The organism is Hamadaea sp. NPDC050747, from assembly GCF_040654195.1.
Taxonomy (GTDB): domain Bacteria; phylum Actinomycetota; class Actinomycetes; order Mycobacteriales; family Micromonosporaceae; genus Hamadaea.
On sequence record NZ_JBFAHM010000010.1, the window covers coordinates 161,501 to 216,697 of the forward strand.

Annotated in this window: 57 protein-coding genes, 1 tRNA gene and 2 pseudogenes (1 of these 60 running past the window's edge); 29 read left to right on the top strand and 31 right to left on the bottom strand. The window is 71.0% G+C overall.

Annotated features, from left to right (window positions below; translation table 11 throughout):
- Positions 1-108: 108 nt before the first annotated feature.
- The 4 genes from AB0H43_RS24445 to AB0H43_RS24460 form a co-directional block, all read right to left on the bottom strand.
- A tRNA-Val gene (locus AB0H43_RS24445) sits at positions 109-180 on the bottom strand.
- Between the two features lie 261 nt (positions 181-441).
- Complete coding sequence (locus tag AB0H43_RS24450) at positions 442-903, bottom strand: peroxiredoxin (protein WP_360002679.1); 462 nt, start codon at positions 901-903, stop codon at positions 442-444.
- 42 nt (positions 904-945) lie between these two features.
- Positions 946-1,383: a DUF3052 domain-containing protein gene (locus tag AB0H43_RS24455; protein WP_360002681.1), complete on the bottom strand. Its 438-nt coding sequence runs from the start codon at positions 1,381-1,383 to the stop codon at positions 946-948.
- 130 nt (positions 1,384-1,513) lie between these two features.
- On the bottom strand, positions 1,514-3,817 hold the full coding sequence (locus tag AB0H43_RS24460) for a thiamine pyrophosphate-dependent enzyme (protein ID WP_360003146.1): 2,304 nt from the start codon (positions 3,815-3,817) through the stop codon (positions 1,514-1,516).
- Between the two features lie 56 nt (positions 3,818-3,873).
- On the opposite strand from AB0H43_RS24460, the gene AB0H43_RS24465 reads away from it, so the two are divergent.
- The 3 genes from AB0H43_RS24465 (at position 3,874) to AB0H43_RS24475 (ending at position 7,820) form a co-directional block, all read left to right on the top strand.
- Positions 3,874-5,283 carry an MDR family MFS transporter gene (locus tag AB0H43_RS24465; protein WP_360002683.1) on the top strand — a complete coding sequence of 470 codons (1,410 nt, stop codon included), beginning with the start codon at positions 3,874-3,876 and terminating at the stop codon, positions 5,281-5,283.
- 74 nt (positions 5,284-5,357) lie between these two features.
- Positions 5,358-6,215: a hypothetical protein gene (locus AB0H43_RS24470; protein WP_360002685.1), complete on the top strand. Its 858-nt coding sequence runs from the start codon at positions 5,358-5,360 to the stop codon at positions 6,213-6,215.
- A 30-nt stretch (positions 6,216-6,245) separates the two neighbouring features.
- Positions 6,246-7,820: a DUF4139 domain-containing protein gene (locus tag AB0H43_RS24475; RefSeq protein WP_360002687.1), complete on the top strand. Its 1,575-nt coding sequence runs from the start codon at positions 6,246-6,248 to the stop codon at positions 7,818-7,820.
- A 7-nt stretch (positions 7,821-7,827) separates the two neighbouring features.
- Here the strand turns inward: AB0H43_RS24475 and AB0H43_RS24480 are convergent, their stop codons facing one another.
- Positions 7,828-8,076, bottom strand: a complete 249-nt coding sequence (locus tag AB0H43_RS24480) for a hypothetical protein (RefSeq protein WP_360002689.1) — start codon at positions 8,074-8,076, stop codon at positions 7,828-7,830.
- Between the two features lie 104 nt (positions 8,077-8,180).
- On the opposite strand from AB0H43_RS24480, the gene AB0H43_RS24485 reads away from it, so the two are divergent.
- On the top strand, positions 8,181-8,486 hold the full coding sequence (locus AB0H43_RS24485) for a hypothetical protein (protein ID WP_360002691.1): 306 nt from the start codon (positions 8,181-8,183) through the stop codon (positions 8,484-8,486).
- A 1-nt stretch (position 8,487) separates the two neighbouring features.
- On the opposite strand, the gene AB0H43_RS24490 is transcribed toward AB0H43_RS24485, so the two are convergent.
- Genes AB0H43_RS24490 through AB0H43_RS24510 form a run of 5 tightly spaced genes read right to left on the bottom strand, consistent with a single transcriptional unit; the run spans position 8,488 to position 11,256 of the window.
- Positions 8,488-8,754, bottom strand: a complete 267-nt coding sequence (locus tag AB0H43_RS24490; protein WP_360002692.1) for a DUF4235 domain-containing protein — start codon at positions 8,752-8,754, stop codon at positions 8,488-8,490.
- A 60-nt stretch (positions 8,755-8,814) separates the two neighbouring features.
- Positions 8,815-9,306: a GNAT family N-acetyltransferase gene (locus tag AB0H43_RS24495; protein ID WP_360002694.1), complete on the bottom strand. Its 492-nt coding sequence runs from the start codon at positions 9,304-9,306 to the stop codon at positions 8,815-8,817.
- On the bottom strand, positions 9,303-10,112 hold the full coding sequence (locus AB0H43_RS24500; RefSeq protein WP_360002696.1) for a PhzF family phenazine biosynthesis protein: 810 nt from the start codon (positions 10,110-10,112) through the stop codon (positions 9,303-9,305). The genes AB0H43_RS24495 and AB0H43_RS24500 overlap by 4 nt, the downstream gene beginning before the upstream one ends.
- Before the next feature lie 9 nt (positions 10,113-10,121).
- The gene (locus AB0H43_RS24505; protein WP_360002698.1) at positions 10,122-10,763 is read right to left on the bottom strand and encodes a class F sortase; all 642 of its coding nucleotides are present in this window, start codon (positions 10,761-10,763) and stop codon (positions 10,122-10,124) included.
- Entirely contained in the window at positions 10,744-11,256 is a 513-nt protein-coding gene (locus tag AB0H43_RS24510) for a hypothetical protein (RefSeq protein WP_360002700.1), read from the bottom strand. Before AB0H43_RS24510 ends, AB0H43_RS24505 begins: the two co-directional genes overlap by 20 nt.
- Positions 11,257-11,282: 26 nt before the next feature.
- Between AB0H43_RS24510 and AB0H43_RS24515 the strand changes: the two genes are divergently transcribed.
- Positions 11,283-11,945, top strand: a complete 663-nt coding sequence (locus tag AB0H43_RS24515; RefSeq protein ID WP_360002703.1) for an MOSC domain-containing protein — start codon at positions 11,283-11,285, stop codon at positions 11,943-11,945.
- A gap of 10 nt (positions 11,946-11,955) precedes the next feature.
- Entirely contained in the window at positions 11,956-12,603 is a 648-nt protein-coding gene (locus AB0H43_RS24520; protein ID WP_360002705.1) for an HAD family hydrolase, read from the top strand.
- 184 nt (positions 12,604-12,787) lie between these two features.
- Here the strand turns inward: AB0H43_RS24520 and AB0H43_RS24525 are convergent, their stop codons facing one another.
- Genes AB0H43_RS24525 through AB0H43_RS24535 form a run of 3 tightly spaced genes read right to left on the bottom strand, consistent with a single transcriptional unit; the run spans position 12,788 to position 14,703 of the window.
- On the bottom strand, positions 12,788-13,522 hold the full coding sequence (locus AB0H43_RS24525) for an IclR family transcriptional regulator (RefSeq protein WP_360002707.1): 735 nt from the start codon (positions 13,520-13,522) through the stop codon (positions 12,788-12,790).
- An 18-nt stretch (positions 13,523-13,540) separates the two neighbouring features.
- A complete protein-coding gene (locus AB0H43_RS24530; protein WP_360002709.1) occupies positions 13,541-14,272 on the bottom strand; it encodes an SDR family oxidoreductase in 732 nt (243 codons plus the stop codon).
- Positions 14,269-14,703 (bottom strand): hypothetical protein, encoded by a 435-nt coding sequence (locus AB0H43_RS24535; protein WP_360002711.1) that lies wholly within the window; start codon positions 14,701-14,703, stop codon positions 14,269-14,271. Before AB0H43_RS24535 ends, AB0H43_RS24530 begins: the two co-directional genes overlap by 4 nt.
- A 197-nt stretch (positions 14,704-14,900) precedes the next feature.
- Between AB0H43_RS24535 and AB0H43_RS24540 the strand changes: the two genes are divergently transcribed.
- The 8 genes and pseudogenes from AB0H43_RS24540 (at position 14,901) to AB0H43_RS24575 (ending at position 24,226) form a co-directional block, all read left to right on the top strand.
- Positions 14,901-15,824, top strand: a complete 924-nt coding sequence (locus AB0H43_RS24540) for a hypothetical protein (protein WP_360002713.1) — start codon at positions 14,901-14,903, stop codon at positions 15,822-15,824.
- A 314-nt stretch (positions 15,825-16,138) separates the two neighbouring features.
- On the top strand, positions 16,139-18,871 hold the full coding sequence (aceE, locus tag AB0H43_RS24545) for a pyruvate dehydrogenase (acetyl-transferring), homodimeric type (RefSeq protein ID WP_360002715.1): 2,733 nt from the start codon (positions 16,139-16,141) through the stop codon (positions 18,869-18,871).
- Positions 18,872-19,260: 389 nt separating this feature from the next.
- Positions 19,261-20,364 (top strand): annotated as a pseudogene (gene rho, locus AB0H43_RS24550) (transcription termination factor Rho); the annotation flags it as partial.
- 93 nt (positions 20,365-20,457) lie between these two features.
- Positions 20,458-20,976: a hypothetical protein gene (locus AB0H43_RS24555; protein ID WP_360002717.1), complete on the top strand. Its 519-nt coding sequence runs from the start codon at positions 20,458-20,460 to the stop codon at positions 20,974-20,976.
- Positions 20,977-20,988: 12 nt separating this feature from the next.
- Entirely contained in the window at positions 20,989-21,666 is a 678-nt protein-coding gene (locus tag AB0H43_RS24560) for a response regulator transcription factor (RefSeq protein WP_360002719.1), read from the top strand.
- A gap of 5 nt (positions 21,667-21,671) precedes the next feature.
- On the top strand, positions 21,672-22,937 hold the full coding sequence (locus tag AB0H43_RS24565) for a HAMP domain-containing sensor histidine kinase (protein WP_360002721.1): 1,266 nt from the start codon (positions 21,672-21,674) through the stop codon (positions 22,935-22,937).
- Positions 22,934-23,812 (top strand): Gmad2 immunoglobulin-like domain-containing protein, encoded by an 879-nt coding sequence (locus AB0H43_RS24570; RefSeq protein WP_360002723.1) that lies wholly within the window; start codon positions 22,934-22,936, stop codon positions 23,810-23,812. Before AB0H43_RS24565 ends, AB0H43_RS24570 begins: the two co-directional genes overlap by 4 nt.
- A gap of 9 nt (positions 23,813-23,821) precedes the next feature.
- Positions 23,822-24,226 (top strand): YjbQ family protein, encoded by a 405-nt coding sequence (locus tag AB0H43_RS24575; RefSeq protein WP_360002725.1) that lies wholly within the window; start codon positions 23,822-23,824, stop codon positions 24,224-24,226.
- Between the two features lie 142 nt (positions 24,227-24,368).
- On the opposite strand, the gene AB0H43_RS24580 is transcribed toward AB0H43_RS24575, so the two are convergent.
- From AB0H43_RS24580 to AB0H43_RS24625, 10 genes are all read right to left on the bottom strand, one after another.
- Positions 24,369-25,712, bottom strand: coding sequence for an ABC transporter substrate-binding protein (locus tag AB0H43_RS24580; protein WP_360002727.1), 1,344 nt, complete (start codon positions 25,710-25,712; stop codon positions 24,369-24,371).
- A 24-nt stretch (positions 25,713-25,736) separates the two neighbouring features.
- Complete coding sequence (locus AB0H43_RS24585) at positions 25,737-26,558, bottom strand: carbohydrate ABC transporter permease (RefSeq protein WP_360002729.1); 822 nt, start codon at positions 26,556-26,558, stop codon at positions 25,737-25,739.
- A complete protein-coding gene (locus tag AB0H43_RS24590; RefSeq protein ID WP_360002730.1) occupies positions 26,555-27,493 on the bottom strand; it encodes a sugar ABC transporter permease in 939 nt (312 codons plus the stop codon). Before AB0H43_RS24590 ends, AB0H43_RS24585 begins: the two co-directional genes overlap by 4 nt.
- Positions 27,490-28,176 carry a glycerophosphodiester phosphodiesterase family protein gene (locus tag AB0H43_RS24595; RefSeq protein WP_360002731.1) on the bottom strand — a complete coding sequence of 229 codons (687 nt, stop codon included), beginning with the start codon at positions 28,174-28,176 and terminating at the stop codon, positions 27,490-27,492. The genes AB0H43_RS24590 and AB0H43_RS24595 overlap by 4 nt, the downstream gene beginning before the upstream one ends.
- Positions 28,177-28,325: 149 nt before the next feature.
- Positions 28,326-29,105 (bottom strand): inositol monophosphatase family protein, encoded by a 780-nt coding sequence (locus AB0H43_RS24600; RefSeq protein ID WP_360002733.1) that lies wholly within the window; start codon positions 29,103-29,105, stop codon positions 28,326-28,328.
- Entirely contained in the window at positions 29,102-30,106 is a 1,005-nt protein-coding gene (locus AB0H43_RS24605) for a 2-hydroxyacid dehydrogenase (RefSeq protein WP_360002735.1), read from the bottom strand. Before AB0H43_RS24605 ends, AB0H43_RS24600 begins: the two co-directional genes overlap by 4 nt.
- 17 nt (positions 30,107-30,123) lie before the next feature.
- Positions 30,124-31,488 carry an FGGY-family carbohydrate kinase gene (locus AB0H43_RS24610; protein ID WP_360002737.1) on the bottom strand — a complete coding sequence of 455 codons (1,365 nt, stop codon included), beginning with the start codon at positions 31,486-31,488 and terminating at the stop codon, positions 30,124-30,126.
- Positions 31,466-32,251 (bottom strand): DeoR/GlpR family DNA-binding transcription regulator, encoded by a 786-nt coding sequence (locus tag AB0H43_RS24615; protein WP_360002739.1) that lies wholly within the window; start codon positions 32,249-32,251, stop codon positions 31,466-31,468. Before AB0H43_RS24615 ends, AB0H43_RS24610 begins: the two co-directional genes overlap by 23 nt.
- Positions 32,248-32,862, bottom strand: a complete 615-nt coding sequence (locus AB0H43_RS24620) for a histidine phosphatase family protein (protein ID WP_360002741.1) — start codon at positions 32,860-32,862, stop codon at positions 32,248-32,250. The genes AB0H43_RS24615 and AB0H43_RS24620 overlap by 4 nt, the downstream gene beginning before the upstream one ends.
- Positions 32,859-34,310, bottom strand: a complete 1,452-nt coding sequence (locus AB0H43_RS24625) for an FGGY family carbohydrate kinase (RefSeq protein ID WP_360003147.1) — start codon at positions 34,308-34,310, stop codon at positions 32,859-32,861. Before AB0H43_RS24625 ends, AB0H43_RS24620 begins: the two co-directional genes overlap by 4 nt.
- 82 nt (positions 34,311-34,392) lie before the next feature.
- Here AB0H43_RS24625 and AB0H43_RS24630 point away from each other — a divergent pair, with 82 nt between their 5' ends.
- The 3 genes from AB0H43_RS24630 to AB0H43_RS24640 are packed head-to-tail and all read left to right on the top strand — an operon-like array spanning position 34,393 to position 37,054.
- Positions 34,393-35,364 (top strand): inorganic phosphate transporter, encoded by a 972-nt coding sequence (locus AB0H43_RS24630; protein ID WP_360002743.1) that lies wholly within the window; start codon positions 34,393-34,395, stop codon positions 35,362-35,364.
- Positions 35,364-35,999 carry a DUF47 family protein gene (locus AB0H43_RS24635; RefSeq protein ID WP_360002745.1) on the top strand — a complete coding sequence of 212 codons (636 nt, stop codon included), beginning with the start codon at positions 35,364-35,366 and terminating at the stop codon, positions 35,997-35,999. Before AB0H43_RS24630 ends, AB0H43_RS24635 begins: the two co-directional genes overlap by 1 nt.
- Before the next feature lie 26 nt (positions 36,000-36,025).
- Complete coding sequence (locus AB0H43_RS24640; RefSeq protein ID WP_360002746.1) at positions 36,026-37,054, top strand: hypothetical protein; 1,029 nt, start codon at positions 36,026-36,028, stop codon at positions 37,052-37,054.
- Here the strand turns inward: AB0H43_RS24640 and AB0H43_RS24645 are convergent, their stop codons facing one another.
- The 6 genes from AB0H43_RS24645 to AB0H43_RS24670 form a co-directional block, all read right to left on the bottom strand.
- Positions 37,055-37,543: an ATP-binding protein gene (locus AB0H43_RS24645; protein ID WP_360002748.1), complete on the bottom strand. Its 489-nt coding sequence runs from the start codon at positions 37,541-37,543 to the stop codon at positions 37,055-37,057.
- A 78-nt stretch (positions 37,544-37,621) separates the two neighbouring features.
- The gene (locus tag AB0H43_RS24650; RefSeq protein WP_360002749.1) at positions 37,622-38,332 is read right to left on the bottom strand and encodes an SDR family NAD(P)-dependent oxidoreductase; all 711 of its coding nucleotides are present in this window, start codon (positions 38,330-38,332) and stop codon (positions 37,622-37,624) included.
- Entirely contained in the window at positions 38,329-39,636 is a 1,308-nt protein-coding gene (locus AB0H43_RS24655) for an enolase C-terminal domain-like protein (protein WP_360003148.1), read from the bottom strand. The genes AB0H43_RS24650 and AB0H43_RS24655 overlap by 4 nt, the downstream gene beginning before the upstream one ends.
- Positions 39,637-39,647: 11 nt before the next feature.
- Positions 39,648-40,505 carry a fumarylacetoacetate hydrolase family protein gene (locus AB0H43_RS24660; protein WP_360002751.1) on the bottom strand — a complete coding sequence of 286 codons (858 nt, stop codon included), beginning with the start codon at positions 40,503-40,505 and terminating at the stop codon, positions 39,648-39,650.
- Positions 40,506-40,508: 3 nt separating this feature from the next.
- Positions 40,509-41,333 carry an amidohydrolase family protein gene (locus AB0H43_RS24665; RefSeq protein WP_360002753.1) on the bottom strand — a complete coding sequence of 275 codons (825 nt, stop codon included), beginning with the start codon at positions 41,331-41,333 and terminating at the stop codon, positions 40,509-40,511.
- The gene (locus AB0H43_RS24670; RefSeq protein ID WP_360002755.1) at positions 41,330-42,259 is read right to left on the bottom strand and encodes an aldo/keto reductase; all 930 of its coding nucleotides are present in this window, start codon (positions 42,257-42,259) and stop codon (positions 41,330-41,332) included. Before AB0H43_RS24670 ends, AB0H43_RS24665 begins: the two co-directional genes overlap by 4 nt.
- Before the next feature lie 79 nt (positions 42,260-42,338).
- Here AB0H43_RS24670 and AB0H43_RS24675 point away from each other — a divergent pair, with 79 nt between their 5' ends.
- The 9 genes and pseudogenes from AB0H43_RS24675 to fabF all read left to right on the top strand — a co-directional run bounded on the left by AB0H43_RS24675 (position 42,339) and on the right by fabF (position 50,747).
- Positions 42,339-42,956: a GntR family transcriptional regulator gene (locus AB0H43_RS24675; protein ID WP_360002757.1), complete on the top strand. Its 618-nt coding sequence runs from the start codon at positions 42,339-42,341 to the stop codon at positions 42,954-42,956.
- Positions 42,957-42,977: 21 nt separating this feature from the next.
- Complete coding sequence (gene gltX, locus AB0H43_RS24680; RefSeq protein ID WP_360002759.1) at positions 42,978-44,414, top strand: glutamate--tRNA ligase; 1,437 nt, start codon at positions 42,978-42,980, stop codon at positions 44,412-44,414.
- Positions 44,415-44,575: 161 nt separating this feature from the next.
- On the top strand, positions 44,576-45,211 hold the full coding sequence (locus tag AB0H43_RS24685; RefSeq protein WP_360002761.1) for a hypothetical protein: 636 nt from the start codon (positions 44,576-44,578) through the stop codon (positions 45,209-45,211).
- 37 nt (positions 45,212-45,248) lie between these two features.
- Positions 45,249-45,959 carry a hypothetical protein gene (locus AB0H43_RS24690; protein WP_360002763.1) on the top strand — a complete coding sequence of 237 codons (711 nt, stop codon included), beginning with the start codon at positions 45,249-45,251 and terminating at the stop codon, positions 45,957-45,959.
- A gap of 3 nt (positions 45,960-45,962) precedes the next feature.
- On the top strand, positions 45,963-47,138 hold the full coding sequence (locus tag AB0H43_RS24695; protein WP_360002765.1) for a helix-turn-helix domain-containing protein: 1,176 nt from the start codon (positions 45,963-45,965) through the stop codon (positions 47,136-47,138).
- A 138-nt stretch (positions 47,139-47,276) separates the two neighbouring features.
- A pseudogene (locus AB0H43_RS24700) lies at positions 47,277-48,191 on the top strand (ACP S-malonyltransferase); the annotation flags it as partial.
- A gap of 79 nt (positions 48,192-48,270) precedes the next feature.
- A complete protein-coding gene (locus tag AB0H43_RS24705) occupies positions 48,271-49,209 on the top strand; it encodes a beta-ketoacyl-ACP synthase III (protein ID WP_360003149.1) in 939 nt (312 codons plus the stop codon).
- A gap of 66 nt (positions 49,210-49,275) precedes the next feature.
- Positions 49,276-49,512 (top strand): acyl carrier protein, encoded by a 237-nt coding sequence (locus AB0H43_RS24710; protein ID WP_253761351.1) that lies wholly within the window; start codon positions 49,276-49,278, stop codon positions 49,510-49,512.
- Between the two features lie 8 nt (positions 49,513-49,520).
- Positions 49,521-50,747 (top strand): beta-ketoacyl-ACP synthase II, encoded by a 1,227-nt coding sequence (fabF, locus tag AB0H43_RS24715; protein ID WP_360002767.1) that lies wholly within the window; start codon positions 49,521-49,523, stop codon positions 50,745-50,747.
- Positions 50,748-50,754: 7 nt separating this feature from the next.
- On the opposite strand, the gene AB0H43_RS24720 is transcribed toward fabF, so the two are convergent.
- Both AB0H43_RS24720 and AB0H43_RS24725 read right to left on the bottom strand, forming a co-directional pair.
- Entirely contained in the window at positions 50,755-52,419 is a 1,665-nt protein-coding gene (locus tag AB0H43_RS24720; RefSeq protein WP_360002769.1) for a glycoside hydrolase family 3 N-terminal domain-containing protein, read from the bottom strand.
- Between the two features lie 59 nt (positions 52,420-52,478).
- The gene (locus AB0H43_RS24725) at positions 52,479-52,973 is read right to left on the bottom strand and encodes a DUF3145 domain-containing protein (protein WP_360002771.1); all 495 of its coding nucleotides are present in this window, start codon (positions 52,971-52,973) and stop codon (positions 52,479-52,481) included.
- 289 nt (positions 52,974-53,262) lie between these two features.
- Between AB0H43_RS24725 and AB0H43_RS24730 the strand changes: the two genes are divergently transcribed.
- From AB0H43_RS24730 to AB0H43_RS24740, 3 genes are all read left to right on the top strand, one after another.
- Positions 53,263-53,592, top strand: coding sequence for a hypothetical protein (locus tag AB0H43_RS24730; protein ID WP_360002773.1), 330 nt, complete (start codon positions 53,263-53,265; stop codon positions 53,590-53,592).
- A gap of 101 nt (positions 53,593-53,693) precedes the next feature.
- On the top strand, positions 53,694-54,344 hold the full coding sequence (locus AB0H43_RS24735) for a DedA family protein (RefSeq protein ID WP_360002775.1): 651 nt from the start codon (positions 53,694-53,696) through the stop codon (positions 54,342-54,344).
- 144 nt (positions 54,345-54,488) lie between these two features.
- A protein-coding gene (locus AB0H43_RS24740) for an AAA family ATPase (RefSeq protein WP_360002777.1) crosses the window boundary here: on the top strand, positions 54,489-55,197 show its beginning. 1,391 nt of this gene lie beyond the right edge of the window; only the first 709 of its 2,100 coding nucleotides appear in the window; the start codon lies at positions 54,489-54,491; its stop codon lies off the right edge, out of view.

Consider the following 55,197-nt stretch of genomic DNA (forward strand, 5'->3'; position numbering starts at 1 on the left):
CGCGGGGGGCTGCCGCCCGCCCCCGCCGCCCCCCCCGCCGCTCGTGGCGCGCGGCGGGGCCCCCCGCCCCCCCCGCCCGCCACTCGCACTTCGGCGAGGTGAGAGATGTGGGCACGGCTGGGTTCGAACCAGCGACCCTCCGCTTGTAAGGCGGATGCTCTTCCGCTGAGCTACGCGCCCGTCCGCAGGCGCGCTGGCCCGGGGAACCTGGGAAGTCTACCCGATCGGCGTGATCTTGCGCGAACGCCATTCGCGCCGCCGGACGGGTTGCGTTGATCCACATCCCGATGCGTGTCGCTGGAGAGCCCGAATACGACACGAACCGGGATGTGGATCAACGCTCGTCCGGACAGGATCAGGGTTCTCGGTCGAATCTTGTCCCAAGATTCGACCGAGAACCCTGATCCTGCGGGGGAAGCTGAGCGGGGAAACGGGCATGGGCTAGAGGGCGGCGAGCGCCTTGAGCCACTCCTCCGGGTCCCGGGCGTCGCCGGGTTCGTTCACGGCGGCGTATCGGATGATGCCGTCGACGTCGACGACGAAGGTGCCGCGGTTGGCGTACCCCTTGTCGGCGTTGAACACCCCGTACGCCTGGGCCACCGCACCGTGTGGCCAGAAGTCGGCCAGCAGGGGGAATTCGTAGCCTTGGTCGATGGCCCAGGTTTTGTGGGCGTACGCGGAGTCGACGCTGACGGTGAGGACTTCGGCGAGGTCGGTGAAGTCGGCGAGGTTGTCCCGGAGGACGCCGAGTTCGCCTTGGCAGGTGCCGCTGAAGGCGAGCGGGTAGAAGACCAGCAGGACGTTGCGGCGACCCCGGAACGCGGAAAGCCGAACTTCCTGGTTGTTCTGGTCTTTCAGGATGAAATCGGGCGCGACTGAGCCCACGTCCAGCGAACCCGCCATGGCAACTCCTCACAAGGCAGGGAAACCCACAGGAAGAAAGACCTAACGCTTCGAGCGCGCCGCCTTCGGCGCGACCAGACGGGCGGCGGCCCAGTCCTTGCCCGCGCTCAGCGTCGTGGTCTGCGCGAGTCCGGCGGTCGGCGCGGACTCACTGATGTCGCTGGGCTCGACGTGACCCTCCCGGCCGGCCTTGGGCGTCAGCAACCAGACCACCCCGTTGTCGGCCAGCGGAGTCAGGGCGTCGACCAGCAGGTCGACCAGATCCCCGTCGCCGTCGCGGTACCACAGCAGCACCGCGTCGACCACCTCGTCGGTGTCCTCGTCGACCAGCTCCCCGCAGCGGTCAATCAGCGCGTCACGGAGATCGTGGTCGACGTCTTCGTCGTATCCCATCTCCATGACCACCATGTCCGGCTCCACACCGAACCGGTCCGCCAGGCTGCGTACGCCATCGGCGGCCTGACCAGCGGTCGCGCTCACGTTAGAGTGCCTCCCTTTCGACTTCGCCGCGTCAGCTAGACGGGGCCGACCGGCACACACCGGTCAACGGGTAGTTCACACAGTTCTAGCCCCTTGCGCAAGTGGCGCACCGATCGGGGCGGGGACAAACTCACACGGCGAGCAGGCTACGCGCGGCGGACATGATCATGTCTTCGTTCACCAGGACCGTCTTGGCGGCCGGTCCGAGCGGGATGTACGTGTCGGCGGCGGCCACCCGGCGGACGGCGCCGACGTAGCCCGCGTCGACCAGCGCCGCGAGGACGCCTTCGGCCACTCCTCCCGATCGGCGGGTCTCGTCGACGATCAGGACTCGGCCGGTCGCCGCCGCTTCGCGTACCACATCTGCTTCGGGCAGCGGGGACAGCCAGCGCAGGTCGACCACGCGCGTGCCCACCCCCTGGGCGGCGAGCTGGGCCGCGACCCGCAGCGACATGCGCAGGCCGTTGCCGAAGGTGATGATCGTGAGCGCGTCGGCGTCGCCGACGCCGTAGGTGCGGGCGCGCCCGATCGGGACATGCGTGGCGCCCCAGCGGTTGGGCGGCGGGTATTCGGCGAGCCACTGGCCGTCGCCGGATTCGTAGAGGTCACGCGTGTGGTACAGCGCGATGGGCTCGATGAAGGCGCTGACCGTGCCGTCCGCCTGCGCCGCAGCGAGGCAGGTACGCAGCATCGCGGCGGCGTCGTCGGCGCGGGCCGGGCAGGCGATCACCAGGCCCGGGATGTCCCGCAGCACGGCCAGCGAGTTGTCGTTGTGGAAGTGGCCGCCGAAGCCCTCCTGATACGCCAGTCCCGCGATCCGGACGACCATCGGGTTCCGATAGCGGCCGCTGGAGAAGAACGCCATGCTGCCCGCCTCGCCGCGCAGCTGATCCTCGGCGTTGTGCAGGTACGCCAGGTACTGGATCTCCGGCACCGGCAGCAGGCCGCCGAGCCCCGCGCCGTTGGCGAGCCCGAGGATGGTCGTCTCGTCGAGCATCGTGTCGAAAACCCGACTCGGCCCGAACTTCTCGCGGAGGCCCTTGGTGACCCCGTAGACGCCGCCCTTGGCCGCCACGTCCTCCCCGAACAGGACGACCGCCGGGTTCGTGACCAGGGCGTCGGCCAGCGTCGCGTTGATCGCCTGCGCCAGTGTCACCGGGCCGGTGGGTCCGGCGCCGCGTTTGACCGACAGCGGCCCCGCCGCGCGCTCGCCGGCCTCGGACACCACCCGCGCCACGCGCAGCGGCCGTCTCGGCGCCAACGGCGCGATCACCTCGGCCACGGTGGCCAGCTTCGGCTCGACCATGACCTCCTCGGCCGTCTTGCGTACCTGCCAGCCGATCTCGTCGTAGCGGGCCAGCAGCTCCTCCGGGGTGGCCAGGCCCGAGGCCACCAGCCGGGCCGCGGTCAGCAGCAGCGGATCACGCTCCGCGTCGGCCTCGATCTCGCGGGCGGTCCGGTAGCCCAGCTCGGCGTCCGCCCCCGCGTGGCCCATGAGGCGTACCGTGCGCAGGTGCAGGACCGCCGGTCGCCGGTGGCGGCGTACCCAGTCGGCCGCCTCCCGGGCCGCGCCGTAGGCCTCGGCCAGGTCGGTGCCGTCGGCCTGGGAGTACCGCAGGCCCGGCTTCGACCGCAGGCTCGCCTCGATCCAGCCCGCCGGCGACTTCACGCTGATGCCGATCCCGTTGTCCTCGCACACGAACAGCACCGGCAGCTTCAGCCCACTGTGGTCACACCACCCGGCCGCGTTGAACGCGGTCTGCGCCGACGCGTGGTTCACCGACGCGTCGCCGAACGAGCACACCACCACCGCGTCGGCCGGCCAACTGCCCAGAGCACCGGCCACATGCGGTTCCAGCTCCGATGATCCGACTGGTACGCGAGCCGCAGCGCTCTTCTTGCGGTGAGCGGTCGCCGCAGCGCGGGCGCGCTCGATCGCGTACCCGATGCCGACCGCCCGGGGCAGGTGCGACGCGATCGTGGAGGTGATCGGCACGACGTTGAGGCCGCGGTTGCCGAAGACCTTGTGCCGGCCGCCCGCGATGGGTTCCTGCGCCGACGAGACGATGCCCCGCAGGACGTCCCGGACGGGGTCGACGCCGGAGTCCTCGGGCTGCCCCGCGCGGACGCAGTAGAACGCGCCCGACCGGTAGTGCAGCAGGGCCGGGTCGCTGTAGCGGAGCGCCTCGGCGACGGCGGCGTTGCCCTCGTGGCCGGAGGACCCGATCGTGTAGAACCCCTCGCCGAATCCACGCAGCCAGCGCGCCGCCAGATCCAGGTGGCGGCTGGTCATCTGCGCGTCGAACAGGCGCAGCGCCCGATCCGGCGACAGCTCGCCCCACCCGGCCGTGGGCTCGGCCGGAACGGGCAGGGCCGCGACCGTCTTCCGGAACCGCTCGTCGAGATCTTGAGGAGTCGTCACGTTGGCCAGCATCGCGCACCGATGCGACATCAGCCAGTCACCGGACTGCCGAGGCATACGATCGGAACGTGCGGAGTATCGAGCAGACCGGCCGAACGCCCATTACCCGAGCCGATGTCGGCTTCCGCTCGGACCGCGGCCCGCTGCTCATCTCCCTGATGCTGTCCATCGGCCTGGTGGCGATCGACTCGACCGTCATCGCCACCGCCGTCCCCTCGGTGGTCGCGAGCCTCGGCGGCTTCCACCAGTTCCCCTGGCTCTTCTCGGTCTACCTGCTCGCGCAGGCCGTCACCGTGCCCATCTACGGCAAGCTCGCCGACCTGTTCGGCCGGAAACCGATGATGCTGCTGGGCATCGGGTTCTTCCTGGCCGGCTCCATCCTGTGCGGCCTCGCCTGGTCCATGGTCGCCCTGATCGTCTTCCGCGCGGTGCAAGGGCTGGGCGCCGGCGCCATCCAGCCGATGAGCATGACCATCGTCGGCGACGTCTACACGACCGCCGAACGAGGCAAGGTCCAGGGCTACATCGCCAGCGTGTGGGCCGTCTCCTCGGTGGTCGGCCCGACGCTCGGCGGCGTCTTCTCGCAGTTCGCCGACTGGCGGTGGATCTTCTTCATCAACATCCCGCTCTGTCTGCTCGCCGCGGCCATGCTCCTGCGCAATCTCCGCGAAGACGTGGTACGCCGGAAGCCCGTCCTGGACTACCGGGGCGCGGTCCTGCTCACGTCCGGCGTGACGCTGCTGATCCTCGGGCTGCTCGAAGGCGGGGAGGCGTGGCCCTGGGCGTCGTGGGCCGGGATCGGCGTACCGGTGGCCGGGCTGGCGCTGCTCGTCGGCTTCGTGCTCGTGGAACGCCGGGCGGCCGAACCGGTGGTGCCGTTGTGGGTCTTCCGGCGGCGGATTCTGCTCACCAGCAGCCTCGTCTCGGCCGGCGTCGGAATCGTCCTCTTCGGACTGACCTCCTACGTGCCGACCTATGTGCAGGGCGTCCTGGGGACCGGTCCGCTCGTCGCCGGCTTCGCCCTGGCCACGTTCACCCTCGGCTGGCCGCTCGCAGCGTCGCAGTCGGGGCGGGCGTATATGCGGTTCGGGTTCCGCACCACGGCGATCATCGGAAGCTCGGTGGCGATCACCGGCTGCCTGCTGACCACCCTCCTGGGTACGCACACCCCGGTGTGGGTGGTGGGCGCGGTGTGCTTCGTCGTCGGCCTCGGCATGGGCTGGACGGCCGCCCCCACCCTCATCGCCGCGCAGACGACCGTCGGCTGGTCGGAACGCGGGGTGGTGACCGCGGCCAACTTGTTCTCCCGCTCGGTCGGCGGCGCGGTCGGCGTCGCCTTGTTCGGCGCGGTCGCCAACTTCGCGCTGCCCGACCTGGCCGCAGCGTCCAGCCACGTCTTCCTGTCGATCGCAGTCGTCGCGATCCTCATGGGGGCTGCGGTGGTGGCGATGCCGCGTACGCCGGTCACGGCTCAGTAGCGCGGCGTCGAGGCGCGACGCGCGGCACGCCGGTATTCTGGCGATTTGCCGGATTTGGCGCAAAAATGGAAATCGTGAAGCGCTGGAGCCTGCTCGCCTGCACCCTCCTCCTCATCGGACTCGGCAGTCCGGAGCCCGCCCTCGCAGCGGACGCCGTTCTGGTGGGAGCGGGCGACATCGCCGCCTGCGGCAGCGGCTCGGCGCGTACGGCGAAGCTGCTGGACGACATCCCGGGCACGGTGTTCACCCTCGGCGACAACGTCTACCCGGACGGCAGCGCCCGCAACTTCGACCGCTGCTACGACCCGACCTGGGGCCGCCACCGCGACCGGACCCGGCCGACCGTCGGCAACCACGACTACCGCACCGATGGCGCCGGGCCGTACTTCGCGTACTTCGGCAAGAGCGCGGGCGAACCCGACCTGGGGTACTACTCCTACGACCTCGGTAGGTGGCACGTGGTCGTGATCAACTCGAACTGCGACCAGGTCGACTGCGACAAGCAACTGCGGTGGCTGGACGCCGACCTGACCGCGTCCAAGGCCACATGCACCGTCTCGATGTGGCACCACCCGCTGTTCACCTCCGGCCTCGATCACCGGCCGGCGAAGTGGATGAGCCCGTTCTTCCAGACCCTGTACGCCCACGGCGTCGAACTGAACCTGAGCGGCCACAACCACAACTACGAGCGGTTCCAGCCGCTCGACGGGGACGGCCACTCCGACCTCGACCGGGGTGTGCTGCCGATCGTGGTCGGCACCGGCGGTGCGTCGCACTACGGCTTCGACCGCGTACGCCCCCACTCGGTCGTGCGGAACGACGACACCTACGGCGTGCTCAAGCTGAGCCTGCGCGCCGACTCGTACGCGTACCAGTTCGTGCCGGTGGCCGGGAAGTCGTTCACCGACTCCGGCTCCGGAACATGCCACTGAGGGTGTTCGGAGGCGGCTACAGTGCACGGGATGAGCGCCGTCGAGATCGCCGCCCCGATCACCGCCGTCACCGTCTTCCCCGATCGCGCCCGGGTCACCCGATCCGGCGTCACCGCCCTGAGCTCCGGCGAACAACAGGTCGCGATCGGCCCACTGCCACTCGGCCTGCTGCGCGACTCGATCCGGGTCACCGGCCGAGGCCCGGCGACCGTGCTCGGCGTCGACCTGGTCACCCGGCGCGCCGCCGAACCGGACGACGAACTCGTGACCGCGCTGGAGGCCGAACTCCGCGAGATCGACGCGCAGATCGCCGGGCTCGCCGACGCCGACCAGGTCGCCACCGCGCGGGTCGCCTTCCTCGAACGCCTCGCGATGCGTACGGCGAGCGCCCTGTCCACGGCTGAGATGGAGCGCGTGGGCGCCTTCGCCGACGGTCTGGACGCGCAGCACACGGAGGTGCTGAAGGCCCGGCGCGAGCGCGAACGCCTGCGCGAGGACCTGCTCAAGCGCCGGGCGGCCGCCGAACGCCGGCTGGCCGACCTCCGGGGCCGCCGTCAGCCCGACCGGTTGCTCGCGGTCGTCACGCTGGCCGCCGACGAGGAGGGCGAGGTCGACCTCGATCTCAGCTACGTCGTCACCGGCGCGAGCTGGACCAGCAGCTTCGACCTGCGGCTGACCGGGGAACGGCTCGCCCTGAGCTGGTACGCCCTGGTCACGCAGCAGACCGGCGAGGACTGGCCGGAGGCCGACCTGCGCCTGTCGACGGCCCGGCCGGCGGGCGCGCTCTCGGTGCCCGAGCTGGACCCGTGGTACGTCGACGTCCACCGGCCGCTGCCGCCGGCGCCCGGTTTCGCCCTGGCGGCCGAGGTCAGCGACATGGCGGTGGGCGCCGCGATCCCGCGTTCGCCGGCCGCCGCCCCTCCGGCGCAGACCATGGCGAAGCGGGCAGCCCCGATGCGGGACTCGTTCGCCGCCGTCGAGCAGGGCCCGGTCGCGGCCACCTACCGTCCGCAACGGCCGATCGCCGTACCGGCCGACGGGACCGGCCACCGCACCGTCATCGGCACTTTCGAGATGCAGGCGCGCCTGGACTACGTGACCGCCCCGGTCAAGGCCGAGGAGGCGGTGCTGCGCGCGACCGTCGTCAACTCGACGACGCATACGCTGCCGCCCGGTCGCGCCTCCCTCTTCCACGACGGCGACTTCGTCGGAGCGACGTCGCTGGAGCCGTGGGCGCCCGAGGAGGAGCGCGAACTCGCCCTGGGCGTCGACGACCGCGTACGCGTGGAGCGGGAACTGACCAAGCGCAGCGCCTCCAAGGCGACGCTGGGCAGCACCCGCCGGACCGAGACGGAGTACGAGATCCGGGTCGCCAACCACGGCGATCACGCGATCACGGTCACCGTCCTGGATCAGCTGCCCGTCACCCGGGACGGCGCGATCACGGTGAAGGAGACGATCGCCGAGCCCGCCCCGGCCGAGCGCTCCGACCTCGGCGTCCTCACCTGGAAGCTGGCCCTGGCGCCGCAGGGTGCGGCGAAGATCCGATTCGGCGTACGCGTCGAGGCGGCGAAGGGTGTGGAGATCGCGGGCTGGCGAGACTAGCCGGGACTCAGCTCGCCTGGGCGATCTTCATGAGGACGAAGAAGACCGCGACGATCACCAGGATCATGAAGAACGCCTGGCGAGTATGCGACATGTAACCACTGAAGGCGGCCTTCTTGGCCGCCTTCGCTTTGGGTACGCCGGCCTTGGCGCCTCTCCAGCCGCTCCGAGCCCCCTTCATTCGCACCCATCGGGCACCCATGAGCATGCCCAGACCCAACCCAATGGCGACGAAGACGACCGCGCCCTCCTTCATGGACACGAAGGTAACGGCACGCTCACCCGGCGTAAATCGGACGATTGCGCTATTGCGTTCAGCCGGGGCACCGCAGCCGACGGAAGATCGCTAAAGTGCCGCCCGTGGACGACCACCGGCTCACCGACGAACGACTGTGCTGGCTCGCGGTACGCGACCAGATCGAGGCGAAGACGCGACCGTCGCTGCTCATGCGCATCCTCAGCGCGGGCAGCAGCCGGTACGGCCACGACGAGGCGCGCAGCCATCAACGGGACCACATGGGCGCGTACGCCGAGGCGGTGTTCGACGCGGCGCAGGAGCTGAGCGCCGACGACCGGCGGATCCTGCGCCGCAACGGCGTCGTGCCGGACTGGTTCCTGGCCCGAGTGCGGGAACTCTACCGGGACGACCAGCTGCGGGACCGGTAGGTCAGCCGGGCCATTTCCCGGTGAGGCGGCGGAAGCTCTGCGCGCCGCCACGGTCGACGGCCGCCTTGACGACGGCGAAGATCGCACCCTGGAGCGCCGCCGCGAGCAGGATCTCCGGCCAGTGGCTGCGTTCGTCGGTCGGCTTGGGCGCGTCCGGTTCGCCGGAGGCCAGCTTCCAGACCTGCTTGAACGCAATACCGGCGAGGACGCCCGCCAGTGCGCCGCCGATGAGGCCCACCGGCTTGTACATGATCTTGTTCGCGTTCATACCTCCCTCCTTCCCGGTTGATCTAGGCGAGAAACGGTCGCCGGGGCAGCCATTTCTCGCCTAGATCGACTGGTCGCCGGGTGAAGACGCGGCGAGCGCGGTCAAGGCCGGGCCGGTCACCCGATAGGGCACCCATTCGGTGAGGGCGGACGCGCCCAGCGACTCGTAGAAGGTGCGGGCCGGGTTCCAGTCGAGCACCCACCATTCGAGGCGGGCGTACCCGCGCTCGACGCAGAGGCGTGCGAGCTCGCGGAGCAGCGCCTTGCCGTGGCCGTCACCGCGGGCGGTTGGGCGTACGTAGAGGTCTTCGAGGTAGATGCCGTGCACGCCGCGCCACGTCGAGAAGTTCAGGAACCAGATCGCGTAGCCGACGACGTCGCCGTCGGAAGAAACCGCCACGTGAGCAAAGACAGAAGGGTTGGGCGCGAACAACGCGGAGGAAAGGTCGGAGACGGTGGCGACTGCCTCCTGCGGGGCTTTCTCGAACAGGGCCAGCTCGGCGATCATCGCGTGGATCGCCGGCACGTCGGCCGGGGTCGCCGGGCGGATCACGGGTTCACCGCCTTCTCCGTCAGGACTCCGTCCAGCACCGTCACGGCGTACCCCTGAAGAATCACGCGCGAGCCTTTCAGCTCGACGCGGACCTGGCCGGACCGCGGCGAGGCCTGGAGGCCGACCAGCGACGTCGCACCGAGGCGCGCGCCCCAGAACGGGCCGAGCGCGGTGTGCGCGCTGCCGGTCACCGGATCTTCCGGTACGCCCACGCCGGGGCAGAAGACGCGCGAGACGAAGTCCTGACCGGAGCCGGGTTCGGCCGGAGCCGTGACGATGACGCAGCGAGTGCCCAGCTCGGCGAGGCCGGCGAGATTCGGCCGCAGGTCGCGGACGGAAAGCGCAGACGGCAGCTCGACCAGCAGGTCACCGAGGTCGCCGGTGTCGTAGACGCCGAGCGGCGAGACGCCGAGTGAGTCCACAAGCGACGGTGGAGGCTCGGTGGCGACGGGCGGGCTGGCCGGGAAGTCCATCGTGATCAGGCCGCCCACGCCTACCGAAGTGCCGAGTGAGCCACTCAGCGTGTCGAACCGTGCCTCGTCGGCCAGACCGTCCTCGTGCAGCGCGTGCGCGGTCGCCAGCGTGGCGTGCCCACACATCGCGACCTCGGTGGCCGGGGTGAACCAGCGCAGCCCCCACTGGTCGCCGACCGGCCGGGTGAACGCGGTTTCGGCGCAGTTCAGCTCGGCCGCGACCCGCTGCATCCAGCCCTCGTCCGGCCAGTCACCCGCGGGCAGCACGCACACGCCCGCCTGGTTCCCCCGGAACGCCTCCTCGGTGAAGGCGTCGATGATCCTGATCCGCATGCTGCGAAGTTAGCGGACGGCGGTCAGGACGGCGAAGACCACCACGTTGTCCCGGTACCGACCGTCGGCGAACGGCCCGCCGCAGGTCACCAGCCGCAGCTCCGCGCGTCGGGCCAGGCCGTAGATCTCCCCCACCGGGAAGGCGTCCTTCTGGTACGCGCGGACGGCCTCCACGGTGAAGACGGCGGTACGCCGATCGGCCCGGTCGACGCTGACCTCGGCGCCGACCGGCACTCTGCCCAGGTCGTAGAAGACGGCTGGACCGGCCGGGGCGGCGTCGACGTGGCCGAGCAGCACGGCCGCACCGACCTCGCCCGGCGCCGGGCCATGGTTGTACCAGCCGACGACCATCGGCGCGGACAGCGGCGGCACTTGAATCTCCCCGGCGTCGTCGATGCCGACCGGGGTCACCTCGGCCGTCACCGCGATGGCGGGGATCGTGAGCTTGACCGGCTCGGAACGGTCGAGTCCGCCGCCGGCCCCCTGGACGCCGCCGATGAGCCCGTGCGTGACGGACACCGGTGGTTCGGGGCCCAAGGTCGCCCAGCCGAGCAGCACGATTCCGGCAATGCCGGCCGTGATCAGGACCGGCTCGGGAATCCTCAGTTTTCCGAAGAACTTCCGGAGGGACTCAGGAACCTTGACGCGCATCTCCTCGCCGCCTTGTCAGCACCAGACCGGCCGCGGCGCTCACGGCCAGGACGACACCGGCGAGGGCGACGGCCCGATGCGTACCGCCGGAAGCCGTGGAACCGTCGCCTGTGGTCGGAGCGCCGTTGGGCGCCACCACAAGGGTTCCGGTGCCGGCCTCCCCGGTACTGCACCACACCTTGAGCTGGTAGGTGCCGGGCAAGGTGGAGTCGGGGACGGTGACCTCGGCGGCGTACGCGCCGGGGCCGGACGAGTCGGGTGCGCGCTTCATGCCGACCTGCGACGAACCGCTGACTGCCTGCGCACTCAACGTCGCGCTGGTCGCGTCGCTGCCACAACCGGCGGTGACGGTGGTGGTGCCGCCGGGACGAACGGTCTCCGGCGAAGCGGTGACGGTCGCGGTGGCTGTGCTGCCGGCCGCGGCGAACGCGGGTGTTCCCATGAGCAGCCCCGTGGCCAGTGAGCTGGCGGCCACTGCGAGCAAGCGGCGCATGACCTCAGGTTAGCTAGGATCGGAGGGTGGCGTATGTGATCTCGGTGAATCTGGGCGTAGCGCGCGAGACCGACGCGTCCGAGGTCGGCGTCACCGGCATCGACAAGCGGCCGGTAGCCGAGCCGGTCTACGTGCGGGACCCCGGCGCCCGGGACACCGGGCTCGGCAGCGGGCTCACCGGCGACGCCGTCTGCGACCGGCGCCACCACGGCGGCGACATCCAGGCGGTCTACGCGTACGCCCGGGAGGACCTCGACTGGTGGTCCGGTGAACTGGGCCGGGAGCTGCCGGGCGGCTGCTTCGGGGAGAACCTGACGACCTCCGGGCTGGACGTCACCGGGGCGCTCATGGGCGAGCGCTGGCGCATCGGCGACGACCTGCTGCTGGAGGTCACCGATCCGCGCATCCCGTGCGGCACGTTCGCGGCCTGGATGGCCGAACGGGGCTGGGTCAAGACGTTCACGCAGACCGCCCGGCCGGGGGCGTACCTGCGGGTGCTGTCGCCGGGGACGGTCCGGGCCGGTGATTCGATCACCGTCGTCCACCGGCCGGACGGCGGCGTCACCATGGGCGAGGCGTTCCGCGCGGTGACCCTGGAACCGGCGTTGCTGCCCCGGCTCCTGACCGCCGACGGGGTCACCGAAGGGTTCCGGGACAAGGCCCGCCGACGGCTGATCGGGCGTTCGTAGAGTGGTAGGCATGATCAAGGCGGTCGTCTTCGACGTCGGTGAAACCCTCATCGACGAAACCCGGATCTGGACACGCTGGGCGCAGCGGCTGGGCGTACCGGTGTTCACGTTCCTCGGCGCCCTCGGCGGCGCGGCCGCCCTCGACCGCCCACACCGGGACATCTTCGAGATGTTCCAGCCGGGGTTCGATGTGGACGACGCCGTCTCAAGATGGGCCGTCGAGGACCCGGACGGACTCCGCGAGAACTTCGACGCCGAAGACCTCTACCCCGACGTGCGGGCCGCGCTGGGCGAGTTGCGCGTACGCGGGCTGCGGGTGGTCATCGCGGGCAACCAGCCACCGCAGGCACGCGACGCGCTGGAGCGCATGGCGCTGCCCGCCGACGCCATCTTCACCTCGGCCGAATGGGGCGTGGAGAAACCGGAACCGGCCTTCTTCACCAAGGTCGCGGAGGTGGCGCGGGCCGCGCCCGGGGCGATCGCCTACGTCGGCGACCGGCTCGACAACGACGTGCTCCCCGCCGCCCACGCCGGGATGATGCCGGTCCTCATCCGCCGCGGCCCCTGGGGATTCCTGCACGCCACCCGGCCGCAGGCCGGCCACGCGACCGTCATCGACTCGCTCACCGAACTGCCGGACCTGCTCGCCCCCCGCTGACGCTTCCGCTCCGCTCTCCCAGCCCGCTCCCCCGCTCCGCTCTCCCGGCCCGCTCTCCCGGCCCGCTCTCCCGGCCCGCTCTCCCGGCGCTGGATCAGGGATCTCGGTCGAATCATGGTCCAAGATTCGACCTGGATCCCTGATCCAGCGCCCAAACGGGCGCGCGACGGGGACGAGGCGACCGTCAGGGGGCGCCGAGGGCTTGGGACGCTTCGCGTGCCGCCGCCACGACGGCCGGCCCGAGCGCGTACGCCTCTTCGCCGGCAACCTCGTGTCGCAGCGTGGACACGCTCAGCCCGCCGATGATCTGGCCGGCGTGGTCGTGGACGGCCGCCCCGACGCACACGATCCCGGCTTCGTTCTCCTCGTCGTCGACCGCGTAGCCCTGTACGCGTACCTGGGCGAGGTCGGCCAGCAGCGCCGACGCCGTGGTGCGGGTGTTGGGCGTACGCCCCGGCAGCCCGGATCGTTCGCAGAACGCCGTGATCTCGTCGTCGGGTTGGGTCGCCAGGAGCGCCTTGCCGATGGCCGTCGAGTGCAGCTCGATCGTCATCCCGACCCGGGAGGTCATCTGATAGGGCCGGTGTCCCATCAGCTTCGCGATGTAGACCGCCTCATCCCCCGTACGCAAGGCGAAGTGCACCGTGTGCCCGGTCGCGTCCCGGAGGCGCGCCAATGCGGGAGCGGCCTGCCGGGCCGGGTCGAACCGGTGGGTGACTTTCCCGGCGAGCGTGAAGATCCGAGGTCCGGGGAGGTAACCGCCGTTGCCGTCGCTGCGGGCGAAGCCGCGTTCGATGAGCGCCTGCAGGATGCGGTGCACCGTCGACTTCGGCAGCCCGGTGGCGGTCGCGATGTCGGTCACGCGCTCGTGCTCGGCGAGGCTTTCCAGCACGTCGAAGGCCTTGTCGAGGGCGGTCATGGGCGCCAAGCGTAGCGGTCAGGCGCCGCCGGCCACACGCACCGTCGCCCCGGTCGTGAACGAAGCCTCGTCGCTGAGCAGCCACGCGATCGCGTACGCGATCTCCTCGGGCCGGCCGGCGCGGCCCAGCGGCAGGTTCGGGCCGATCCGGTCGGCCCGGCCGGGTTCGCCGCTGCCCGCGTGGAACTCCGTATGCGTCACGCCGGGCGAGACGGTGTTGACCCGGATGCCACGCGGACCCAGCTCTTTGGACAGTCCGACGGTCATCGCGTCCACGGCCGCTTTGCTGGCGGCGTAATGGATGTACTCGTTCGGGCTGCCGGTGGTGGCCGCGCCCGACGAGACGTTGACGATCGAGCCGCCCGCGCTCATCCGGCGGACCGCCTCCTGCGCGACCAGGAAGTAGCCGACCACGTTCACGTCGACGACGCGGCGGAGATCCGCCTCCGTCAGGTCGACGAACGGCCCGATGGGACTGCCGACCCCGGCGTTGTTGACGAGCCCGGTCACCGCGCCCAGCTCCGCCTCCGCCCGATCGAACAGGTGCGCCACCTCATCGCGTACCACTGTGTCCAGTTGGACCGAGATCGCGCGGACGCCGGTCGCCACCGCGGCCTGGACCACCTGGTCGGCCGCGGCCTGATCGCGGCGATAGCCCACGGCGAGATCGTGCCCCCGCTCCGCGAGCACGCGGCAGGTCGCCGCGCCGATGCCCCGACTGCCCCCGGTCACCACCGTCACCTTGGTCATGCGGGCGACTTTAAGACCTCAGGGGTACGCCGGAAGCCCCGGATGAGCAAGCTCACGCCGAGCAGGAACAGCAGCAGCCCGGCGACGCCGAGCAGGGTGGTCGGCGTCCCCTCCCAGAGGTACGCCTGACGCCCCCAGCCCCAGGCGGTCGCGCGGGCCTTCGGCCGCAGGAACGTCTGCTCGCTCGGGCCGCGCAGGGTGACCTGGCGCAGCTCGCCACCCTCCGGCCGGGCGTACGCATCGCAGCCGCCGTACAGTCCGGCGAGCGGCGGCGCGCCGAGCTCGCTGAGACACTCGTAGGAGTCGGAGCCGTCGTGCGAGACGGTCAGCCGTTGCCCGGCCAGGTGCGCGACCGCCGGGACGGTGGCGTTGACCAGGGGCACGAGCGAATAGCAGACGAGCAGGACTCCGAGCCACCGCAGCGCACGCATGGAGGGCAGACTATGCCCGGCCGGCTCCCACGCCTATCGCCCGTCCGGGGCGCGCTCCGGTCGTCTCCAGCGTTATCCCGGGATAACGCTGTTATGACGTCCGTGGAAGGCCGCGTCATCCCGGATACCGCGAAGCCGTCCTGATGTTGTCCACATCCGGCCGCTGTCCACAGCGCGGCCGATTCCGTGGTGGCCACGTGACGGGGTCCGGCCCCATCGTCGACGGCATGTCCCGGTCACCGCGTCGCCCGCCCGAGCTGCGCCGCCGAATCTTCCGCGGCAGCGAGGCCCGTCGACTCGGCCTGCTGACCAGCGCGGACCTTCGATCGACGGCTTGGCGGCGGCTTTTTCGCGACGTGTACACCGACGCGGACCTCCCGATCACCCACGACCTTCGCGCCAGGGCCGCCGGACGGTACGTCATCCCAGGCGACGCGGCGATCGCTGGACGCTCTGCGGCCGCGCTGCACGGCGCGAGTCTCATCCCTGCCGAGGCGCCGGTCGAGATCCTCAGTGCCCGGGACTTCGGTCCGGTGGCCGGGCTCAAGATCCACCGAGGGCCGCTGCCCGAGAATCACGTGGCTCCGGCGTACGGCGTCCGGGTCACCACGCCGGCCCGGACCTGCTGGGACCTGTGCCGATGGTGGCCGCCCGAGGAGGCGGTGGCCCACCTGGACCTCCTGCTGGCTCGCAGCGCCCCGAGCCTGCCGGACCTCACCGTCTTCATCGCCGGTCAGCGGGACGAGACGGGCTGGCGACGGGTCTCGGAGACGGTAGCGCTCGCCGATCCGCTCGCCGAGTCGCCGCAGGAGAGCCGGATACGCGTGGCGCTGATCCGGGCCGGGCTACCGCCGCCGGTGGGGCAGTACGTCCTGACCGACGCCGGCCGGTTCGTGGCCCGGTTCGACCTCGCCTGGCCCGCCGCGCGGGTCGCCGTCGAATACGACGGAGCCTGGCACGCCTCCCGCGAGCAGCTCGAACGCGACCGGGCTCGGCTCAACCGGGTCCTCGGCGCCGGATGGCTCGTCATCCACGTCACGGCCACCCGGATGCAGGACGACTTGCCGTCGCTCGTACGCGAGGTCCGCGCCGCCCTCCAGTCCCGCTCCCTCCAGGCGTGACCGGCGCCGTCGCGGCTTGGTCGGCGCGGCCCGGCCGGCCTCGGCGCGGCTTGAACGGCGCGGCTTGCCGGATAACCCGCTTGAACGGCGCGGCTTGCCGGATAACGCGGTGTTCGCGTGCGCGGAGGCAGCGTTATCCGGCATCCTGTGAGTGATCTTGCGATGTTACTGGTCAGTAGGCGTGTCGCGGATCGCATCCGTTCGCGTTCGGCGTGACGGGGACGGGGTCGGCGAGGCAGGATGAACATGACGTACCACTGTCACACAACACCAAATAACAAGGTCTACTTCCACACAAACGCGAGGGAACGCCTGTGTCCACCGAACGCAAGCGCCCGGTCATCAGCGACGGCCTGCCCAGCCAGCTGCCGGACATCGACCCGCAGGAAACGGCTGAATGGGTCGAGTCGCTCGACGGCGTGATCGACGAGCGCGGCGCCAAGCGCGCTCGCTATGTCATGCTCCGCCTGCTCGAACGAGCCCGCGAGCGCCAGGTGGGCGTACCCCCGCTCACCACGACCGACTACATCAACACCATCACCCCCGAGCGGGAGCCCTGGTTCCCCGGCGACGAGCACGTCGAGCGCCGGCTCCGGGCGTACATCCGCTGGAACGCCGCCATGGCCGTGCACCGCGCGCAGCGTCCGGGCATCGGCGTCGGCGGGCACATCTCGACCTTCGCCTCCAGCGCGAGCCTCTACGAGGTCGGCTTCAACCACTTCTTCCGGGGCAAGAACCATCCCGGCGGCGGCGACCAGATCTTCTACCAGGGGCACGCCTCCCCCGGCATGTACGCGCGCGCGTACCTTGAGGGCCGGCTGAGCGAGCAGCAGATGGACGGCTTCCGGCAGGAGCTGAGCCACCCGGGCGGCGGTCTGCCGTCCTACCCGCACCCGCGCCTCATGCCGGACTTCTGGGAGTTCCCGACGGTCTCCATGGGCCTCGGCGGCGTCAACGCCATCTACCAGGCCCGGTTCAACCGCTACCTGCAGCACCGGGGCATCAAGGACACGTCCGACCAGCGAGTATGGGCGTTCCTCGGCGACGGCGAGATGGACGAGCCGGAGACGCTGGGCGCGATCGGCGTCGCCGCTCGTGAGGAGCTGGACAACCTCACCTTCGTCATCAACTGCAACCTGCAGCGGCTCGACGGCCCGGTCCGGGGCAACGGCAAGGTCATCCAGGAGCTGGAGGCCTTCTTCCGGGGCGCCGGCTGGAACGTCATCAAGGTCATCTGGGGTCGCGAGTGGGACCCGCTGCTCGCCGCCGACACCGACGGTGCGCTGGTGAACCTGATGAACGCCACGCCCGACGGCGACTACCAGACGTACAAGGCGGAGTCCGGGGCGTACGTGCGGGAGCACTTCTTCGGCCGCGACCCGCGGACCCGCAAGATGGTCGAGCACATGAGCGACGACGAGGTCTGGGGCCTCAAGCGCGGCGGGCACGACTACCGCAAGCTGTACGCGGCCTACAAGGCGGCCACCGAGCACACCGGCCAGCCGACCGTGATCCTCGCCAAGACGATCAAGGGCTGGACGCTGGGCTCGCACTTCGAGGGCCGCAACGCGACGCACCAGATGAAGAAGCTGACCCTGGACGACCTCAAGTCCTTCCGGGACCGCCTCTACCTCGACATCCCCGACTCGGTCCTTGAGGCCAACCCGTACGAGCCGCCCTACTTCCACCCGGGCAAGGACTCCGACGAGTACCAGTACCTGATGGAGCGGCGGAACACCCTCGGCGGCAGCCTGCCGAGCAGGCGGACCGAGAGCAAGAAGCTGGTCCTGCCGGGCGACGACCTCTACAAGGACATCAAGAAGGGCTCGGGCAAGCAGAAGGTCGCCACCACGATGGCCTTCGTCCGGCTCTTCAAGGACCTGATGCGGGACAAGAACATCGGCCCGCGCTGGGTGCCGATCATCCCGGACGAGGCCCGCACCTTCGGCATGGACTCGCTCTTCCCGACGGCGAAGATCTACTCGCCGCACGGGCAGACCTACACGCCGGTCGACCGGGAACTGTTCCTCTCCTACAAGGAGTCGACCGCCGGGCAGATCCTGCACGAGGGCATCAACGAGGTCGGCTCGGTCGGCTCGTTCACCGCCGCCGGCAGCTCGTACGCCACCCACGACGAGCCGATGATCCCGGTCTACATCTTCTACTCGATGTTCGGGTTCCAGCGCACCGCCGACGGGCTCTGGGCGGCCGCCGACCAGATGGCGCGCGGCTTCCTGCTCGGGGCGACCGCTGGGCGTACCACGCTCAACGGTGAGGGCCTCCAGCACGAGGACGGCCATTCGCTGCTGCTCGCGGCGACGAACCCGGCCGCGCTCGCGTACGATCCGGCGTTCGCCTTCGAGATCGCCCACATCGTGCAGGACGGCCTGCGGCGCATGTACGGCGAGAAGCCGGAGGACGTCTACTACTACCTGACGGTCTACAACGAGCCGATCACGCAGCCGGTCGAGCCGGAGAACGTGGACGTCAACGGCATCCTCAAGGGCCTCTACCGGTACTCCCCGGCCACCGGCGACGGGCCGAAGGCGCACATCCTGGCCTCCGGCATCGGCATGCAGTGGGCGATGCGCGCCCAGGAACTGCTCGCCCAGGACTGGGGCGTCTCGGCCGACGTCTGGTCCGCGACGAGCTGGACGGAGCTGCGCCGGGACGCCGTCGAGTGCGAGCAGCACAACCTGCTCAACCCCGACTCGCCGCGTACGCCGTATGTGGCGCAGGCCCTGGCCGGTTCGCCCGGCCCGAAGGTGGCCGTCTCCGACTGGATGCGCGCCGTCCCGGACCTGATCGCCCGCTGGGTCCCGGGTGACTACACCTCGCTGGGCACCGACGGGTTCGGCCTGTCCGACACCCGGTCGGCGCTGCGCCGTCACTTCCACGTCGACGCCGAGTCGATCGTGGTCGCGACGCTGTCCCAGCTCGCCCAGCGCGGCGAGGTCCCGGCCAGCGTGGTCGCCGACGCCTCCCGCAAGTACGCGATCGAGGACGTCACGGCCGCCCCGGCCGGCGAGACCGGCGGCGACTCGTAACTCTGCCGTACCTCGAAGGGCGCCGGACGATGTCCGGCGCCCTTTGCGTCGGTCCCAACGGTGATCCCTTGACTGATGCGTTTGCGGGCTCAGCGGAGATCAACTTGCCCCAAAACGTACCAGTCGAGCGATCCCGGCCCAGTGCGCGCCGTTGCGCGCGGCGTACGCAGTGAGCTACCTTCTGCGTAGCACCCGCTGATGCCGGCGTGGACTTCCCGCCCCAGTGGTGCTCGTTTTCCCGGTCTGATCCGCATTTCCGTCTTCATCCGACGATGCGTCGACCGTTCCTCTCAGCGCCGTTCGCGCAGCGTACGCGACGCGCTTCCCACCGGTGCACAGCCGTGCCCGGTGCGACTCTTCCTGTTCAGGAGCTTTCCATGACCAACGAAATCACCGGAGTCGTCGACCTCCGCAACGACGGGCACGGCTTCGTCCGTGTCGACGGTTATCTGCCCGGCGACGACGACGCGTACCTGTCGAAGGGCGTGATCCAGAAGCACGGCCTGCGCCGGGGCGACTGGATCGAGGCGGTGACCGTGCTCGGCGAGGCCCGGGATCGGCGTCCCCGCCGTCCGGCCGTGACCGAGGTGACCACGGTGAACGGGGTCCCCGCCGGTTCGGCGCCGGACCGCCCGGACTTCTACGCGCTGACGCCGCTGTTTCCCACCGAGCGGATGCGGCTGGAGACTGAGCCGCACATTCTCACGACGAGGATTGTGGACCTGCTGACGCCCATCGGGAAAGGGCAGCGGGCTCTGGTCGTCTCACCGCCGAAGGCTGGCAAAACCCTTGTGCTGCAAGCGATCGCCCATGCCGTCTCGGTGAACCACCCGGCGGCGCACCTCATGGCGGTGCTCGTGGACGAGCGTCCGGAGGAGGTCACCGACATGGCCCGCACCGTACGCGGAGAGGTGGTCGCGTCCACTTTCGACCGTCCGCCGTCGGACCACATCGCGGTCGCCGAGCTGGCGATCGAGCGGGCGAAGCGGCTCGTCGAGCTGGGGCGGGACGTCGTCGTCGTGCTCGACTCGATCACCCGGCTGGGGCGTGCCTACAACTTGGCCGCCCCGGCGAACGGGCGCATCATGACGGGCGGCATCGAGGCGGGGGCACTGCACGCGCCCAAGCGCTTCCTGGGCGCGGCCCGGAACCTCGAAGGCGGCGGTTCGCTGACCATCATCGCGACCGCGCTGGTCGAGACGGGGTCGATGGGCGACACGGTGATCTTCGAGGAGTTCAAGAGCACCGGGAACGCCGAGCTGCGGCTGCTGCGCGGGCTGGCCGAGCGGCGGATCTTCCCGGCGGTCGACGTCGAGGCCTCCGGTACGCGTCGCGAAGAACTGCTGCTCCCGCCGGACGAACTGGCCCTCGTACGCCGTCTCCGGCAGGCGTTGCATCACCTGGACGGGCAGGCGACCGGCGAGCAGGTGGTGGAGCGGCTCCGGAAGACGTCGAGCAACGCCGAGTTCCTCCTCCAGATCGCCCGCGCCTGACGCCGGCAGACTGGCCGGACGATCCCCGAGCGGTTACCTGACGGTTACCTGCCTGCGAAGCTCCCGTGCCCCACCGAGCCCACCCTGACCGGCATGAGGATGAAGATCTGGCTGACCGCGGCGATCATCATCGCGAGCGGGTTCGGCGTAGGAGGAACAGCGCAGGCGGCCGCGCCGTACTGCGGAATCACGTGGGGCAGCGGCGGCAAGTCGGCCGGCGCGCTGACGCAGGCGCAGTTGCTGACCGTGCGTACGGGCCGGCACGACTGCTATGACCGGGTCGTGTTCGAGTTCGAGGGGGCCGCGAGCGGCTACCGCACGGCGTATGGGGAGGCGTACACGCAGGGCACCGGCCTGCCGCTGTCGCCGTACACCGCCGGTGGGGCGGTCATCCAGGTCGTGCTGCTGGAACCGGCTTCGTACGCCACCGGCCGGCACGTGGCGACAGTCGTCCCGTACCGAACGTTGCGGGACGTCGTCGCGGGCGGCACCGCCGAGGGGTACACGACCTTCGCGATCGGCGTTCGGGCGCGCCTGCCGTACCGGGTGTTCACCCTGAACGGGCCGGGCACCCACAGCCGGATAGTCGTCGACGTCGCGCACCAGTGGTGAGACCATCCAGGCATGGAGGCGGATCTGCTGGTCGTCGAGGATGACGCCGCTATTCGCGAGGTGACCGTCTTGGGGCTGCGCCGGGCCGGGTTCCGCGTCGGCGCGGCCGTCGACGGCGCTCAGGCGCTGGCGGCGTGGCGGTCGCACGAGCCGGATCTCGTCGTCCTCGACGTCATGTTGCCCCTGGTCGACGGGCTGGAGGTGTGCCGGCAGATCCGCCGGTCCAGTCAGGTGCCCATCTTGATGCTGACCGCGCGGACGGACACCATCGACGTGGTGGTCGGGCTGGAGTGCGGGGCCGACGACTATGTGAAGAAGCCGTTCGACCTGCCGGAACTGGTCGCCCGGGTGCGGGCGTTGTTGCGCCGGGCGTCGGCGGTCCCGGAGGAGGGCGTCCTGTCCGTCGGCGGGCTGGAGATCGACCCCGCACGCTTCACCGTCCACAAAGGCGGCCGCGAGCTGGCGCTCACCGCCACGGAATTCCGGCTGCTCCTGGAACTCGCCCGGCGGCCCGGCCAGGTCTTCACCCGCGAGCTTCTGCTCGACCGCGTCTGGTCCTACCCGTACCTCGGCGACTCGCGGCTCGTCGACGTCGCGGTCCAGCGCCTGCGGGCGAAGGTCGAGGACGACCCGGCCCGTCCCGAGCTGGTGCGCACGGTCCGCGGCGCCGGCTACAAGCTGTCCGGGTAGCGGCCATGAGGGCGCGCGCGGTCCCGCCCGGCCGGCTCCGACGCCGGCTGACCATCGCGTTCGTCCTGGTCGCGGGAATTTCCGCGGGTGCGCTGGCGGCCGGCTCCTATCTACTGGTACGCCAGGCGCGGCTGGACGACTCGCTCCAGCAGACGGCGTCCGACGTACGCCCGCAGCTGATCGCCGCCCGCCAGTTCCTTCCGCTGGACGGCGAACGGCAGGACAACCTGCTCGCGGCGTACGAGAGCAGCGGCCGCCACGTCGTCCTGGTCGCCGAAGGGGAGACGACCGCCTCGAATCCGGCGTACGCCCCGGTGCTCAGCCCGGCGTTGCGAGCAGAGGTGGCCGCCGGCCGGATCGCCTTCGATCGTCCGGAAACAACGCGGATGCTGGTCGTGGGCGGGCGCATCCCGGGTTCGACCGCGCAGCTCTACGTCGTCCGCTCGGAGGACCGGATCCATTCCGATCTGGATCAGCTGCGGGCGGTTCTCATCGCCGGGTGGCTGGCCGTGGTGCTGCTCGCCGCCCTGGTCGGGCGCCTGCTCGCGCGGCGTACCCTCGATCCGGCCATCGCCTGGGAGCGCCGGTTCACCGCTGACGTGGCCCACGAACTGCGTACGCCGGTCACGTCGCTGGTGGCGGCGGCGTCGCTGCTCGCCGAGCAGGTCGAGGACTTGCCCGACGGCGTACGCCGACCGGCCGAGCTGCTCATCGGCGACGTCGTCCGATTACGGCGGCTGATCGAGGAGTTGATGGAGATCTCCCGGCTGGACGCCGGACGGGAGCACGTGACCGCGGCGACCGTGGATCCGCTCGCGCTGCTTCGCGCGCTCGCCGCCGCCCACGACTGGCCCGTCACGATCGACGGGGACACCGTCGGCCTCCGTACCGATCCGAGACGGCTGGAGCGCGTACTCGCGAATCTTCTCGCGAACGCCGCGGAGCACGGAGCCGAGCCGATCCGCGCGACCGTACGCGGTGACGCGCGGACGGTGACCGTCGTGGTGAGCGACGCCGGTCCAGGCATCTCGCCGGAACACCTGCCGCACGTCTTCGACCGGTTCTACCAGGCCGACCCGGCGCGCAGCAGCCAGGGCAGCGGTCTCGGCCTGGCCATCGCGCAGGAGAACGCGCGGCTCCTCGGCGGCCGGGTGACGATCACGAGCGAGCCGGGTCGAGGCACCGAGGCGCGACTGGATCTGCCTGTTACGCAACGGTTACTCCGCGGTGAAGCCGCTGCGGACCAAGCCGAGGAGGGTGCTCGGTCATGAAGCGATTCCTTGTCACCATCGTGCTCGTGACGGCCGTCGCCGGGTGTACGCCCAAGTCGGGCTCACTGGGCGAGGCGCCCACCGGCGCCCCGCCGACGAGCGCCGCCGCGACGCCGACCCTTCCACCGGCCGAGTCGCCGCCCGCCCAGCCGACGGGCACGCCCGGCCAGGCCACATCGGCCAAGCCCGCCGGGACCGTGACCATCAGCCTGTGGCTCGTCCGCGACGGACGGATCGCCTACACGCAGCGGACCCGCCCGGCGACCCAGTCGACCTCGCAGCTGGCCCTCACCGAGCTGGCCGCCGGACCGACGACGGTCGAGGCATCCGCCGGGCTGACCACCGGATTCCCCGGCGGAACCACCTTCCGCATCGTCGGCATCAGCAACGGCGTCGAGACGGTCAGCTTCCCCGCCGGGTTCTACGACGGCGGTCGCGACGCCGCCCGCCTGCGCCAGGCGCAGGTGGTCTACACGCTGACCCAGTTCGCCACGGTCACCAAGGTCGCGTTCCAGCGTGACGGCACGGCGCTGGCCGCACCCGTCGGCCGGGGCGACTACACCGATCTGCTGCCCGCGATCGTGGTGACGAACCCGGTCATCGGACAGCGACGCGGCAGCCCGATCACGGTCGCCGGGACGGCCGACGTCTTCGAGGCCACGGTGAACATCCGGGTCCTCGACGCCGCCGGAAAGCAGATCGCCACCACGTTCACCACCGCGACCTGCGGCTCCGGCTGCCGGGGGTCGTTCAGCGTACGGGTGTCCTTCCGGGTCGGCCGGGACCAGGCGGGCATCGTCGAGGTCTTCTGGATCTCGCCGAACGACAGCTCACATCAGGACGTCGTCCGGATCCCGGTGACCCTGCTCGCCTAGTCTGGGCTCGTGGAGAGCACTGTGATCACCGTACGCACCGGCGGCCGACCCTCGGTCGTGGACCTCACCGGCCAGGCCGCCGACTTCGTAGCCGGCCGCGGCGACGGGTTGCTGCACGTCTTCGCACCGCACGCCACGGCCGGCATCGCGATCATCGAGACCGGCGCGGGCAGCGACGACGACCTGCTGACCGCCCTCGACGACCTGCTGCCCACCGACGACCGCTGGCGGCACCGGCACGGCTCACCCGGACACGGCCGCGATCACGTGCTGCCCGCCTTCATCGCCCCGTACGCGACCCTGCCGGTGCTCGGCAGCCGTATCGCGCTGGGCACCTGGCAGTCGATCTGCCTCGTCGATCCGAACGGGGACAACCCGACTCGCCAGGTGCGCTTCAGCTTCCTCGCGGGCTGACCGCGCCGACAGCTCGGCGCTCGCAGCTGTTGGCGCTGGATCAGGGATCCAGGTCGAATCATGGTTCAAGATTCGGCCGGGATCCCTGATCCAGCGTCGAATGCAGCCGGCGGCCGGCACCCAGTGCGGGTGGCGGGCGAGATCAGATGTGCTTGGAGATGGCGTCGCGCACGCTGTCGGTGCTCTTGCGCAGCTCCGTCGCCACCTCCTTGAAGACCTCCTGGGCCGGTTTGTTGTCGGCGTAGATCTTCTGCAGGCCGCCGTAGATCGTCTTGTTCGCGTTCGGCACCATCAGCCGCACGATGTCCTGCGCCTGCGTCTTCGGCAGCTGGTCGACGGCCACCTTGAAGGCGGGGCGCTCGGTGAAGCGCTGCTTCATCGCCGGGGCGTCCAGGGCGGCCTTCGTCGCCGGCAGGTATCCGGTGTCGACCGACCACTGGGCGGCGTTGTCGGCCTGCGCCGCGAACTTGATGAACTCGAACGCGGCCTGCTTGCGGTCCTTCGGCACCCCGGCGAGCAGCGACAGGCCACCGCCGCCGGTCGGGCAGCCGAACTTCTTCTGCTCCGGGACGAAGGCCGCGCCGACCTCGAACTTGGCGTCCTTGAGCAGGCTGCCGAGCGTACCGGTGGACTCCTGGAGGGTGGCGATCAGGCCGTTGGCGAAGTCGACCTTCGGGCTCTTGGCCATGTACGCCTGCTTGTCGGTGTGGATGAGCGCGCGCTGGAACTCGCCCGCCTCGACCGCCCCGCCCTGGTCGATGGTGACGTCCAGGTTCTTCGAGTAGTTGCCGTCCCACTGCCAGACCGCGCCCTGGAACATCCAGTCGCCGTCCACCTGCGGGTACGCGTGCAGCTTGGGCGCCTGGCCGTTGACCTTCACCTTCTGCAGCTCGGGCGCCCACTCGCGCAGTTCGGCCCACGTCTTGGGCCCCCGGTCGGGCAGCCCGGCCTGGGCGAACATCGTCTTGTTGTAGTAGAAGAGCGGCGTGCTGCGGCCGAACGGCACCCACCAGGTCTCGTTCTTGACCGTGCCCTCGGCGATCAGGGTGTCGACGTAGTCCGTGGTCGCGAGGCCGTTGCCGAAGTAGCCCGTGAGTGGTTCGAGGGCGTCGTTGAGGTAGAACTTCCGCCAGGTCACCTCGGAGAAGATGCACATGTCCGGCACCTGCCGGGCCTGCATCCCGGCGGCGAGTTTCTGGGCGACCTCGTCGTAGGTGCCCTGGAACTGCGCCTCCAGGTAGATGTTCTGCTGGGAGTCGTTGAACTTGCCGACCAGTTTGGTGAAGGCGTCGCCGGTGGCGCCCGTGTAGGGGAACCAGATGACCACGCGCTGACGCTTGCCGTATTGCGCGGGGACCTTGCCCTCGGGCTGGGAGAAGCCACCGGCGCCGCCGCCGGAGCCACCGCCGCAGGCGGCGAGCGGGGCGGCGAGCAGGGCGCCACCGGCGAGGCCGAGGAGCCGGCGACGGCTGAGCGATGAAGTCATTGCCGATCCTTTCTTAGGGGGAGGTCAGCCCTTGACGGCGCCCTGGGTCAACCCGGCGACGATCTGGCGCTGAGCGATGAAGAAGACGACGAGGACGGGCAGCACCACGAAGACGGTGGCGGCCATGACGGCGCCCCAGTTCACGTAGCCCTCGGCGTTCTTGAGCAGAAGCAGGCCGACCGGGAGGGTCCGCATGCTGTTGGTGTTGGTCACGATGAGCGGCCAGACGAAGTCGTTCCACTTTCCGACCATCGACACGATGGTCACCGTGATCACCATCGGTTTGGACAGCGGCAGCACGACGCTGAACAGCCGGCGCAGGTGCCCGGCGCCGTCGACGCGCGCGGCGTCGATGATCTCGTCGGGCAGCGTCAGCATGTGCTGGCGCAGCAGGAACGCACCGAACGCCGAGGCCGCGCCGGGGATGACGATGCCCTGATAGGTGTTGATCCAGCCCAGCTCGGACACCGTGAGGTAGTTGGGCAGGAGCACCACGTGGCCGGGCACCATGAGCGCGGCGAGCAGGATGCCGAACAGCACCCGCTTGAACGGGAAGCGCAGGAAGACGAACGCGTACGCCGTGAGCACGGCGTTGGTCACCTCCAGCGCGGTGCCCGCCACCGTGGTGATGATGGAGTTCAGGTAGAAGTCGCCGAACGGGGCCGACCGCCACGCGTCGACGTAGTTGTGCCACTCGAAGCTGGTCGGCCACCAGGCCGGGGGGAACGAGTAGATGTCGGCCGACGGCTTGAGCGAGGAGGCGAACAGCCAGTACAGGGGGCCGACCATGATGACGCCGACGACCGTCAGCGACAGGTACAGGCTGAACTTGCGGGCGACGGTCATCGGTAGTGGACCTTCCGCTCGACGTACCGGGTCTGCAGCAGCGTGATCACCAGCAGGATCACGAACATGACGATGGCGCCGGCCCCGGCCGGTCCCGCCTCGAAGTCGCTGAAGCCCTTCTCGTAGACGTACCAGGAGAGGATGGTCGTCGAGCCGCCCGGGCCGCCGTCGGTCATCACGGCGATGACGTCGAACGCCTGGAACGACGAGATGATCGTGGTGATCATCAGGAAGAAGGTGACCGGCGAGAGCAGCGGCAGGGTGATCCGGCGGAACACCGTCCACGCGCTCGCGCCGTCCAGCGACGCCGACTCGTAGAGGTCTTTCGGCATACCTTGCAGGCCGGCCAGGTAGACGATGGCCGAGAAGCCGACGTTCTTCCAGAGGTACACGATCATCACGGCCGGCAGCGCCCAGCCCGAGTCGGTCAGCCAGGACGGCGAGCTCTGCCCGATCGCGGAGAACGCCACCCGGGACAGCCCGTAGTTCGGGTCGAAGATGAAGACCCAGGCCAGACCGACCGCGGCGCCCGACAGCACGTGCGGCGCGAAGACCATCGTGCGGACGACGCCGCGGCCCTTGAGCTTCTGGTTCAGCAGCAGCGCCACGCCGAGTCCCAGCACGAGGCTGCCGCCGACGATGCCGACCACGAAGATCACCGTCGTGAGCAGCACCTCCCGGAACTCGTGCCCGGTGAGCAGCTCCTGATAGTTCTCCAACCCGACGAACGTCGGCGTGGGCGCGATCAGGTTCCACGAGGTGAGGCTCAGGTACGCGTTGTAGATGACCGGCCAGTAGGAGAAGACCGCGAGCAGGATGAAGTTCGGCGCGACCAGGGCGGCGAACGTCAGGTACTCCCGGGCACGCTTCGGCTTCCGGCGTACCGGGGTCGCCGGCTGCTCGGTCGCTGGGCGTGCGGCCTCCAGAGTGCTCATGGCATCAGGGAGAGCAGCTCGGCGATGTCGTCGGCGACGAGCCCGTCGACCCCGTACGCGACCGCGGCGGCGACCTGCGCGGGATCGGCGAGCGGGCCGACCCACACCCGGTAGCCCTCCGAACGCATGCGGGGCACCTCGGCGGCGTCGGCGACGGCCCAGCGCGGGCCGAAGTACTGCGGCTTCATCGCGTCGAGCAGCTCGGCCGGGGCCGGGTTCTCCTCGGTCCAGTCCAGCCCGATGATCGCATCCGGCGTGTCCTGGCGCAGCTTGATCAGCGCCTCGCGGCCACCCCGCCGGGCCGCCACGAAGATGGCCCGCTCGAACGCGCCCGGCTTCTTGCGGAGCGCCTCGACGGCGGGGGCGACCACGTCGTCGGTCTTGAGGTCGACCAGGAAGGTGACGTCGTCGAACTCGTCGATCAGCTCGGCGAACTCCGGCACCTCGTACCCCTGGCCGTCGATCGCGCGCAGCTCGGCCAGGGTAAGGTCGGCGAACTGGGCGTCCACCCCCCAGAGCCGCTGCAGCGACGCGTCGTGCAGCAGGGCGATCCGGCCGTCCCGGGTCAGGCGCAGGTCGAACTCGAGGGTGTTGGCGCCCTTGTCGACCGCGGAGCGGAACGACGGCATGGTGTTCTCACGGTGCACCAACGGGTCACCCCGGTGCGCGATGGTCAGGAACACGGTCTCTCCTAACAGCACACGACTTAACGCTCTAGAGCGTTTTGATCACGGAAGCAGTTAACACGACAGACACACAACGAGCAAGAGGGAATGCGCCGCAAAGCGCTGACCGGCCGATAAAGCTGTTAGAAGCGATGTTAAGAAGGCGGTTAACGCACACCAACGAGCGAGAGAAGCTCGCTCAGCAGGTCCGGCGCGCCGGCGATGGTCTCGCCGGAGGCCATGGTGTGCGGGGCGCCCGTCCGGTCCACGACCAGAGCACCCGCCTCACGCGCGATGACGACGCCGGCCGCGGTGTCCCACGGCTTGTTCGCGAGCATCACCAGGGCGTCGAGCCGCCCCTCGGCCACCCAGACCAGGTCGATCGCGGCGCTGCCCAGCATGCGTACGCGCTGGACCCGGGGCACGAGGCGACCGGTGACGGCGAGCCGGTCGGCGTTCGCGGCCGCCGCACCCTCCCCCACCGCGTAGTCCCCGACGGCCACCACGGCGTCGGCCAGCCGGTCGACTCCGCTCGCCCGGATGGGCCGGCCGTCGGCGTACGCCCCTTCGCCCTCCACGGCGTGATAGCGCCGGTGCAGGAACGGGGTGTCGACCACCCCGAGGACGGGCACTCCGGCCGAGACCAGCCCCAACGAGACGGCCACGAGCGGTATGCCGTGCACGAGGTTCACCGTTCCGTCGACCGGATCGAGCACCCAGGTCAGTCCGTCGGTGGCACCGGCCGAGCCTTCCTCCTCGCCGAGGAACCCGACGTCCGGCGTACGCTCCGCCAGGAAGGACCGCACCGCGCGTTCGACCGCGTAGTCCACCTCGGACGCCATGTCCCGGTCGCCCTTGGCGGTCAGCACCCCGGGCAAACGCGTACGCAGCATCCCGGCGGCCAGATCGACGGCGTCCTGCGCGGCGGCCAGCAACGCCGCCGTCATGACCGGCCGTAGTGAGCGGCGACCTCAGCGGCGGCCAGCGTCGCCGCGCGTTCGGCGGTCTGCCGCGTCGCCCCGGCCAGGTGCGGTGTCAGCACCGTACCCGGAGCCTTCAGCAGCCGCGAGCCGGCCGGAATGGGCTCACTGTCGTAGACGTCGAAGGCCGCCGCGCCGAGGTGCCCGGAGTCCAGGGCGTCGACGACCGCCTCGTAGTCGAGCAGCCCGCCCCGGGCGGTGTTGACGAGCACCGAGCCCCGGGGCATCCGGGCGATCTGCGCCGAACCGATCATGTGGTGGTTCTCCGGGGTCAGCCGGGCGTGCAGGCTCACCGCCGTGCTGCGCTCCAGTAACTCGTCGAGCCCGACAAGCTCCACACCCTCCGGCGCGGTGGTGACGAAGGGGTCGTACACCAGCACCGTGGCGTCGAAGGCCCGCAGAATCCGGGCCACCCGCGCGCCGATCGCCCCGTATCCGATCAACCCGGCCGTACTTCCGGCCAGCTCACTGCCCACCGCGTCGAGGGCGTACAGGTCGCTGCGCCACTGCCCGTCGCGTACCCCTTGGTGGATCTGGGGGATCTGCCGCAGCGCGGCCAGCAACAGCGCCACGGCGTGTTCCGCCGCGGCGATCGCGTTACGGCCAGGCGTCGTGCGGACGGTTACCCCGTGGCGTTCCGCGGCCGGCAGGTTGACGTTGACCGGACCGCCGCGGCAGACCACGACCAGCTCCAGGTCAGGCGCGGCGGCGAGGACCCGTTCGGTGACCGGCGCCATCTGGGTGACCAGCACCCGAACCCCGGGCAGGGCGGCGATCAGCTCGTCCTCGGTGCCGGACGCCTCATCCACCTCGGCCACCGGCCCGAACGGGACGAGCGGCCAGGGCAGCGTCTGCTCCTGAACGACGACGGGGACGTCGGCCGTCCCGAGCGTGGCCTGGAGCGCGGCGGTGAGGAGGGACGGGGTGACGAAATGATCGCCGGTGGCGAGGATCTTGAGGGGTCGCATCATCACTTCCTTGTCGATCACCAGCTCGCACGGGCGCGCGAGACGTGGTCGAGATATCGGGCGTAGCGGTCCTCATAGGAGGTCCGCGGCTCGTAAACGATTCCTGGGGCGGGCGCGAAAACGACCTCCCCCGGCAGCGCGGCCGCCGCCGCCATCGCGGCTCCCCGCGCACCGACCTCCTGCCCGGCGAGCACCCGGATCGGGCGGCCGAGGACGTCGGCGAAGATCTGCGCCCAGGCCGGGGTGGCCAATCCCCCACCACAGGCCACCAGCTCGCCGGAGAGCCCGGCGGCGGTCAGGCAATGCCGCGCGCTGTACGCGATCGCCTCGCACACCGCCCGCACGACGTCGGCGGGAGTGGTCCCGAGATGCAGGCCGTCGAGGCGGCCCCGAGCGCGCGGGTCGACGAACGGAGCGCGTTCGCCCGCCTCGGAGAAGTACGGCAGGACGGTCAGCCCGGCCGAGTCGCCGGTGGCGAGCAGCTCCGGCAGATCGGCCACGGTCGCCGAGACCAGCCGCAGCGCCCAGTCCAGCGCGGCGGTGCCGACCATCGCGGGCAACGCCCGCAACCACCGGCCCTCCGCCCAGGTACGCAGACTGAGCCCGGCCGGTTCGGCGGCGGTGTCGACGGTGTCCACGAGAACCTGGCAGGCCAACGTCGTACCGAGGATGAGGAGGCCGTCGCCGACGGCGGTCACCCCGGCGCCCAAGGCGGAGGCGGGCAGGTCGTAGAGGGCGGCGACGACCGGCGTCCCGTCCGGCAGCCGTCCCGAAGGGGCGGTCCGCGCAGGTGGCAGCAAGCGCTCGTGCTCTCCGAGTCCGCACAGGCTCAGCAGGTCCCGCTGATCCGTCGGGTCGGTCGCGCGTACGCCGGTCAGCCGGTGCAGGAGGACGTCCTTGCAGTACGCCGCGGTGGCCGCCCGCTTCAGCGACTCGGGCTCGTGCTGGGCGACCCAGGCCAGCAGCGGCGTCTGCGCGCCCGGGAACATGAGCGTCCCGGTACGCCGGAAACCCGCGGTGAGCAGCCCGGACGCGTCCCAGTCGCGGACGATGCCGGCGGCCCGGCCGTCCATCCAGGAGATCGCGGGCCGGACCGGACGGCCGTCGGCATCCACCAGCCAGAGCCCGTCACCCTGGGCGGTGACCCCGATCGCCTGCACCGGGCCGATCGACTCCCGCAGCTCGGCGAGGACCTCCTCGACCGAGGCCACCACGAGGTCGGCGTCCTGCTCGTACCAGCCCGGACCGACGCGGTCGACCCGCGTGGGCCGGGCGGCGCGCGCCAGCGGCTCGCCGGTGACCGAGAAGGCCACCGCCTTGGTGAGCGTGGTGCCCGCGTCGACCCCGACGACGACCGGCTCAGACGATCTCGTACGCGACACCGTTCTCCCGCATCTCCCGTAACGTCTCGGCGGGCGCACCGGCGTCGGTCAGCACCAGGTCGAAGTCGCGCAGCGGGGCGACCCGGTGCAAGGCGACGCGACCCAGCTTGGTGTGGTCGACGAGGAGGACCGAACGCTGAGCGCAGCGGATCATCGCGCGTTTGACCAGCACGATCTCCTGCTCCTGGTGATAGGCGTACGACCCCGACACCGCGGAGGTGGAGGCGAACAGCAGATCGACGCGCAGCGCCTCGATCGCCTCCATGCAGGGCACCCCGAGGAACGAGTCGTGCGTCGCGTAGTACTCGCCGCCCAGCGAGAGCAGCCGGATGCCGCGTACGCCCGACAGCAGCTTGATGGTCTCGAGGAAGTTCGTGATGACGGTCAGCGGGCCGGCGTCCACCAGCAGCCGGGCCAGCTCCAGCGTGCTCGTCGAGTCGTCGAGCATCACCGCCATCCCGGGTTCGACGAGTTCCCGGGCCCGTTGCGCCAGCGCCAGCTTCTCGGTGCGGGCGGCGCGCAGCCGGTAGGAGACGTTGCTCTCGAAGACGCTGGACGGCTGCGCGCTGACGCCGCCCCGGAACTTCCGGACGACCCCCTGCTTCTCCAGCTCGTCGAGGTCGCGGTGCACCGTCATCAGGCTGACGTGGAACATCTCGGCCAGGTCGGCGGCGGACACCGATCCGTGCTGCATCACGTACTCGGCGATCTCGGCCTGGCGCTGGGCCGGGCGCCCGCGGTCGGCGGTCTCGGAGGCGGTCATGCGGACCATCCTGCGGCCAGCGGCACGTTATACGCCAGCAGGGCGTACTGGTCGCCGGTGAGCCGGAACGTCACGGTCGCCGCCGGGTCCAGCTCGGGCAGGCGGCGTCGGTACTCGCTCAGCGGTACGCCGAGCACCGCGCAGGTGACCAGGCGGAGCAGCGTGTTGTGCGCGACCACGAGCAGCTTCTCCTGGCCCTCGGCCAGGTCGGTCAGGGCGGTCAGCGTACGGGTGACGGCCTCGCGGGGGTCCTCCCCGCCGGGGAAGTGACCGGCCACCGGGTCGGCGACGAACCGTTCGACCGCTGCCGCGTCCACCTCCCGCACTTCGTCCAGCGTCTTGCCCTCGGCGATGCCGAAGTCCAGCTCCCGGAGCCGCTTGTCCACCACCGGCGTCCGGTTCAGCAGCGCCGCCGTCGGCGCGATGGTGGCCTGCGCGCGCTGCAGCGTCGAGCAGGCCAGACCGGTGAAGTCCTGCGTCTTCGCCCAGCTCGCCAACGCTTCGGCCTGCCGCAGGCCGTGGTCGTCGAGCGGGATGTCGCTGCGGCCGGCGTACCGGTTGGGCGAGTGCCAGGCGGTCCGCCCGTGCCGGGCCAGCACCAAGGTCGTCATCGGTCGTCTCCCAGATATCCGCGGTCTCGCAGTTCGCCGACGAACCTTGCATACGGCTCGGCGAACCGTTCATGCACCTCCGGCCGGTGTGGCACGACCCGGCCCGACCCGGCCATCTTCTCCGCGGCCGCCGTCAGCGATCCGTCGCCCGCCGCCGCGGCCGCCGCCGCGCCGAACGCCGGTTCCGGGTGGGCGGGCAGGATCACGTCGCGGCCCAAGATGTCCGCGCGCAGCTGCGTCCAGTAGGCGCTGCGGGTCGCCCCGCCGGTCAGGCTGATCGGTCCCGAGACGTCCGCGCCCAGACCTTGGAGGTACGCGAAGCAGAGGCGCTCGACGAAGGCGACGCCCTGCAGCAGTGCCGCGTACCGGTCGGCGGGACCGGCGAAGACGCCGGTGTCGAAGGCCTCCGCCGCTGGGTCGACGAACGGGAAGCGCTCGCCTCGGGTGAGCAGCGGGTAGGTCAGGCCGGAGGCGGGCTCGAAGGCGGCCGCGGCGGCGTCGAGCGCGGCCCGGTCTCCCCCGGGGAAGCGCGCCTCCAGGGCTCCGGCGCCCACATTGGACGCGCCACCGGGCAACCAGCCGCCGTCGGGATGCCGATGCGAGTAGACCGCGCCACCCGGGTCGCGTAGCCGTTCAGTGGTGACACCCTTGAGCACGAGGGTGGTGCCGAGCACCGAGTTCCAGGCGCCCGGCGTCAACGCGCCCGCCGCCACCTGGGCCGCACAGCCGTCGGTCAGCCCGGCGTGCAACGGAGTGCCGACGGCGAGCCCGGTGTGCTCGGCGCCCACCAGGCCGACGCTCCCGATCCGATGTCCCGGACGTACGACGTCCGGCAGCATGCCGGCCGGTACGCCGAGCCGGTCGAGCACCGGCGCCGGCCAGGTCCCCGCCTCGACGTCGTATCCGGTCTTCAGGGCGTGGCTCCAGTCGGTGGCGACCGGCTCACCCGCCAGCCGCCCGGCCAGGTGGTCGGCGCAGTGTTGCAGCCGGCCCTCGTGGCCCGACCGGATCAGGTGCACCAGTTTCGGCAACGCCCAGCTCGGCTGGATGGGATAGCCGAGCGACGACCACAACTCGGCCCCGGCCGCGGCGACCTCGGCGGATTCGGCGTACGCCCGAGCGTCGTCGTACATCAGGGCCGGGGTCCGGGCGAGCCCGTCCGGGCCGGCCAGCACGAAGGTGCCCGAGGTGCTGCAGAAGCCGACGCCCCGCACCCGATCGGCGTCCACACCGGACAACGCCTGCCGGAACGCCTCTCCGAGCACCCGCCACCATTCGGCCGGGTCCTGCTCGTGCCGGGCGGTGCCGTCCTCGGCGAGGGTGCGGTGGCTCGTCAGCCGGCCCGAGCCGCGCCCGGCGATCGAGCCCGTGCCGTCCACGAGGTACACCCGCAGGCTCTGGGTCCCGACGTCGACGCCTGCCCACAGCTCGCCTGCGGGGTTGATCATCACGGGGGAATGTTAACTTAACATCGCTGCGCGGTAAAGCACCGTTGATACTGCGTGAGATCGAGTGTTAAATAACATCCTCATGAACTGGTTCGGCTTCGCGCTGGCCGCCGCCTTCGCCCTCTTCACCGGCTTCAACGACGCCGGTGCGCTGGTGGGGCTGGGTCTGCGCCTCAGCGCTCGAGGTCTGCCGCCGATGCCGGCCGTCGTGATGCTCGCACTGGCCGCGACGTTGGCTCCGGCCGTCCTCGGCACCGCGGTCGCCGCCACTCTCGGTGAGCGTCTCGTCGGCGCGGGCGGCGATGAGCGTACGGCGACGGCCCTGACCGCTGCCGTGACGGCGGCGGTCCTGGTCACCGCGGCCCTGGCCGCTCGCGGCCTGCCGACCAGTCTCACGCTGGCCCTCATCGGCGGCATCGCCGGAGCCGGGCTCGGCGCCGGGCTGGCCGTCGACTGGCCGATCCTCGGCTCGGTCCTGCTCACGGCCGCGATCGCACCGTGCGTCGGGGCGCTCGCCGCGCTCGGGGTGCACCGGCTGCTCACCGCCGTACCGGCGTACGAGGGGGCCGGGCGGCGGCTGCGCTGGCTGCACGCCGGAGCGCTCGGGATGAGCTGTCTCGCGTACGGGGCCAACGACGGGCAGAAGATGATCGCCGTCTACGCGGCCGTCCAAGGCGGCACCGCCGCCCGGTACGCCGCCTCCCCGCTCGCGCTCGTCACGATCGGCGGTTGCTTTCTCATCGGCGGGCTGCTCGGGCTGCCTCGGCTGGCCGCCGCCCTGGCCGGGCGGCTGGGCACCGGCCGCCCCGACGCCGCGGTGGTGACCGAGCTGTCCGGGGCGGGCGTCGTCCTCGGCACGGCCGCGCTCGGCGCTCCGGTGAGCATGACGCAGTCGCTGTCGGGCGCGATGGTCGGCACCGGGCTCACCGGCGGCTCGCGACGCGTCCGGTGGGGTGGTGTGCTGCGGCTCGGCCGGGCCTGGCTGCTGACCCTGCCGACGGCGTTCGCGGTGGGCGTCGCGGGTTGTCTCCTCGTCCGGACGGCGGTCCACTGATGCCCGCCCGCCTCAGTGATCTGCTTCGCGACTTGTCCGGACGCGGTGACGAACTGCTGGCCCGGCTCGTCGCCGAGCAGATCGCCATCGCCGCCGACGGCACGTGTCTCGCCGCCGCCCTGGCCCGGGGGGAGCTGGCCGCCCCGGACGCCCGGCAGCGTGTGGCCGAGATCGAGCACGCCGGGGACGACGGCCGGGCGCGACTGGTCCAGCGACTGCGCCGCAGCGTCACGTCCCCTGTGGACCGGGAAGACCTGTTCCGCCTGTCTCGCAGCGTGGACGACGTGCTCGACGCCGTCCGCGACTTCATCCGGGAGGCCGACCTCTTCGGTCTCACCACCCTGCCGGCCTGCCCGCCGGTGCTCGACGCGCTCGCGCGCGGTCTGGCCGGACTCACCGACGCGGTGCTGCTGCTGCCCCGCGATCCGGTGACGGCGGCCGAACTCGCGCTCCGGGCGAAGAAGCAGGGCCTGCGCACGGAGTACCAGCATGCGCTGTCCCGGCTTCTCGATCAGCCGCTCACTGCCGACGTCCTCAAGGCGACCCTGCTCCTCCACCGGCTGGACACCGCGGGAATCCATCTCGCGGCGGCCGCCGACGCCCTCGCCGACGGGGTGATGAAGCGGTTCCAGTAGCACCACCGTCCCCATTGGAGGTACTCATGCCCCTCAACCGCCGTACGCTGTTCCAAGCCGCCGGGCTCGGCGCGCTCGCCGCCGCCCTGCCGGTGACCGCCACGTCCGCCGGTGCCGCCGACGTGGCCGCCCCACCACGCTTCGACCTGGCCGCGCCCGGTCAGCCGCTGTTCCGCACCAAGCCGCTGCACAACAAGACGGTCCTGCAGTCGCTCGCCTTCGACAACGTCAACCGGCACGTGTACACCGTGCAGCTCATGGCCGGCGGGCAGCAGCTCGCCGGAGAGGCCGCACCCGTCAGCGGAGCCAAGCGGGATCTGGCCGGCGACCTCTGCCTGACCCAGCTCGACCTCGACGGGAACGAGCTGGGCCACATGTTCCTCATGGGCTTCGGCCACGGCGTGCAGATCGGCGCCGAACCGGTCGGCTCGTCCGCCTTCCTCTGGACCGAGACCGACGCGATCGCCGACGACGGGCTGCACGGCTGGGGCAGCCGCCTCGCCCGGTTCCGGTTCGACGACGGGGCGATCGTCACCCCCGACTCCCCCGGCGTACGCCGAATCACGCCGATCCCGGGCGCGGACCGGACGACGTGTGGGGTCGATCCGGTGCTGAACCGGCTGGTGATGCGTCACCGGATCGCCGGGACCTTCCGGTACGCCCTCTACGACCTCGACGACGTCCGGCGCAATCAGTTCGCCCCGATCTTCGAGGTGGACCAGCCGGCCCTGACCTACTCGTTCCAGGGGTACGCCAGCAGCGGCGCCTACCTCTACCTCCTGGAGGGCTCGTCCTACGGCAGCTCCGGCTCGACCGCGCCGATCGGGAACACCTACCTCACCTGCGTGGAGTGGGCGTCCGGGGCGGTCGTGGCCCGGCAGCTCGTCACCGACGGCACCGATCTGGCCTTCCGGGAGCCCGAAGGAATGGCGATCCAGGTCCCCGACCTGGGCGACCCGGCCGGGATCCGGCTGGCCTTCGGATTCGCCTCGACCACGTCACCCACCGACACGGCGAAGCTGGCGAGCGTCTACTACAAGGACGTGCTCATCTGATCATCGCGTCAGCCATGCTGTTTCGGCGGACATTTCACCGCGCGAAGCAGCATGGCCGGCGTGATGATCACGCGACGGGCTCAGCCCGTTCAGATTGAGCCAGGCGAGCACGGTGGTCCCGGCGTCGCCCGAATGGATCTCCACCCCGTCCGCGAGCCGCCGGACGAGCCACAGGCCCCGGCCGTGCGGCGCGTCCGGGCCGACCAGCTCCCAGCCCACCCCGAACGGATCGGGCATCCCCACGCCCGCGTCCGAGACCTCGCAGAACAGCTGGCCCGGCGTACGCCACACGCGCAGCCGGCCGACGCCGCCGCCGTACATGACGGCGTTGGTCGCCAGCTCATTGGCGATGATGACCATCGCGTTCGCCCGTTCCTCACCGGCGCCGGCCGTGCGGGCGGCGGCCGCCGTGGCCTCGCGCACCGCGGCGAGGCCGTCCAGCCGGAAGGACCGTTCGGCGACCAGCTCCGCGGCGTGGTCAGGTGGCATGGCCGCCCGATACCCGACGGTGCTCGAACGAAAACGCGGGTCAGGGGCCTGGTCAGGAATCGGACATCGGGCCCGTTGTCAGCGGACGAGGCGAAGCCCGCCCATCCCGCCGTCGACCGCGAGCGAGGCTCCGGTCGTCGCCCCCGCCCCCGGCCCGGCCAGGTACGCGATCGCCGCGGCGACCTCGTCCGCGGTGACGAGGCGCCCGGTGGGCTGCCGGGCTTCGAGCCGGGCCCGTTCGGCGGCCGGGTCGGCGGCGTTGGCGAGCAGCCGGGCGACCCACGGCGTGTCCACCGTTCCCGGCGCGACGCAGCAGACGCGTACGCCGAACGACACGAGGTCCGCCGCCATGGCGAGCGTCAACGCATGGACGGCGCCTTTGGACGCGCTGTACAGCGCCCGGTTGACCAGCCCGGCCGTAGCGGCGATCGACGACACGTTGACGATCACCCCGCCGTGCCGCGACGCCTTCAGGTAGGGCAGCGCCGCCCGGCTGGCCCGGACGATCCCGACGACGTTGACGTCCAGTACGCGATGCCACTCCTCGTCGGAGTTGGCCTCCACCGGCCCGACCGCGCTGATCCCGGCGCTGTTGACGAGGATGTCGACGCCGCCGTGCTCAGCCGCGATCCGCTCGAGTACGCCCTCCAGCGGCCGGCTGACGTCGCCGTCCGGCAGGTCGACGACGGCCACGGTCGCGCCGCGTTCCCGGAAGAGCGCCGCGCAGGCGGCCCCGATGCCGGACGCGCCGCCCGTGACGACGGCCACCCGTCCCGCGAAGTCGTTCATTGGATCCTCCACTCCGGACCGTTGGGGAAGGCGTACCGGGTCAGGGTGTCCTCGCGCATCTGAGCGGAGAAGCCCGGCCGCTGGGGCGCGCGGTAGCGCCCGTCCCGGATGACCACCGGGTCCACGAAGTGCTCGTGGAGGTGGTCGACGTATTCGAGGTGACGCCCGTCCAGGGCGCCGGAGACCGCCACGTAGTCGAAGAACGAGAAGTGCTGGACCAGTTCGCAGAGGCCGACGCCGCCCGCGTGCGGGCAGACCGGCTTGCCGAAGGCCGCCGCGAGCAGCAGGATCGCCAGGTTCTCGGTGACTCCGCCGACCCGGCAGGCGTCGATCTGCACGACGTCGATCGCGTCGGCCTGCAGCAGCTGCTTGAACATGACCCGGTTGTGCACGTGCTCACCGGTCGCGACGCGGATCGGCCCTCCGCCGGGACCCGCTCCGCGCAGTCCGGCGCGGATGGCGGCGTGCCCGAGCACCTCGTCCGGGCTGGTGGGCTCCTCGATCCAGTAGGGGTCGAGCGGAGCCAGGCGCTTCATCCAGTCGATCGCCACGGGCACGTCCCAGCGCTGGTTGGCGTCCACCGCGATGCGTACCCCTGGTCCGATTGCGGCCCGCGCGGCCCGGAACCGGCGCAGATCGTCCTCGAGGTCCGCGCCGACCTTCAGCTTGATCATGTCGAAGCCGTCGGCCACCGCCTCCTTCGCGAGCCGGGTGACCTTGGCGTCGTCGTAGCCGAGCCAGCCCGCCGAGGTGGTATAGGCCGGGTATCCGGTATCGGCGATCTCGGCCAAGCGCTGCTCGCGGCCCGCCGCCCGGTCCGTGAGCAGATCCACGGCCGCCGCGGGGCTCAAGGCGTCGGTCAGATACCGCCAGTCGACCAGGTCTACCAGGTGCTCCGGCGAGTACGCCGAAAGCAGCCGCCACAGGGGCAACCCGGCGCGGCGGGCGGTCAGATCCCAGACGGCGTTGATGATCGCCGCCGCCGCCAGGTGCATGACCCCCTTCTCGGGGCCGAGCCAGCGCAGCTGGGAGTCGTGGGTCAGCCGCCGGGCGAACTCCCCGAGATCCAGCGGGTCGAGGGCTTGACCGACCACATAGGAGCGCATCGCCTCGATCGCCGCGACGCAGACGTCGTTGCCCCGGCCGATGGTGAAGGTCAGCCCGTATCCCGTCAGCCCGCCGTCGGTGATCAGTTCGACGTAGGCCGCCGAGTAGTCCGGATCGGGATTCATCGCGTCGGAGCCGTCGAGCGTCCGGGAGGTCGGGAAGCGGATGTCGTGCACCCGCATGCCGGTGATCTTCATGTCACCGGGTTTCACGCCGCCGCCAGCCGCGTACGCTGATGGCCGATGCCGTCGATCTCGACCTCCACCAGGTCGCCCGGCTGCAGGTAGGGGAACCGGCCGGACAGCGCGACGCCTTGGGGCGTACCGGTGTTGAGGACGTCGCCCGGTTCGAGCACGGTGAACTGGGACAGGTGCCAGATGAGGGTGCCGACGTCGAAGATCATGTCCGCCGTCGAGGAGTCCTGCCGGGGCTCGCCGTTCACCCAGCTGCGCAGCCGGAGCTTCTGCGGCCCGCCGAGCGCCTCGACCTCGTCCGGAGTGACGAGCCACGGCCCGAGCGGGTTGAACGTCTCGCAGCTCTTGCCCTTCGACCACTGCCCGCCCGAGACCTCCAGCTGGAACGTCCGCTCGGAGACGTCGTTCGAGACGGCGTACGCCCCGACGCACCGCAGGCCCTCCTCGGGCGAGGAGAGGTAGCGTGCCCGCTTGCCGATGACGACGGCCAGCTCGACCTCCCAGTCGGTCTTCACCGAGCCCCGGGGGATGAGGATGTCGTCGTAGGGGCCGGACAACGTGTTCGGCGCCTTGTAGAACATGATCGGCTGGGTCGGCGGCTCCTGCCCGGACTCGGCGGCGTGCGCGGCGTAGTTCTGCCCGATGCAGAGGATGACGCCCGGCCGGGCCAGCGGCGCGCCGAGGCGCTGGCCGGTGATGTCGATCTCCGGCAGCCCGGTGAGCTGGAGTCCGGCCGCGACTCGGGCGAGGAACTCCCCGTCGATGTCGGCCGTCAGCGACCGCAGGTCGTAACACGTGAGCACGGCGGGCGTGGAGTCGTCGAGAGCGACCGGAATCTCGGCCCCGGCGGGGCCGACTCTGAGGAATTTCATGTGTCAATCCAATCCATACGTACGAGCGGCGTTGTCGGTGAAGACCGCCGCGTGCAGGTGGGCCGGGATCAGGTCGCGGGCGGCGGCCAGCCACCGCTCGTAGCCCCCGGCCAGCTCCACCACCGGCCAGTCCGACCCCCAGAGGAGCCGATCCGGGCCGAAGAACTCCAGCGCCCCGTCGGCGTACGGGCGCAGGTCGTCGACTTGCCAGGTCGCCCAGTCGGCCTCGGTGACCAGGCCCGACAGCTTCGCCACGACGTTCGGGCAGGCGGCGAGGCCGGCCACGGCCGCCCGCCAGGGGGCAACCGCCCCGGAGCGGATCTGCGGCTTGCCGAGGTGGTCGAGGACCAGCCGGGCGTGGGGCAGCGACGTGGCCGCCACAACCGCGCCGGGAATCTGCTCGGCCCGGATCACGAGGTCGAAGGTGAGCCCGGCGTCGGCGATGAGGGCCAGCCCGTCGATCACGTCCGGGCGGGCGAGGAAACCCGGATCGGGCTCGGCCTGCACCTGGCTGCGTACGCCGGCCAGCTTGGCGCCGCCCGGTCCGGCTCGATGGGCGTCGAGTTTCTCGGCCAGCCGGGGATCGAGCGGGTCGGCCCACCCCACGACGGCGGCGATCTCGGGCGTACCGGCGGCGAGGGCGAGGAACTCGGTGGTCTCGGCGTCGTCGCAGCGGCCCGCCTCGACGAGCACCGTCCTCGTGACGCCGGCCCGAGCGAGCCGCTGCCGCAGGTCGTCCACCGTGTAGTCCCGGCGGATCGGGGCCAGCTCCGGCTCGGCGAGCCAGGCGTACCCGGCGGTCCAGAGATGGTGATGGGCGTCGATCACGCGATCGCCGCCCACAGCTCGTCCGGGATCGTCGTCTCGATCATGTCGGCCGCGTCGTCGACCTCCGTCGGCGAGCGGAGTCCGACCAGGACGGACGCCACGGCCGGATGGCGCAGCGGGAACTGCACGGCCGCCGCCCGCAGCGGCACACCGTGCTCCTCGGCGATCTGCTTCAGGCGCAGCGCCCGTTTCACCAGGTCGTCGTCGGCGGTCGCGTAGTCGAAGGTCGCGCCGGGACGCGGATCGGCGAGGATGCCGGAGTTGAACACGCCCGCCGCGATGACGGCGACCCCGCGGTCGGCCGCCAGGTCGAGCAGGCCGGTCCCGCTGCGGTCGAGCAGCGTGTAGCGGCCGGCCATCAGCACGACGTCGAGATCCACCCGCTCGACCAGGTACGCCAGCACGTCCGCGCGGTTCGCCCCGGCCCCGATCGCGGTGACGAGCCCTTCCTCGCGCAGCCGGACCAGTTCCGGGTACGCCTCGGCGACGGCCTGGTCGAGGTGGTCGTCGGGATCGTGGAGGTGCACGACGTCCACGCGGTCGCGGCCGAGCCGGCGCAGACTGTCCTCGAAGGATCGGCGTACGCCGGCGGCGGAGAAGTCGAAGACGGGCCGCACCGACGGGTCGACGCCGGCCCAGACGTCGGGGTCGACGTCGCCTTGGTCCTCCCGTTCGAGTACTCGGCCGACCTTGGTCGACAGCACATGAGCGGACCGGTCGCGCAGCGCCGCACCGGATCGGGTCTCGCTGCGGCCGTAACCGTAGAAGGGGGCGGTGTCGAAGAGGCGTACGCCCCGGTCCCACGCACGATCTACGGTCTGGCGCGCCTGGTCTTCGCTGACGTCGGCGTAGAGCCCGCCGATCGGCGCCAGGCCCAGGCCCAGCCGGGTGACCGACAGGCCGGTCCGGCCCAGCTCCACCTGCATCAGGTACCTCCAGCAGAAAAATCCTATAGGATTCTCGGCGATCCTATAGGATGTACCCGGCTCTGGGAAAGGGGGCGAAATGGGCAATCGGACGCTGAGCGACGAAGTCTACGAGGCGGTCAAGGCGATGATCATGGATCATGTGATCCCGCCGGGCGGCCGGGTCACCATCGACGCGGTCAGCCGCCAGCTGGACGTCTCCCCCACGCCCGTCCGCGAGGCGCTGGCCCGGCTGGAGTCCGACGGACTGGTGGTCAAGCGGCCGATGGCCGGATACACGACCGCGCCCTTGTTGACGCCGGTGGAGTTCGAGCAGCTCTTCGAGGTCCGTGCGCTGCTGGAATGCGCCGCCGCCGCGCGCGCCGCCCGGTTCGGCGACCCGGCCGTCGAGTTCCCCCGGATGCCCACGCCGACCGCCGATCCGGGGTACGCCGGCCACGCCGCCTTCACCTCGGCGGACGCCGCGTTCCACGACGCCGTCGCGGTCGCGGCGGGCAACCCGGTGCTTCGCGAATCGATCGCACGCCTGCATGCCCACCTGCACGTTCACCGGGTGGCCTTTCCCGGGGTGGGCTCCACCGAGCTCGAACATGAGGCGATCGTGGCGGCGATCCGGGCGCGCGATCCGGAGGCGGCCGAAGCGGCGATGCGTACGCACCTGGACGCCGCGCGGGAACGCCATCGCGAGGCCCGCTAGGCGTCCTCTACCCTGGTAGGGGTGACGGTTCGTGTGCGCTTCGCCCCCTCTCCCACCGGTATCTTCCACGTCGGCGGGGCCCGGTCGGCCCTGCAGAACTGGATCTACGCCAAGCAGCACGAGGGTGCGTTCGTCCTGCGGATCGAGGACACCGACGCGGCACGCAACCGGCCGGAGTGGACCGAGGGCATCCTCAACGCCCTGGACTGGATCGGTATCGAGCGCGGCACCTACGAGGGCCCCTACTTCCAGTCCGCGTACGCCGCGGAGCACGTCAAGGCCGCGACGCGGCTCTACGAGGCCGGCCGCGCGTACTACTGCGACTGCACCCGCGACCAGGTCCAGGCACGGACCGGCAACCAGTACTCGGGGTACGACGGCTTCTGCCGCGACCGGGCGCTCGGCCCGGGCGAGGGCCGCGCGCTGCGTTTCCTCACGCCGGACGAGGGTGAGACGGTCGTCGTCGACCTCATCCGCGGCGAGCCGACCTTCGAGAACAAGCTCATCGAGGACTTCGTGATCGCCCGGGGCGACGGCTCGCCGGTGTTCCTGCTGGCCAATGTGGTCGACGACCTGACCATGGGAATCACCCACGTGATCCGGGCGGAGGAGCACCTGCCCAACACGCCCAAGCAGCAGATGCTGTGGGAGGCGCTCGGGCACACCCCGCCGGTCTGGGCCCACGTCCCCATCGTGGTCAACGAGAAGCGGCAGAAGCTGTCCAAGCGCCGGGACAAGGTCGCGCTGGAGATGTACCGCGACGAGGGCTACCTCGCCGCGACGATGCGCAACTACCTGATGCTGCTGGGCTGGGCGCCCTCCGGCGACCGGGAGATCGTGCCCTGGTCGGTGATCGAGGAGGAGTTCCGGCTCGAGGACGTCAACCCCTCCCCGGCCTTCTTCGACGAGAAGAAGCTGCGCTCGTTCAACGGCGAGTACATCCGCGCACTGTCCGTCGAGGACTTCGTCCAGGCCTGCCTGCCCTGGCTGACCGGCCCGTTCCTCACGCCCGAGGAGAAGGCGGAGAAGGGTTACGGCGTCACCGCCCCGCCGTGGGACCTGAACTCCTTCGACCTGGCCGTCTTCGCCCAGGTCGCGCCGCTGGCCCAGACCCGGATCGCGGTCCTCTCCGAGATCGTGGAGTACGTCGACTTCCTCTTCCTCGACGAGCCCGTCGTCGACGAGGGCGCCCGGGCCAAGGCGGCCAAGGACGCCGCCATCCTGCCCGCGGTCATCGAGGCGTACGAGGGGTCGGCGGAGTGGTCGACCGAGCCGCTCAAGGAGACGCTGATCGCCGTCGGCGAGGCCGCCGGGCTCAAGCTCGGCAAGGCTCAGGCGCCGGTCCGCGTGGCGGTCACGGGGCGTACGGTCGGCCTGCCGTTGTTCGAGTCGCTCGAGGTGCTCGGCAAGGAGAAGGCGCTGGCCAGACTGCGTCAGGCGGCCGCCACTCTCCTCTGAGGAGGATCACAGCGCGTAGCGTTGCGCAATCGTGACCTTCTTACCGCAACGGACTTCAGCTTCGAGGTGTCTTCTGGTGCGAAGGCGGGAATTGCTCCGGCGTTCCCGGCTTCGTCCGCACCGGTATTCATCTTCAACGGGGACCGAATATGTCACGCACGGTGGCACGACGCGCACTCATCGGCGGTTTCGCACTGGCCGCGATGGGTCTGTCCGGCCTGCTCGCCCCCTCGGCGCAGGCCGCACCGGCCCCGGCGCCCAACCAGATCACCATCGTGGGCGAGGGTCTCCCGACGCCGCTGACGATCGCGGCCAAGGACACACCGGACCAGTTCGAGGCGATGCTCGGCGAAGTCGACTTCCTGGCCACCGGCGTGGCGGTCGCCTCGTCGCCGAAGGCTGACAAGCTCGGCCCGAAGTACACCGTGACCCTGTCGGTCGACGGCATCGGCAAGTCGCAGTACGACCTCTACCCGCTCGCGGCGGGTGGCCCCCGCGCGTTCCGCCCGGCGGCCCAGCCGGACAAGCGGAAGACCACGGCGGGCTGGTTCTACGGCCGGCTCACCATGCCGTCCACGATGCGCTCGGTCGGCGTACCGCTGGGCGGGGGCACGACCTATCAGCCGCCGGCCGGTGGTGGCGGCGGGGGCGTGTCGACCCAGACGAAGCACGCCACGTCGGACATCAGCGAAGTCATGGGCGAGTGGCGGCGGGTCGTCGCGCTCAACGGCGCGATCGTCATCGTCATCGCGATGGGCCTGTTCGGCATCGCCTTCCTCATCCGCCGGAAGGTGTGATCGGCCACCGGCGGGGTTTCACCGTATCCTGCTCGGCATGCGCACCCCCCTCGCCGCGGCCCGCGCCGCTTTCGCGCTGCTGATCGCGGGTCTGGCCCTCGCCGGATGCATGAAGGTCGACGCCGCTCTGGTGGTGAACGACGACGACACGGTCTCCGGCGACGTCGTGCTCGCGGTCGACCGCCGGCTCGCCAACGTCACCGGGCAGTCCGAAGACCGGCTGGTCGCCACGGTGGGGCTGGACAAGGAGAAGCTGCCGGCGACGGCCACGATCGAGCGGTACGAGGACGCCGGTTTCGTCGGCGTACGGGTGTCCTATGCCAAGACGCCGCTGGCCCAGTTCAACGGGGTCAGCGGCCGGGACGCCTTCACCCTGGTCCGCTCGGGCAACGAGTACGCCTTCTCCGGCTCGGTCGACCTGCGTACGGTGAACCTCCTCGATCCCGGCGTACGCGCCTTCGCCGACCAGTTCAGCTTCCGGATCGCGGTGACGTTCCCCGGCAAGGTCACCGAACACAACGGGGTGCTGTCCGGGCGTACCGTGTCGTGGCAGCCCAAGGCCGGTGAGATGCGTACGCTGCAGGCCCGGGCGAAGGTGAACGGCCCGGTGCAATGGCTGCCGCTCGTCGCGGCGGGAGTGGGGTTGGCCGCCGTCGGCACGGTGGTCGTCGTCTTCCTTCTCTCGCGTCGCCGGCCCCGCCGGGCCGAGGAGCCGACGCTTGTCGAATACCCACATGACATGCTGTAGGACATGACCAAGGCACCAGCGCTGTCCGCGACCCTGAAGCGGATCGAGCGGGCGGCCGGTTCCCTGGCCACCGCCAGCGTGGCCCGGATGGACGAGGTGCTGCCCTGGTTCCGGGGGATGCCCGCGGACCAGCGGGCCTGGGTCATGCTCGTGGCGCAGTCCGGGGTGCAGTCGCTCGTCGAGTGGCTGCGTCAGGACGATCATCGGGCCGGTACGCAGGAGGTCTCCGACGAGATCTTCGACGCCGCACCCCGAGCGCTCGCTCGCAGCATCAGCCTGCAGCAGACGGTCGCCTTGATCAAGGTCACCATCGACGTCGTCGAGGAGCAGGTCCCGACGCTGGCCGCCGAGGGCGAGGAGGACCTGCTCCGGCAGGCGATCCTGCGCTATTCGCGGGAGGTCGCGTTCTCCGCGGCCCGGGTGTACGCCCGAGCGGCCGAGACGCGCGGCGCGTGGGACGCCCGCCTTCAGGCCCTGCTCGTCGACGCGCTGCTGCGGGGCGACTCCTCCGACGTCCTGGCCAGCCGGGCGGCCGCCCTGGGCTGGTCGGACGCCCCGCCGGTCGCGGTGGCCGTCGGCCGCTCCCCCGGTGGTGAGGCCGCCGCTGTCCTGCACGCCGTCCACCGGCTCGCCCGGCGGCTGGGCGTCGAGGTCTTCGGCGGGGTCCACGGCGACCGCCTCGTGGTGGTCCTGGGCGGGGCGACCGATCCCCTGGCCGCGGCCGAGAAGCTGGCCGCGGGCTTCGGCGAGGGTCCCATCGTGGTCGGTCCGGCCGTTCCGTCGCTGGACGAGGCGAGCACGAGCGCGCGCTCGGCGCTGGCCGGCTTCCGGGCCGCCGCCGCCTGGCCCGCCGCACCGCGGCCGGTCGCTGCCGAGGCGCTGCTGCCGGAACGGGCGCTGGCCGGGGACGCCGAGGCGCGCCGCGTCCTGCGGCAGGACATCTACGGCTCGGTGCTGCGTTCCGGCGGTGAACTGCTGGAAACGCTCGACGCCTTCCTGACGCACGGCGGTGCACTGGAGGCGACCGCCCGCGCGCTCTTCGTCCACCCGAACACGGTCCGCTATCGCATGCGGCGAGTGGCCGAGATCACCGGGCACGCTCCCCTCAATCCCCGGGACGCGTTCACCCTCCGAGTCGCCCTCGCGTTGGGCCGCCTGGAGCCCAGCCAGCCGAGCTGAGCAGGGGTCGGAGATTCACGAAGTGGTCATGACGGTGACATCCCACGTCAATCTTTGTGGAGACCCTACAAACGCGGTAGGCGGATTTGGTGGCGAGCGACAACGGCTTGGTCACGGCCGATCCCTCAGGGTTGATTAGTGCTCGCCGTATTCTCTCCAGGCCAGGGTGCCCAGAAACCGGGCTTCCTGACCCCGTGGCTCGCCGTCGACGGCGTCTCCGACCAGCTGCGTCAGTGGTCTGAACTGACCGGCGTCGATCTCGTCCACCTCGGCACCGACGCCGACGCCGACGAGATCAAGGACACCGCCAAGACGCAGCCGCTGCTGACCGCGGCCGCCCTGATCGCCGCGGCTCAGCTCCCGCTGCCGTCCGCCGCCGTGGTGGCCGGGCACAGCGTCGGCGAGCTGAGCGCCGCCGCCATCGCCGGCGCGCTCCCGGCAGACGACGCGATCGCCCTGGCCGGCGTACGCGGCCGGGAGATGGCCGCGGCCTGCGCTCTCGAGCCCACCGGCATGGCCGCCGTCCTGGGCGGCGACGAAGCCGAGGTGCTGGCCGCCATCGCCGCCAACGGGTTGTACCCGGCCAACCGCAACGGGGCTGGGCAGATCGTCGCCGCCGGCGCGCTGGACGGCATCGACAAGCTCGCCGAACAGCCGCCGACGAAGGCGCGGGTGATCAAGCTGCAGGTCGCCGGGGCGTTCCACACGCCGTACATGGCTCCGGCCGAAGCCGCGCTGACCGGGTTCGCGGAGAAGATCACGCCGAGCGACCCGACGCGTACGCTGCTGCAAAATGCCGACGGAATGGCCGTAGGCTCGGGGACGGAGCTGCTGTCGCGGCTCGTCCAGCAGGTGACCGCGCCCGTTCGCTGGGACCTCGTCATGGCGAGGCTCGCCGACCTGGGCGTGACGGCGATCCTCGAACTGCCCCCGGCGGGTACGCTCGCCGGCCTGGTCAAGCGGGCCGTCAAGGGTCTGGAGATCGTCACTGTGAACACGCCGGACGACCTGGCGGCCGCCCGCGACCTGATCGAGCGCCACGGCGCCCCCGCCGAAGGAGTCACCGCCTGATGGGCAGCAACGGTCTCATCCACCGCGACGGCGGCAGCCCCGCTATTGAAGGAGTCTGCGCCTGATGGGCAGCAAGATCGTTTCGCTCGGCCATTACCAGCCCGCCCGGGTGCTGACCAACGACGACCTCGCCCAGATGGTCGACACCAACGACGAGTGGATCCAGTCCCGGGTCGGGATCAAGGAGCGGCGCATCGCCGACACCGAGACCGTCGCCGACATGGGTTCGGCCGCCGCGGAGAAGGCGCTGGCCGCCAGCGGGCTGGCCGCGTCCGACATCGACCTCGTCATCGTCGCCACCTGCTCGTCGGCCGACCGCAGCCCCAACGTGGCCTGCCGGATCGCCCTGAAGCTCGGGCTCGGCACCCCGGCGGCGTTCGACGTCAACACGGCGTGCTCCGGTTTCTCGTACGCCCTCGCCCTGGCCGACCAGGCGATCAACGCCGGCGCGGCGACCCACGCCATCGTCGTGGGCGTCGAGAAGCTCTCCGAGATCACCGACTGGACCGACCGCTCGACCGCGGTCATCTTCGGTGACGGCGCGGGCGCGGCGGTGGTCAGCAAGACCGCCGACGGCGAGGAGACCGGCATCAGCCCGGTCGTCTGGGGCTCGGCGCCCAGCGAGGCGATCCGCATCGAGACCTGGCGGCCCTACATCCAGCAGGACGGCCAGACCGTCTTCCGGTGGGCCACGACGGCGATCCCGCCGCTGGCCCGCGAGGTGTGCGAGAAGGCGGGCTACGACCCCGCCGACATCGCCGCCTTCGTTCCGCACCAGGCGAACCTGCGCATCATCGAACCGGTGGCGCGCAAGGTCGGCGTGGTCAACGCGGTCGTCGCGCGCGACATCGTGGAGTCCGGCAACACGTCGGCGGCGAGCATCCCGCTCGCCCTGTCCAAGATGGTCGAGCGCGGCGAGGTGAAGTCCGGCAGCCCGGTGCTGCTGATCGGCTTCGGCGGTGGCCTGACCTATGCCGGTCAGGTCGTACGCTGCCCCTGACCAGTCCCAATACTGCGTCCCTGAGACCATCAGCGGCACAGCGAACCAAACCATGAAGGGAAGAACATGACCCGCGAAGAGATCACCTCTGGCCTCGCCGAGATCCTCGAAGAGGTCGCCGGGGTGAACCCCGACGACGTCTCGGAGGAGAAGTCGTTCACCGAGGACCTGGACGTCGACTCGCTGTCGATGGTCGAGGTCGTCGTCGCGGCCGAGGAGAAGTTCGGCGTGAAGATTCCGGACGACGAGGTGCAGAACCTCAAGACCGTCGGCGACGCCGTCGCCTACATCCTGAAGGGCTGATCTTCCCCTTGTCTCGTCGTGACGTAGTCGTCACCGGGCTCGGTGTCACGTCCCCGCTCGGCGGGGACGTGGCCACCACCTGGGACGCCATGCTCGCCGGCAAGTCCGGGGTCAGCGCGCTGACCGACGACTGGGCCGAGCAACTGCCCGTGCGGATCGCGGCGAAGGTGGCCGTCGACCCCTCGGAGGTGCTCGACCGGGTCCGCCTGCGCCGGCTGGACCGGTCCGAGGCGCTCGCGTTGATCGCCGCCGACCAGGCCTGGAAGGACGCCGGCCTGGGCGATTCGGGACTCGATCCCGAGCGGCTGGCAGTGGTGGTCGGCTCCGGCATCGGCGGGGCGCAGACCCTGCTGGCCCAGGACGACATCCTGGAGGCGTCCGGGCCGCGGCGGGTCAGCCCGCACACGGTCCCGATGCTGATGCCCAACGGTCCCGCCGCCTACGTCGGCCTCGAGTACGGGGCGAAGGCCGGCGTACACGCGCCCACCAGCGCCTGCGCTACCGGGGCCGAGGCGATCGCGTGGGGCTTGGACATCATCCGCTCGGGCCGGGCCGACGTCGTGATCGCCGGCGGCACCGAAGCGGTCATCCACCCGCTGCCGATCGCCGGGTTCGCCTCGATGCGGGCCATGTCGACCCGCAACGACGATCCCGAGCGCGCGTCCCGGCCGTGGGACAAGGCGCGCGACGGCTTCGTCCTCGGTGAGGGCGCCGGCATCGTGGTGCTGGAGTCCGCCGAGCACGCCGCGGCTCGCGGCGCGCGCGTCCACGCCGTACTCGCGGGGGCCGGGCTCACCTCGGACGGCTACGACATCGTCCAGCCGCACCCCGATAGCGAGGGCGGTGGCCGGGCCATGCGCGCGGCGCTGCGCAGCGCCGATCTCGACCCGGGCGAGGTCAAGCACGTCAACGCGCACGCCACGTCCACCCCCGTGGGCGACATGGCGGAGATCGCGGGCATCCGCCGGATCATCGGCGACCACCCGGTGCTCACCGCCACCAAGTCCATGACGGGTCACCTGCTCGGCGCGGCGGGCGCGGTGGAGACCATCGCGACGATCCTGGCCGTACGCGAGTCGATCATCCCGCCGACGATCAACCTCGACGACCCGGACGAGGGCCTGACGCTCGACGTCGCCGCCCACAAGCCGCGGGCGCTCGACATCCCGGCCGCGCTGAACAACTCGTTCGGCTTCGGCGGCCACAACGTCGCGTTGATCTTCACGCGCGCGTAGCGGCGGGTCAGCCGCAGGAAGTCCTCGGAAGGCCGTTCACCGCCACCGGTGAGCGGCCTTCCGCTTTCGCCTTCCCGGCCAGCACCTTGGCCAGGGCGTCCAGCGACAACGGGCTCGACGAGTAGGTCGCCAGCAGCACGGGAGAGGCCGACTTCGCCAGCACGTACGGGGTGTCCATGGCGACCGTGATCGTCGCCTTGGCGTTCAGGTCCCCCGCCGCGTCGCCATAGCCGACGAGGTGCACCACCTGCGCACCGGCGGGCACCGTGCTCTGCTCCACGCGTACCCCTTGGGCTTGCAGAGCCTTCACCAGACGGTCTCGGCTGGCGTCGCGGCCCTTCGCCGCCGTCACGCTGACCACGCCCGTGACCAGCGGAGCGCCACACGCGCCGCGCAGCTGGGTCACTGCGGCGCTCGCGGCCGCCGCCACCGCGGCCTGGTGTTCGGAGCCCGCCAGCGCGTCGAGGCCCGGCTGGTCGTCCTCGGCCACGGCGCGCTTGAGGGTCAGGATGCGGGTCACCGAGGCGCGCAGGCGGTCGCGCGACAGCTTGCCGGACTTCAAGGCCGTCAAGATCCCGTTGTACGCCGCCACGGGGTCGGGCGGCATGAGCAGCAGATCGTTGCCGGCCTCCAGCGCCCGGACGGCGGCCTCCCCGGCGGGCCAGCGCTCGGCCGGGGCCATGTTGAGCGCGTCGGTGACCACCACGCCGTCGAAGCCGAGCTGCTGCCGCAGCACACCTTCCAGCACCTTGGCCGAGAAGCTCGCGGGCATCCCCGGATCGATCGACCGCACGTCGAGGTGGCCGGACATGATCAGCTGGACGCCGGCCTTGATCCCGGCCTGGAACGGCGGCAGGTCGACCTCGGCCAGCTGCTGCCGGGTCTGCTGGAGCTGCGGCAGGTCGCCGTGGCTGTCCGCGGCCGGGCGGCCGTGCCCCGGGAAGTGCTTGAGGGTGGCGGCGACCCCGGCGGCCTGGAGCCCCCGGACGGCGGCCGCCGCCTGCTCGGCGACCAGCTTCGAGTCTGACCCGAACGAGCGGGAGCCGATGACGGACGACGCGCCCTGCACGTCGGCGTCGGGGGCGAAGTCGACGTTGATCCCCATCGCAGCCAGCTCGGTCCCCGCCGTACGCCACGCGGCCTCGGTCAACTCGGGCTGGTTGGCCGCGCCCAGCGCCATCGCGCTCGGCAGCAGCGTCACACCGGACTTCACCCGGGTGACCACGCCGTACTCCTGATCGGTGCCGATCAGCAGCGGGGTCCCGGCGGGCAGCTTCGCCGCCGCGGCCTGCAAACCTGCCGTGAACGCACGGACCTGCTTCGGATCGTCGATGTTGGCGGTGTCCTGCGCGGTCGGATCCCCGGCCTCGAAGCCGACCAGGATCACCCCGCCGAGGCGGAGCTTGGTCACCAGCTCGGCCGGCGTGCTGACCCCGGCCAGCTTCTGGTTCGCCTTCGCCGCCCCGGCCGACACCTTCGTCGCGTCCTGGCCGTACGCGTACGGCATCAGGACCTGCCCGGCGAGGTCCTCGTCGCTGAACAGGGCGACCTGCCCGGCCAGGGTCGTCGGACCGGGCGAACGCTCGGGGGTCGCCGGGGACTCGGGGGCAGTGCCACAGGCAGTCAGGGCCAGCGCGCACAAGATCAGGATCGCTGCTGCATTCCGCCGCATGGCGGGCATCCCATCACACGTTCGGCCGAACCGCCACCGGACGCGCGCGACTTTGTGACTCAGCCCGCCCTCTGCGTGAGCAGGGTGAACGGAGCGCCGTCCCCGGCCCAGCGGTAAGGCTCGAGCTCGGCGTCCCAGGCCGTGCCGAGCGCCCGGTCCAGCGCCAGCGAGAGGGCCTCCGGCGTACGCGCCTGGGCCATGATCGAGCGCAGCTGGTCCTCGCCGAGCTGGGCGTCACCGGCCGCCCCGATGGTGGCCCGATGCAGGCCTCGCCCGGGGACGTGCATGTACCGCTCCCCGTCCACGCCGGGGCTGGGCTCCTCGGTGACCTCGAACCGGAGCATGTTCCATTGCCGCAGCTCGGCGGCCAGTTCGGCGCCGGTCCCCGGACGCCCGGTCCACCCGCACTCGGCGCGCCGCGCACCGGGATCGACGGGCTGCAGCGTCCACTCCAGACTCACCGGGGCAGCCAGGACACGAGCTATCGCCCACTCGACGTGAGCACACACGGCGAGCGGGGTCGAGTGGACGTAAACGACGCCTCGCGTGGGCACTTCCGACCTCCCGGTGTCGACAGGTGCGTCTTCCCCTACGACCTGGCGACCAGTGACGGCGGTATGCCCGATTTATTGGGTTCTGAAACTGATGGTGACAACGGGTCCATGATGACGGGTGAGACGGACGAGACGCCAGCGAATCGGCAAAGTCGTCCGGAGAAAGTGCCGCTTCAGGCGACCACGGGGGCAGCGATTGGTGGGAAGGCGGAGGCGGCGGCTATGATGTCCCGGGCCTTTCTGACTGAGGCTCCGCTTTTTGGACGTCGTGACATCTGGGAGTAACTCCGTGGCGAGCAGCACCTCGAAGACCGCGCGCGCGTCTGTCCGGGCCGGTGAGGCCAAGGGCGGCGCTCTCAGCGTGCTGGGTGAATTCAAGTACCTCATCCCGCTGAACAAGGGCAAGCACGTCTACGTGCGTAACCTCACCAACGGCAAGACCACGCACCTGAGCACCAGCTCGGACGCGTTCGTCGAGGAGATCCGGGTGCTGACCGCGGCCGGTCACGGTGCGAAGATCCGCGCCGAACTGACCGCGCTGCAGGCGGCGAACCCGGAGCACGGCTGGGACGCCACCGAGAAGCGGCTCGCCGAGGCCGGCGCCTTCGGCGAGGCCTGACCGCCCACGCTCTTGACGGAACCCCCGCGACACGGTCGCGGGGGTTCCGTGTTTTCGGCTATCGTCGAGGCCCGTCCCCCGATCCGCTAAGCAGGTCCGAGATGGAACACGCGCAGGAGTGGCTCTCGGCCTTTCCGCCGCTCGTCGTCTACCTCCTGGTAGGACTCGTCATCGGCGCGGAGAGCATGGGCATCCCCCTGCCCGGCGAGATCACCCTGATCAGCGCGGCTCTCCTGGCCGCGAGCGGCACCGGCAACCCGTGGCTCGTCGGCCTGGCCGCCGCCGTCGGGGCGATCGTGGGCGACTCGCTCGGCTACGCCATCGGCCGGCGGGGCGGCCGTCCCCTGCTGGAACGGGTGGGACGGCGGTTCCCCAAGCATTTCGGACCGGCGCACCTCGCCAAGGCGGAGCAGATGTTCGGCCGCTGGGGCGTGTGGGCGGTCTTCTTCGGCCGCTTCATCGCCTTGCTGCGCATCCTGGCCGGCCCGCTCGCCGGGGCGCTGCGAGTGCCCTACGGGCGGTTCCTGGTCGCCAACGCGTCCGGCGGGGTCGTCTGGGCCTTCGGCACCGCACTGCTGGTCTACCACCTCGGCGCGGTCGTCGAACGCTGGATGAAGGGCCTGTCCTGGGTCGGTCTCGCGGTGGCGGTGCTGATCGGGATCGCCACCACGCTCTGGCTCAAGCGCCGGGCTCGTAAGGCCATGGCCGACGTCGTCGAGATCGAGCCCGAGCCGCAGACCGCGGACGCGTAGACCCGGGACGCGGAGACCCCGTTCGGAGCACCGTCGGTGTCGCTCGTGACACACCCCGCGACGAGGTGTGCACCGGGGCACTAGGCTTTGACGGCGTTGTTTCGCGCTGGGGTACGCGAGCGCAGGGAGCCCGGGGGGAGCCGCATGACCGAGACGCAGGCCAGCCCGCTCGAACAGGAGATCGCCGTCGAGCAGCGGCACGTCGATCGCGTCTACACCCAACTCGCCCGGATGCGCGAGTCGATGGCGCAACTGGAGGCGGGCGGCTACGACCTCGCCGGGGCCCGCGTACCCGGCTCCCTGGTCGACCGCGACGCGATGGTCTTCCACGCCGCCCGGCAGCGGCAGATCCTGGACGCCGAGCACGAAGGCCTCGTGTTCGGCCGCCTCGACCTGCGTGAGCTGCCGCACCCCCGATACGTCGGCCGCATCGGCATCCGCGAGGACGGCAGCACCGACCTCGATCCGCAGACCCCCGACGAGGTGGAGCCGCTCGTCATCGACTGGCGGGCACCGGCCGCCGAGCCCTTCTACCGGGCCACCGCGGCGCACCCCCTCGGTGTGGTGCGCCGCCGGATGATCCAGTCCTCCGGCGAGAAGGTCACCGGAGTCGAGGACGATCTCCTGGACCCGGACGGCGCCCCGCCCGGCATGACGGTGATCGGCGACGGAGCCCTGCTCGCGGCGCTGGCCAAGGCCAAAGGCACCGGCATGCGAGACATCGTCGCCACCATCCAGCAAGAGCAGGACGTCGCCATCCGGGCGCCCGGCAGCGGCGTCACCGTGGTCGAGGGCGGCCCCGGCACCGGCAAGACCGCCGTCGCCCTGCACCGGGCGGCGTACCTGCTCTACT

Bases quoted from the DNA above. Each gene is read 5' to 3' on its own strand.
- AB0H43_RS24450 (WP_360002679.1), bottom strand. From the start codon at position 903: ATGGCGGGTTCGCTGGACGTGGGCTCAGTCGCGCCCGATTTCATCCTG.
- AB0H43_RS24460 (WP_360003146.1), bottom strand. From the start codon at position 3,817: ATGCTGGCCAACGTGACGACTCCTCAAGATCTCGACGAGCGGTTCCGG.
- AB0H43_RS24475 (WP_360002687.1), top strand. From the start codon at position 6,246: ATGAGCGCCGTCGAGATCGCCGCCCCGATCACCGCCGTCACCGTCTTC.
- AB0H43_RS24480 (WP_360002689.1), bottom strand. From the start codon at position 8,076: ATGAAGGAGGGCGCGGTCGTCTTCGTCGCCATTGGGTTGGGTCTGGGC.
- AB0H43_RS24490 (WP_360002692.1), bottom strand. From the start codon at position 8,754: ATGAACGCGAACAAGATCATGTACAAGCCGGTGGGCCTCATCGGCGGC.
- AB0H43_RS24500 (WP_360002696.1), bottom strand. From the start codon at position 10,112: ATGCGGATCAGGATCATCGACGCCTTCACCGAGGAGGCGTTCCGGGGG.
- AB0H43_RS24505 (WP_360002698.1), bottom strand. From the start codon at position 10,763: ATGCGCGTCAAGGTTCCTGAGTCCCTCCGGAAGTTCTTCGGAAAACTG.
- AB0H43_RS24510 (WP_360002700.1), bottom strand. From the start codon at position 11,256: ATGCGCCGCTTGCTCGCAGTGGCCGCCAGCTCACTGGCCACGGGGCTG.
- AB0H43_RS24520 (WP_360002705.1), top strand. From the start codon at position 11,956: ATGATCAAGGCGGTCGTCTTCGACGTCGGTGAAACCCTCATCGACGAA.
- AB0H43_RS24525 (WP_360002707.1), bottom strand. From the start codon at position 13,522: ATGACCGCCCTCGACAAGGCCTTCGACGTGCTGGAAAGCCTCGCCGAG.
- AB0H43_RS24530 (WP_360002709.1), bottom strand. From the start codon at position 14,272: ATGACCAAGGTGACGGTGGTGACCGGGGGCAGTCGGGGCATCGGCGCG.
- AB0H43_RS24535 (WP_360002711.1), bottom strand. From the start codon at position 14,703: ATGCGTGCGCTGCGGTGGCTCGGAGTCCTGCTCGTCTGCTATTCGCTC.
- AB0H43_RS24555 (WP_360002717.1), top strand. From the start codon at position 20,458: ATGAGGATGAAGATCTGGCTGACCGCGGCGATCATCATCGCGAGCGGG.
- AB0H43_RS24560 (WP_360002719.1), top strand. From the start codon at position 20,989: ATGGAGGCGGATCTGCTGGTCGTCGAGGATGACGCCGCTATTCGCGAG.
- AB0H43_RS24565 (WP_360002721.1), top strand. From the start codon at position 21,672: ATGAGGGCGCGCGCGGTCCCGCCCGGCCGGCTCCGACGCCGGCTGACC.
- AB0H43_RS24570 (WP_360002723.1), top strand. From the start codon at position 22,934: ATGAAGCGATTCCTTGTCACCATCGTGCTCGTGACGGCCGTCGCCGGG.
- AB0H43_RS24580 (WP_360002727.1), bottom strand. From the start codon at position 25,712: ATGACTTCATCGCTCAGCCGTCGCCGGCTCCTCGGCCTCGCCGGTGGC.
- AB0H43_RS24585 (WP_360002729.1), bottom strand. From the start codon at position 26,558: ATGACCGTCGCCCGCAAGTTCAGCCTGTACCTGTCGCTGACGGTCGTC.
- AB0H43_RS24590 (WP_360002730.1), bottom strand. From the start codon at position 27,493: ATGAGCACTCTGGAGGCCGCACGCCCAGCGACCGAGCAGCCGGCGACC.
- AB0H43_RS24600 (WP_360002733.1), bottom strand. From the start codon at position 29,105: ATGACGGCGGCGTTGCTGGCCGCCGCGCAGGACGCCGTCGATCTGGCC.
- AB0H43_RS24605 (WP_360002735.1), bottom strand. From the start codon at position 30,106: ATGCGACCCCTCAAGATCCTCGCCACCGGCGATCATTTCGTCACCCCG.
- AB0H43_RS24615 (WP_360002739.1), bottom strand. From the start codon at position 32,251: ATGACCGCCTCCGAGACCGCCGACCGCGGGCGCCCGGCCCAGCGCCAG.
- AB0H43_RS24620 (WP_360002741.1), bottom strand. From the start codon at position 32,862: ATGACGACCTTGGTGCTGGCCCGGCACGGGCGGACCGCCTGGCACTCG.
- AB0H43_RS24625 (WP_360003147.1), bottom strand. From the start codon at position 34,310: ATGATCAACCCCGCAGGCGAGCTGTGGGCAGGCGTCGACGTCGGGACC.
- AB0H43_RS24630 (WP_360002743.1), top strand. From the start codon at position 34,393: ATGAACTGGTTCGGCTTCGCGCTGGCCGCCGCCTTCGCCCTCTTCACC.
- AB0H43_RS24635 (WP_360002745.1), top strand. From the start codon at position 35,364: ATGCCCGCCCGCCTCAGTGATCTGCTTCGCGACTTGTCCGGACGCGGT.
- AB0H43_RS24640 (WP_360002746.1), top strand. From the start codon at position 36,026: ATGCCCCTCAACCGCCGTACGCTGTTCCAAGCCGCCGGGCTCGGCGCG.
- AB0H43_RS24645 (WP_360002748.1), bottom strand. From the start codon at position 37,543: ATGCCACCTGACCACGCCGCGGAGCTGGTCGCCGAACGGTCCTTCCGG.
- AB0H43_RS24650 (WP_360002749.1), bottom strand. From the start codon at position 38,332: ATGAACGACTTCGCGGGACGGGTGGCCGTCGTCACGGGCGGCGCGTCC.
- AB0H43_RS24655 (WP_360003148.1), bottom strand. From the start codon at position 39,636: ATGAAGATCACCGGCATGCGGGTGCACGACATCCGCTTCCCGACCTCC.
- AB0H43_RS24660 (WP_360002751.1), bottom strand. From the start codon at position 40,505: ATGAAATTCCTCAGAGTCGGCCCCGCCGGGGCCGAGATTCCGGTCGCT.
- AB0H43_RS24670 (WP_360002755.1), bottom strand. From the start codon at position 42,259: ATGCAGGTGGAGCTGGGCCGGACCGGCCTGTCGGTCACCCGGCTGGGC.
- AB0H43_RS24675 (WP_360002757.1), top strand. From the start codon at position 42,339: ATGGGCAATCGGACGCTGAGCGACGAAGTCTACGAGGCGGTCAAGGCG.
- AB0H43_RS24690 (WP_360002763.1), top strand. From the start codon at position 45,249: ATGCGCACCCCCCTCGCCGCGGCCCGCGCCGCTTTCGCGCTGCTGATC.
- AB0H43_RS24695 (WP_360002765.1), top strand. From the start codon at position 45,963: ATGACCAAGGCACCAGCGCTGTCCGCGACCCTGAAGCGGATCGAGCGG.
- AB0H43_RS24710 (WP_253761351.1), top strand. From the start codon at position 49,276: ATGACCCGCGAAGAGATCACCTCTGGCCTCGCCGAGATCCTCGAAGAG.
- AB0H43_RS24720 (WP_360002769.1), bottom strand. From the start codon at position 52,419: ATGCGGCGGAATGCAGCAGCGATCCTGATCTTGTGCGCGCTGGCCCTG.
- AB0H43_RS24735 (WP_360002775.1), top strand. From the start codon at position 53,694: ATGGAACACGCGCAGGAGTGGCTCTCGGCCTTTCCGCCGCTCGTCGTC.